Source organism: Verrucomicrobiota bacterium, from assembly GCA_016200005.1.
GTDB lineage: Bacteria > Verrucomicrobiota > Verrucomicrobiia > Limisphaerales > PALSA-1396 > PALSA-1396.
Map to the genome: position 1 here is coordinate 57,672 of JACQFP010000003.1, position 40,397 is coordinate 98,068.

A 40,397-nucleotide genomic window follows, 5' to 3' on the forward strand; every position below is an offset into this window, starting at 1 on the left:
GGTTTCCGTTGCGCCAAAGATTTATGAAAACTCGCGTTGTCAGTATTTTAGGCGCGACCCTTGTGTTCGTCGCCAATACCCGCAGTGACGCCGGCGAAGCAGCCCAACCCGCCGCCAAAGCGTCCTGCTGCTGCGCCAGAAACCTGGAACCGGCCGCTCCCCTGACTGATCGATCCATTTATCAGCTTGACTCCACTTGGACCAACGACGCCGGCAAACCGATCAAGCTCGCCGTGCTTCGTGGACGCACGCAAGTCGTCGCCATGTTCTTCGCTAACTGCGCCTACGCCTGTCCCCTCATTGTCAACGATATGAAACGCATTGAGGCCGCGCTGCCGGAATCGTTTCGATCCCGCGTTGGCTTCACACTGGTTTCTTTCGACAGCGAGCGCGACACGCCAGAGACGTTGAGCGCCTTTCGCAAGAGCCGGGGACTGGCGCAAAGCCGGTGGACATTATTGCGCGGCCAACCGGACGACATCCTGGAACTGGCCGCGGTGCTCGGGGTAAAATTCAAGAAGGATGCGCGTGGCCAGTTCGCCCACTCCAATCTCATCACGGTCTTGAATTCAGAGGGCGAAATAGTCCATCAACAGATCGGGCTGAATCAAAGCATCGAGGAGACCGTTCGCATCGTTCGACAAATGACCGAGAGATAAGCCGTCCTTCGCTTCAGCCGCTTCGAACCGCAGACTGACAAACCTTTCCCCGTGCTGAACGCGCACGCTGCCGTGGCGCCAGAATCAATGTCGATCAGGTGACGACCTCTGCCGACGCCCCGGAGAATTTTCGCGACAGAAGGTGACGGCTTGTTCGCGCGCCGTTTTAGTAATTCTTGACTTGAATCAAAACAGAGTGCGCGGTTCCCGCTCATGATCATATCCAATGAAGATTGCGCCGCATTTCTTAAGCGTAACCATCCTTGTCGTGACGAGCGGACTTCCCGCCCAAACTGTATCTCCAAGACCTGCATTGCCAACAAGCGCTACTGTTTCGCTCTCGGCCGGACGCGCCGTCTATGAGCAACATTGCGCGGCCTGCCACGGCGTCAACGGTGACGGCAACGGCCCGGCTGCCGTCTGGCTTTACCCCAAACCGCGAAACTACAGCGCGGGCCTGTTCAAAATCCAATCCACGCCCGCCGGCTCACTGCCAACGGACGACGACCTGCTCAACACCATCACCCGCGGGATGCCAGGCAGTTCGATGCCGAGCTTCACGTATCTTTCCGACCAGGAGCGGCGCGAAGCGGTTGCGTACGTCAAATATCTCACCGCCTACACGGACAATTCCGGCAAGCGCATCAACCGCTTCGAGGAAGCCGCCACCAATGGCCTGATCGCCAAACCGGTGGAAGTGCCGCCCGAGACACCAGTCACCCTTCAGGAGCTGACGTTGGGCCGCGACATGTTTAAAAAGATGCAATGCTTTCTTTGCCATGGGCCGACGGGTGCAGGCGATGGCGAGCAGGTGCCTACCCTTAAAGACGCTTTCGGCCTCGCCATTCGCCCGCGCGATTTCAACACCGGCATGTTCCGTGGCGGTCACACGGGGCCAGATCTTTACCGGCGCATCTACACCGGCCTCGGCGGTACGCCGATGGTGCCGTATGGCGATGCGGTGATGAAGCCCGCGGAACGTTGGGCGCTCGTCCATTTCGTGCAATCACTGCGGCGCACCGATGTCGCCGTGAACGATCTGCTCACACCGGAGGACGGAGCGATTCGCGTGAAGAAAATCGCGAAATTGCCAATCGATCCGATGGATCAATACTGGGAATCACTCGATCCCGTGCGCGTGCCGCTAAATCCGCTGTGGCCCGAGCCGCAACAGGTTTATGCGGTGGCGGTGTCCGCCGTGACCGATGGCCGGAAGCTCGCGGTGCTGCTCCAGTGGCGCGACGAACTTCCGCAAAACACCGCGATCCGCGTGCAGGACTTTCAGGACGCCGCGGCGCTGCAGTTCTCCATGAGCGGCAATTACGGCTTTCTGGGCATGGGTGACGCGAAGAATCCCGTGAACCTCTGGCAATGGAAAGCCGGCTGGCAGGCGGAGGCGGAAGGACACGCGCCAACCGTGAACACGGCCTACCCTTCGATGCACTCGGACACTTACTTCGCCACGAGTTACAGCACTGCCGCCAGCGCGGGTAATGTCATTTCGCAGCCACACAAATCACCCATTGAGGACGCCAACGCGCGCGGCTTCGGTTCATTCAAATCGCAGCCGCTCGCCGGGCAGAACGTCCAAGGCAAAGGCCTGTGGCATGACGGCTTTTGGAACGTGGTTTTCGTCCGCGATCTGAAATCAAAAGATGCGGAGGATGTGAAATTCGCGCGCGGCAAATCCGTGCCTGTGGCGTTCGCCATCTGGAACGGCGAGCAGCATGACCGCAACGGCCGCAAGATGGTCAGCAATTGGTATCAACTTGTGTTCGAATGAAACGACCAAAAATTATGAACGACCATTTTTCCCGCCGCTCCTTCCTCCAGCGCAGCGGCCTCGTCGGCGCGGGCATCACGGCGGCGCAATTCCTTCCGCTGCGCTTCCTCCAGGCGCAACCAGCGCTGGAAGATGTCAGCAATCCACTCGCGCACTATCCGAACCGCGAGTGGGAAAAACTCTACCGCAATCAATATGCCTACGACCACCAGTTCTCCTGGGTCTGCGCGCCGAACGACACGCACAATTGCCGCATCACCGCGCACGTTCGCAACGGCGTCATCGTCCGACTCGGCGAGCAATATGACATCGGTGATTACTCGGATCTCTACGGCAATCATGCCACGACTGCCTGGGGCAACCGCCATTGCGCCAAGGGTTACACGTTTCACCGGATTCTTTACGGGCCGTATCGACTGAAACATCCCATCGTGCGGCGCGGTTGGAAGCGCTGGGCGGACGACGGTTTCCCGACCCTCACCGCCGAGGTCAAAGCCAAATACAAATTCGATTCGCGCGGCACGGACAAATTTGAGCGCATCCCGTGGGACGATGCATTCAGCTACATCGCCCGCGCGACGAAAGCCATCGCGACCCGTTACAGCGGCGAAGCGGGCGCGAAGCTCCTCGAATCACAGGGCTATCCGCCGGAGATGATTGAGGTCATGGGCGGCGCGGGCACGCGCACCATCAAGATGCGCGGCGGCATGGGCCTGCTCGGCGTGCTCGGCAAATATGGCATGTATCGCCTCTGCAATTCGCTCGCGTTACTGGACGTTCACATTCGCGGCGTGAAGCAGGAGGACGCGAAGGCTGGCCGCGTCTGGTCGAATTACACCTGGCACGGTGATCAGGCTCCCGGCCATCCGTGGGTGCATGGGCTGCAGAATTCCGAGACGGATTTCAATGATCTCCGAAACTCGAAGCTCATCGTCATGAACGGCAAGAACCTCGTCGAAAACAAAATGGCCGATGCCCATTGGTTCGTCGAGGCGATGGAGCGCGGCTGCAAGATTGTCGTTATCGCGCCCGAATACGGCGCGCCCTCCACGAAGGCGGATTATTGGATTCCCGTGCGCCCCGCCACCGACGCAGCGCTCTGGCTCGGCGTCACGCGCGTGATGCTCGACAACAAATGGTACGACGAAAACTTCGTGAAGCGGTTCACGGATTTCCCGTTGCTCGTGCGCACGGACAATCTCAAGCGCCTGCGCGCCGCAGAAGTTTTCGCGAACTACACCAGCACCCTCCCCGCCGACAGCCCGAGCAAAAAGGTTCAAGGCTTGACGGATGAACAACATCAGAAACTCGGCGATTTCGTGGTGTGGGATGCCAGGTCGAATTCACCGAAGGCGCTCACCCGAGACATGGTGGGCGAAACGCTCGCCAAGTCAGGCCTTGATCCGCAGCTTGATTTCAAAGGCAGGATAAAACTCGCCGACGGCAGCGAAGTGGAGGTCGCCACGTCGTGGAATCTTTACCAGGTTCACCTCAAGGACTACGACCTGGACACCGTTTCCGAAATCACGAGCGCCCCGAAGGAATTGATCGAGCGGCTCGCGAAGGACATCGCCACGATCACGCCGACTTCGATTCATCAAGGCGAAGGCATCAATCACTGGTTTCACGCGACCGAGGCGAATCGCGCCGCGTATCTGCCGCTCATGCTCACCGGCAACATTGGCAAGCCGGGCGCTGGCTGTCATGGTTGGGCGGGCAATTACAAGGCCGCGCTGTTTCAGGGAAGCAAGCTCACCGGCCCGGGCTTCAAGGGCTGGGTCGCCGAAGATCCATTCGAGCAGAACCTCGATCCCAAGGCGCACGGCAAGGACATCCACGCGCACGCCTACACCAGGGACGAAGAGCCGGCCTATTGGAATCACGGCGACCGCCCGCTTATCGTCAACACGCCGAAGGAAGGCCGCAAAGTCTTCACCGGCAATTCCCACATGCCGTCGCCAACCAAGGCGATCTTCACGACCAATGTGAACCTGATCAACAATGCCAAGTGGGCCTATGGCATGATCAAGAACGTCAACCCGAACGTGGAGTTGATCGTGACAATGGACACTCAAATGACGGCCAGCGTCGAGTATTCCGATTTCGGCCTGCCGGCAAATTCATGGGTCGAGTTCGAGGATTTGGAGATCACGGCGAGTTGCTCGAATCCGTTCCTGCAAATCTGGAAAGGCGGCATCAAACCGCTTTACGACTCGAAGGACGACCTCGCGATTCTGGCCGGCATTGGCGCAGCGCTCGGCAAAGTCACCGGCGACAAGCGATTCCACACGCACTTCAAATTCGAGCACGAGGGGAAACGCGGCATCTACATCCAGCGCCTGCTCGACAGTTGCACGACGACCGCCGGCTACAAGCTCGACGACATCATGGCCGGCAAGTATGGCCCGCCCGGCGGCGCGCTGCTGTTGTTCCGCAGTTATCCGCGCGTTCCGTTCTACGAGCAAGTTCACGATGATTATCCGTTCTACACGGACACGGGCCGGTTGCATTCCTACAGCGACGACCCCACGGCGCTGGCGTGCGGCGAGAATTTCATCGTCCACCGCGAAGGCCCGGAGGCGACGCCGTATCTGCCGAACGTCATCGTGAGTTCAAACCCGCTCGTGCGCCCGAACGATTATGGCATTCCGCTCGACGCCGAGCATTGGGATGAGCGCACCGTGCGCAACGTGAAGATGAGTTGGGCGGACGCGAAGAACTCGAAGAATTTCCTCTGGGAGAAAGGATTCCAGTTCTACTGCCTGACACCCAAGTCGCGGCACAGTGTCCACTCGTCGTGGGCCAACGTGGACTGGCATCTCATCTGGAACTCGAACTTCGGCGATCAGTATCGCGTGGACAAACGCCTGCCGAACGTCGGCGAGCACCAACTCCACATGAACCCCCAGGCCGCGCGCGACCTCGGCATTGCGGACGGCGATTATGTCTATGTGGACGCGAACCCCGCCGACCGTCCGTATCTCGGCGCGACGCCCAGCGATCCGTTCTACAAGGTGAGCCGGCTCATGCTGCGTCTCACCTTCAACGCCGCGTATCCCTACAACGTCGTGATGATGAAGCACGGCTCGTTCATCGCGACTGAAAAGACGGTGAAGGCCCAGCAGACGCGGCCCGACGGCATGTCGCTCACCGAGGAGGGCTACATCTCGAATTTCCGTTTCGGCTCGCAGCAATCGGTCACGCGCAACTGGCACATGCCGATGCACCAGACCGACACGCTGTTCCACAAATCAAAGGCGTTCATGAGTTTCCTCTTCGGCGGCGAAGCGGACAACCACGCCGTCAACACCGTGCCGAAGGAATGTTTGATCCGCATCACGAAGGCGGAGGACGGCGGCCTCGGCGGCAAAGGCCCGTGGAAACCCGGCACGGAAGGGATGTCGCCTGACGGCGAAGGCAAGCCGATGAAGAAATATCTGGCCGGCGAATTCCTCGGCAGCAAGGGCGCGGCAACGTTTGAATGATCTTATGCCCAAAGACGAATTCGATTTTGAAGACCCGTTTGAGTTGAACGGTATGGCGATGCTCACGCACGAGGACACGACCGACGTCATGGCCGAGTGCTTCATCGAGGAATTCATGCGGTTGGGTTACAACCACAAGCAAGTGCTCGCGCTGTTTTGCAACCCGCATTACCTCGGGCCGAACATCGTGCTGGAGAAACGCGGTTACCAATTCGTGCGCGACAGGATCGCGGAAGTATTCGCGCGCTGGGGTAGAGCGGTGACGTGGCGAGCGGAGAATCCCCTCACCCCGTCCCTCTCCCCTGCCGAAGGGGAGAGGGCGAATCGTACGCCGTCAAACCGCGACCTTGCGGACGCGGATTCCGAGAGCGGCGTCGAGCTTTCAGAGAAACGTCCATTGCTGTTCCCTCCCCCCCTCGGAGGGGGAGAGGGTCAGGGTGAGGGGGCGCGCGGCAAGCCTTCATTCACAGCACTATCACAAGTCATCGAATCGGAAAATTCTTTGACCGACCCAATGGGCGCGCCGATTCCAAAACTGAACGTCTAACACAATTAACCATGAGCAACGTCCTCAACTGGCAACTCGGTCGCGAAATGGATTATCCCTACGACGCGGCGTACCCCGACCAGCAGTTCGCGTTCATCTTCAACATCAACCGCTGCATCGGCTGCCAGAGTTGCACCATGGCGTGCAAGTCCACGTGGACATTCTCGAAGGGCCAGGAATACATGTGGTGGAACAACGTCGAGACCAAACCCTACGGCGGCTACCCGCATCATTGGGACGTGAAAACGCTCGACCTGCTTGAACAAGCCAACCCCGGCGGCCAGAACTGGGGCGGCGTGGCCAAGGATCTCAAGGCACCCTACGGCCAGTTCAACGGTAAAACAGTTTTTGAAGCGGCGAAAAGTTTCATCGGTCCGGAAGGCGCGAACCGCGCGCTCGGTTACCTGCCCACGGATGAGGAATGGTCCGCGCCGAATCGTTACGAAGATCATCCCGTCGGCAACGAAAAGGGAGTGAAGGGCCAATACTTCAAGGGCGGCGAGCTGTTGCCCGAGCACAAGACGTGGTTTTTCTACCTCGCGCGCATCTGCAATCATTGCAGCTATCCCGCGTGCCTCGCCGCCTGTCCGCGCAATGCCATCTACAAGCGCCCCGAGGACGGCATCGTGTTGATTGATCAGGAACGCTGTCGCGGCTACCGCAAGTGCATGGAGGCCTGCCCTTACAAAAAAACTTTTTATCGCGGCACCACCCGCACGAGCGAGAAATGCATCGCCTGCTTCCCGCGCGTCGAGGGCAAGGACCAGGCCGGCGGCGGCCTGCCCATGCAAACGCGCTGCATGGCCGCATGCATCGGCCACATTCGCCTCCAAGGTTTGGTCCAGTTGAACAAGGACGGCACGTGGAAGGAAGACCGCTATAACCCGCTTTACTATTTGATCCACGTCGCCAAAGTCGCGCTGCCGCTCTATCCGCAATTCGGCACCGAACCCAACGGTTACTACATCCCGCCGCGCTGGGTGCCACGGCCTTACCTCAAACAGATGTTCGGCCCGGGCGTGGACGCCGCCATCGACAAATACTCGGCGCCCGACCGTGAACTGCTGGCGGTGCTGCAACTCTTCGGCAAGGACCAGCGGATCTGCTTCCGCTACGAGATCAAGGAAGGCCCGAAAGTATTCGAGACCGAAGTGCGCGGCAAAAAGTTCGCAATGTTTAACGACACCATCATCGGCTACGCGAAGGATGGGACGAAGATCATCGAGACAACCGTCGAAGAACCGCTGCACGTGCGGCCCGAAAAACATGCCAACTCCATCTGAAATCCAAAATCCAAAATCCGAAATCCGAAAGGAAGAGTGGGCCGCGCGCAGCGACACGCCGAAACGCTCAGTGTTTGGAAATTACCGCGACGACGATGCCGGTAGCAGCGAACGTGAGTCCGCTCCATCTGGTCAGGGCCGACTCACGTCGGCTGCTACGAAGGCAGGGCTTCAAAGTTCCATTGACCTTGCCATGGCGCGCGCGTTCACCCACCGCTTTCTCGCCAAAGCCTACGAAGACCCGACGCCGGAGGCGTGGGGTTGGTTGACCCACCCGCAGACCATCGGCGCACTGCGGGTTGCCAACGCCTTTCTCGGCCCGTCGCTATTGCCGAGCGCCGATGCTCTGATCACGTCGCTCGAACACGATGACTTCGATTCGTTTCACTCCGCCTATCTCGCCGCGTTCGGCCATGCAGCGCGCGGTTCCTGTCCGCTAAACGAAATCGAATACGGCGACCTCAAAGCCGACCCGCTCTTCCAGCCGCATCGTCTGGCCGACCTCGCGGCGTTTTACGGCGCGTTCGGCCTCGAAGTTGCGGAGGACGCCGACGAGCGCCACGACCACATCTGCCTCGAACTCGAGTTCATGTGCGTGCTCGCGGCCAAGGAAGCTTACGCGCTCGAGAACCAACTCGACGCCGACGAGCTGGCGCTCTGCCGCGACGCGCAGAAGAAATTTCTCCGCGAACATCTCGGTCGTTGGACACCGGCGTTCGCGCGGAGACTGACCAAGGCCACGGACGATCCCGCGCTCCGCGCCCTGGCGGTCTGCACCCGCACATTTGTCGAGTCCGAGAGCAAGCGCTTCGGCGTAAGCCCCGGCAGCGAGGATTTGTTATTGCGCCCCGTGGACGAAGCCGCCGAGACGATGTGCGCTTCGTGCGGCCTTCACAATCTTCCGCCCGGCGCGCTGGCGGCCACCTGACCCATGCAACTGCGCTACGACGAAGATTTCATCGAGGCCGCCGTGTTCCTTTGCGCGAGCAGCCGGCGCGCACGCGCAACCCCAGGCAGAGACGACCATTCTGAGGCAGGACAAATTCATGTTGCATATGCAACAAGTAGTTGTCCGACCCCTCACCCGCTCCAAATCGCCCGCTTCCATCGCGAACGCGAAAAACTCTACGCCATCCCCGACCCCGACGAGCGTAACGCGGCGTTCTTCCGGCTAAACCTCGAATGGTTCCGTGAATGGGGACTGGAAAAGCGGATCACCGACGTGTTGAAGGAATTCCCACTACTGCCGCAGAAGTTGAGCGTGCTGGCCGTGCGCAAGTCGCGTGGCAGGCAGGACGAAGGCGCGGAGCTTCATGTGAACGAAGCGGGTCAGCGCAGCGGCGTCATGGCGTTGCGGCCGGAGAGTTTGGCGCGTGATGCCGCGTTGAAGGATTATCTGCGCCACGAGTTTACGCATTTGCACGACATGCTCGATCCGGCGTTCGGCTACGTGCCTGTGCTCGATCTGCGGGCACTCAACGGGGCGCAACAGCGCCTGGCTCGCGAACGCTACCGCCTGCTGTGGGACATCACGATTGACGGGCGACTCGTTGCCAGCGGTCACGCACCGATGGCGACACGCGAACAACATGCCGCAGCGTTCGCGCGGGGCTGTTCGTTTTGGCCGGAGGAAAAGCGCGCGGAAATTTTCGATGCGCTCTGGCACAACCACGCGCCGCGCCACGCGGATTTTCTTGCGCTAATTTCGGATCCGCGCGGTTTGCGCGAGGCGCACCAGGCCGCGCCCGGCGCGCCGTGTCCGCTGTGCGGTTTCACCACGTTCGACTGGTCGGCGGGCGAGTCGTTGCCGGCGCGGATCGCGTCGCGGATTATAGCGGAGTTTCCTGGCTGGTCGCCGAAAGCGGGTTTGTGCGGCCGCTGCCGGGAGACGTACGAGGTCGCCGCCGACCCGCGCTTTCAAGTAGTCTGCGGACTGCGGAGTCCGGCGAGTTAGGGATCGTCGCATGATGCGCATTTGCCAACTGTTCATTTCGCCCGGGCACAATTACGTTGGCCATCACGGTCAGCCGCCGGGCACCAATCCGGTCCTGGAGCTGGGACAGGTCGAGTGTGTGGCCGGACGCGGCTTGCGCGGCGACCGTTTCTTCGGGCACCGGGAAGATTACAAAGGGCAGATCACGTTTTTCTCGATGGAGGTATTCGAGGCGTTGCGTCGTGAGTTGTCACTGCCCGACGCCCGACCAGGCGCGGCGCGGCGGAACGTCTTGGTCAGCGGCAGGGACTTGAGCGACTTCATTGGGAAGGAGTTTGAAATCCAAGGCGTGAAGTTTGCCGGCGTGGAGGAATGCAAGCCGTGCCACTGGATGAACTTTGCGCTGGGTCCCGGCGCGGCAGACTGGCTCAAGAGCCGCGGCGGGCTGCGCGCGCGCGTGCTTGGCGATGGTATTCTCCGATGCCACGCGTAAACTACCATCGCCGATGCCACCGCTAACGCAATTCAAACGATTCGACGTGCGCGATTTGTTGCGACGAGGCATCGAACCGTTTCCCGAAATCCGTCGGCGCGTGGACGCGCTCAAGCTTACGGAAGGGTTGATCATTATCGCGCCGTTCCTGCCGTCCCCGCTCATCGAGAAGCTGGGCAGCGAAGGCTTCCTGTCGAAAGTGGAACGCGGTCAGGGTGCGGATTGGATTGTTTACTTTTGGCGCGAAGCTGCTTGAATGGGGCGCATGTCCGCCGCCCTTGCTGAATTCAAACAGACGGCCCTCGTCAATGCGCTGCGAAGCTGCCAGCTTTTTGCCGGATTGCCATTGCCCGACCTGACCCGTCTCGCCGCCATGACGCTGCTCAAGAATCTGGAGAAAGGCGAATATCTGTTCCACGAAGGCGATCCTTCGCACGGGTTCTACATCGTGCAACGCGGCGCGATCAACGTGCATCGCGTCAATGCCGCCGGCAAGGAACAGGTGATCCACGTCTTCCGTGCCGGTGAATCTTTCGCCGAAGCGTCGCTGGCCACGGATAAAGGTTATCCCGCTGAGGCCCGCGCGTTGGAATCGTCGCAAGTCTTGCTGCTTCAGAAGGCGGGCTTCCTGGCGTTGCTGAAGCAGCAGCCGGAACTCGCGCTGCGCATGCTCGGCTCGATGAGCGTGCACCTGCGCGTGCTGGTCGGACAACTCGAAGACCTGACGATGAAGGATGTCGAGACCCGGCTGGCCAACTGGCTCGTCAAGCGTTGTCCGAACCGCGACAGCCAGACGCCGTTCACTTTTGAGTTGAGCATGACCAAGCGCGTGTTGGCGGCCGAACTGGGCACCGTCAGCGAAACCTTTTCCCGCACGCTGGCGAAGTTTCGCGAACAAAAACTTCTGAGCGTGAAAGGCAAATCCGTCACCGTGCTTTGTCCCGCCAGACTCACCGCTTTGCTGCGCCAGAATCTCGGCGAGTAAAAAGCGCTTCCTTTGACCCAAATCAAAGAGCCGCTCACGGTTTGCGCGATCATTGTTCCATGAACGAAAAACCGTTGATCGACATTCAAGAAGAAAAAATCCTGTCACTCCCGACCGAGACCCAATTTGCGCCCAATGGCATCGTCAGCCGCACGCTGATGAAGACCGCCGCGGCGCGGGTCGTTTTGTTCGGTTTTGCCGAAGGACAGGAATTGACCGAGCATACGTCCACCCAACACGCGCTCATCCAGATTTTGTCCGGCGAATGCGAATTCACCCTCGCCGGCAAACCGCACAAGCTGACCGCCGGAGCTTTGCTCTACATGCCGCCCGACCTGCCGCACGCGGTGAAAGCGACCAGGGAATTTTCCATGCTCCTGACGCTGTTCAAATCAGAGGAGTATCTATCCGCCACGACCTTGAAAACTCCCGTGGTGAGATCGCTGCAAGACCAAAGGGTTTGCGCGTAGGCCGGCGGCTGATTCCTACCTCAACAAATCCTGCGCGCCCGTGCTCCGCTGGTTTAATTTCCTTGCTCCGGCAACTTCCGCCGACGAATAATCCGCCCGTTGAACGCAATCCCTGACGGTGCGATCAACGGCGAGTTCCTGGCAATTTTATGATCCTCAAAAAAGGCGAAAAAATCCACGTGATTCATCGGCGACTTTTTGAGAAAGAGCCGCACCGCCACTTTATTGGCGTCGTTGATGAATACGAGAACGGCGTCGCGCGCGTGACCGGCCATGTCTATACGGTCGATGCCGTGCGGTTTGCGTTCGTTCGCCGACCGGAGAAACGGACGCGCATCATCTCGGTTGTCTCGGGTGATCTGCTGGTGAATGTGATTCCGGAGTCCGTTGACCTGGAGAGCATTGTTTACAAGCAGGAAGCCAAATCCGTGCGCGTCACCGATGGCGGCGACTGGTATCTTGACCTCAGCGAATTCACGTGGCGTTAAAAGGCGTTTGCGACCCTCACCGGATCAACCGCCCTCCGCTCAAATCTCCCGAACAACAGCCGCAGGCTGTTCATTACCACGATCACCGTGCTCCCTTCGTGTCCGACCACGCCCACCGTCAGCGGAATGGCGCCGAACATCGCGAAGGAGACCAGCACCGCCACTGTGCCCAGCGACACCACCAGGTTTTGCCGGATGATGGCCCGGGCGCGTTGGCTGAGCCGGAACGCCGCCAGAAAATTTTCCAGCCGGTCATGCATCAGCACAACCTCCGACTGCTCAAGCGCGGCATCCGAGCCGCGCGCGCCCATCGCCACGCCGACGTGCGCCGCGGCCAGACTCGGGGCGTCGTTCACCCCGTCGCCGACCATCGCCACTTTGTCTCCAGCTTGAGTGAATGCACCGATGACCTCGACTTTCTGTTCCGGCTTCAACTCAGCGCGCACGTCGTCGAGGCCAAGCTGGCGTTTCAGATGGTCGCCCGTGGCCTGCCGGTCGCCGGTCAAAACGACGCTGCGCAGACCGAGTTGTCGCAATTGTTCCACCACGGCGCGCGCTTGCGGGCGGATATCGTCGCGCAACAAAACCCGGCCGACCAAACCGTCCCGCGCCAGCCACACCTCGGAAAAACCAGGTTCGGTCGGCGGCACGTGGCGGATGATGGCGGCCTGTGGCCCTTGCGCAAGCCATTCCCGGCGTCCAAGCAAAACACGCTGCTCGCCGTGCAGAGCTTTCACGCCGAGGCCCGTGACCGATTCGAACCGGGTCAATTCGACCGCGGCAAGCTGTTGATGTTTTCCATGGCGAGTGATGGCGCGAGCCAGTGGATGGGCCGAAAGCCGTTCCAAGGAATAAGCCAGTTGCGCGATCTCCTGCTCCTGGCCCGGCGGAAAACTTTCGACGCGCTCCACCTTCAACTCGCCGGTGGTCAGCGTGCCGGTTTTGTCGAGCGCGACGACGTTGACCTCCGCCAGTTTTTCCACCGCGGCGCCGCCGCGAAAAAGAATTCCGCGCCGCGCACCCCACGCAATCGCCGCGAGCACGGCGGACGGGATGGAAAGCACCAAAGCGCAGGGTGATGCGACGACCAGCAACGTCATGGTGTGGTAAAAAGCGCTTTGCCTGGAGGCCGTCGCCGTGAATGGACTCAACCCCAAGCCCAGCCACCAGATAAAAAACATCACCAACGAAAGCGCCAATACCAGGTACGTATAAACCGTTCCGAACTTGTCCGTGAACCGTTGCGCGGGCGCCTTCTGGTGTTGGGCCTCCTGGATCAACCGGATTATTTTTTGCAAAGAACTTTCGGCCGCGGGCCGCAACACGGACGCTTCGACGGCGCCCCAAAGGTTGAGCGTGCCAGCCAGAACACTGTCGCCTACGCCTTTCTCCACGGGCGTGGCTTCGCCGGTGAGGTTCGACTCGTCGGCGGCAGTCTGGCCTTTGACCAGTTCCGCATCGACGGGAAACTGCGCGCCCGGCTTGAGGAGCAGGCGCATTCCGGGCCGCAATTGTTCCACCGGCACTTCTCGTTCGCGGCCTCGTTCGTCCACCACGATGGCGACCTTGGGCGCGGCTTTGAAGAGCGAACGAATTTCGCGTTGCGTCCGGCCCAGCGCGAAGTGTTCCAACGCGCCGGAGAGGGAGAACAGGAACAACAGCATCGCGCCTTCTCCCCACGCGCCAATGCTCGCGCTGCCAACGGCCACGGCCAACATGAGGAAATGAACATCGATGGTGCTTTTTTTGAGACGCGCCCAGACTTCCTCGACGGTAAACCAGGCACCTGCCACATAGGCGAACGCGTATAGAATTCTCGTGATCCAGCCTGCGCCAGCGAAGTAAGCGCCAAGCCCAAACACGCCGCACAAGATGGCGGCGGCCAGTTGAGGTTTCCATTCGTCAATATGTTCTGCGTGTTCGAGGAATTCAACGTCCCGTTGCACCATCTTGGGCCAGGGAATATCGCGCCAACGCCAGAACGTCGGCGCTGTGGGACAGGTCACGCGCGCAATCGTCGTCGTGTCACCGTCATGGCGGATGGCGATTTTCTCACGCTCCTGCGGTGAGAGCGGTGTGTCACAAGTCTGGCAGTCGCCTTCGCCGGCGAGCAGATGGCAATGATGGCTCACATCGGCTTCCTGCCCTTTTCGGATCGTCGTGGTGATGCGTTCGGTGAGTCTGGGCACGTCTGCTCTTCCCAACGTGGCGACCGAAATCGTCTGGCGCGCCCGATTAATTGTCACGGCTTCCAACGTCGGCTCGGTGGCCAGTGCGTCTGCCACGGAACGGGCGAGGCACTTGGGCGTTTCCGAATCCCGCGGCGCTTCAGTTTGAGACGGCAAGCTCATAGATCACTTTCAAAAGCATAACACACACCGTCTCTACGCCGCGATTGCAAACTGGCATCGGGTTGGGAAACAATGTTGCGATGGTTTTGGTTTCCAGTGATTGGGCCGGGGCTAAATGAATTCATGCGCGTGCTCGCGCACGATGAGGACGGGACAAGGCGCGTAGCGCACAACATGTTCGGTGGTGCTGCCGAGGAGGACGCGCTTGAATCCCGTCCGGCCGTGGGTGGAAATAATGATTAAATCTGCCCGCCGTTTCTTGGCGGCATCCACGATGACACTTCCGGGATGGCCGGTTTCGATCACCGTTTTGACCGGGCAACTTTTTCGAACGGAACTGGCCAGCCTGCCAAGTTGTCGTTCGCCGGCCCGTCGCGTCTCTTCCATCAACTCGGGATAATCAAAGGCCGAATATTCACTGCTGGTGGTGTAATAGTTGACGTGCACCACGTGCAGCAGAGTAATGGCGGCCTGGAACTGCCGGGCAAACGGAAGGGCATAGTCAAGCGCCTTCCGCGAGCACTCCGAAAAATCGACCGGCACCAGTATGCTCGCGAGTTGGAAAGCCGGTCCAGGCCGCGTTTTGCCGGCCATGCGCGGCGTTTTTCCAGCCCCTGTCCGGGGCGGCGTTTTCCTGGCTTTGGTTTTCATAACACTTTTGGCCCACCGGCGGCTCGTTAAACAAAATCATGTTCCTGTTCGCGCACCGTCAACACCGGGCAGGGTGCCTGTCGCACCACGCGTTCGGCCGTGCTGCCCAGGAAGGCGTGTTTTAGTCCCGTGTACCCGTGCGTGGCAATGATGATGAGATCAATGTCCCACTCTTTGGCGGTGTGGATGATCTCGGCGTATGGCCTGCCGATGCGAACGATGGGATCGGCGGCGATCTTCGGATTGATTTCCGTTCGGCACAATGCCGCAAGTTGTTTCCGCGCCGTCGCCACCAGTTCCATGTTCACCTGTTCCATTTCAGCGGGCACCAGTATATCAAAATAGTTTTCCGGATAAACCCGCGGCTCGACCACGTGCAGGAGGATGAGCCTGGCATCGTATTTCTCCGCAAACGGCAACGCATAGCGCAGAGCCTTCAGCGAATAGTCAGAATAATCAATCGGCACCAGGATGTTCTTCAATTGGAATGACGGCGCTGCCGCCGAGGCTTTGGCGGCACCTGCCTGGAGCAGTTGATCGTCCCGACGATTCAACTCGAAGCGCACTTGTCCCGGTCTGGAGGTGGGTTTGATCTTCATAATGGTTCCTTTCCGGTGGCAGTCTTGCTTAACTGAATTCGTGCTCCGGTTCGCGCACCACGAGTACCGGGCAGGGTGCGTGACACACGACCTTCTCCGCGGTGCTGCCCAGTAAAACGTGCTTCAGACCCGTGTGACCGCGCGTCGCGATGACGATCAGATCGATGTCTTGAGTGCTCGCGAGCGTTGCGATCTCCAGGAATGCTTTGCCGACGCGGACGTGCGGCAGCACCGGTATGAGTCTCTTGATGGCTTTCTTGGACAGGGAAATCAGACGGTCTCGCGCGATTTCGGTCATTCTTGCTTCGGGGATTGCGAGCGGCAGATTCTCGAGATCATTGGCAAAGGAGGCCTGCTCCACCACATGCACCAGGCAAATCGTGGCACCGAACTGTTCGGCCAGCGGCACGGCATATTGCAATGCTCTAACCGAGGCCTTGGAAAAATCGATTGGCACCAGGATTCGCTTTAATTTCAGAGCCAATCGGGCTGGATCGACCTCGCTGCAGGCGTCCACTGACGTTGTGGACATAATAGGCTTTAGGAGATCGGCCCTTGATCGTGAGCGCCTTTTCACAGAGTTCGTTTTCATACGCTTGGGTTGCGCTTGGTTTTTCCAGGTGAGTCTAAGCTGGCCATGCCGTTCTGCCGCACAGCGATTGTCAAAAACTCAACGTTTATTGCCCGTGGCAACTTCCAATCTGGCAAGAATTGCAAAGCCTTTACCAATTCAAGTAAAGCCTTCGACTTGTTCGCTCAGTACGATGGGTGCAGCAAATGAGATTATTCTTTGGCCAAAGTCGGGACATCACTCGCACCCGATTACCGGTGAGGGCAACCGAATTATGCAAACGCTGGAATCCATCATCGCTGAACTCCCTTTCTTGAAAGGTTTGAGTTCAAAGCATCGCCAGATCTTGGCCGACAACGCCATGCAATCGCAGTTCAAAGCCGGTGAATTGATCTTTCGCGAGGGTGATCCCGCCAATCGTTTCTATCTGATCCAGCAGGGTCAGGTGGGCTTGGAATCCTCCCCAAAAGACCGCCCTGCCGTGCGGATCGAAACCATCGGTGCGGGCGACGTGCTGGGCTGGTCCTGGCTTTTCCCGCCTTATTACTGGCACTTCGACGCGCGCGCACTGGAACCAACCACCGCGATCTTTTTCTATGGCACCCGGTTGCGCGAAGAATGTGAAAAGGACCATGATCTAGGCTATGAGTTGATGAAACGCATGGCGGGGGTGGTGCTGCAACGATTGCAGGCGACCCGGCTGCAACTGCTCGAAGTCAGACACTGAACTGATAACCGCAATGGCCTTTTGGACGGCCGGGAACTGGAAGCACAAACGTTCGTGGAATGATCCCGGCGACTATGCGATCTGAATGTTCGCGTCATCCTCCAATAAGGGTTTTCCTTATCTGACTTGGCCGCTTTCCCCTAAACGAGAATCAGGGACGGCCCCAATTGTCGTAAATCGTGCCTTCTCCTATTTTGTTGCTACCAAAACAAATTTGGTGACGTGCCGAACAGAAAGCGACAAATATGAACGATAACAAAAATTTAATCGAAGCCCTGACCACCTCGCAAATCTACCAGGACTACGAACGTGCTTTCAGCGAAGCCACCGGGCTCCCCGTTTCCCTGCAGCCGCTGGAGTCGTGGCAACTGCCGCACCACGACCGGCGGAAGGAAAATCCGTTCTGCGGGATGATGGCGCAAAACAGCCGCTCCTGCGCCGCCTGCCTGCAAGTGCAGCAGAAACTCACCGAAACCGCCACCCGCGAAGCGCAATCTGTCACCTGCACCCTGGGCTTGTGCGACACCGCTGTGCCGGTTCGAACCGGGGATCGCCTGATTGGTTTTTTGAAAACCGGCCAGGTCTTCCGCAAGAAGCCGACGGAGGCGCAATTTGAGCGCACCGCCAAGCTCGTCGCCGACTGGGGCGTGCCGACAAAATCAAATGACCTCAGGGCCGCTTATTTTGATACGCGCGTGCTGCCGGCCAAACAACATGAATCGGTGGTCAGGCTGCTCAGCATTTTTGCCCAACACCTCTCCATGGTGAGCAACCAACTCATCGTCAAGCAGGAAAACGCCGAGCCGCCCATGATTACTCGCGCCAAGGCTTACATTAACGAAAACCAAACCGAAGACCTCTCACTGGGCATGGTGGCCAAAGCCGTCAACGCCAGTTCCTACTATTTCTGCAAGATGTTCAAGAAGGCGACGGGCATCAACTTCACCGATTACCTCTCGCGCGTGCGCATCGAGAAAGCCAAGAACCTTTTGTTGAATCCAAATCTGCGCGTCAGCGAAATCGCCTACGAAGTGGGCTTCCAATCTCTCACCCATTTCAACCGCGTTTTCAAAAAAATCCTCGGCCAGTCGCCCACGGAATATCGCGGACAACTCCCCGCCTCGTGAACCGTCGCGTCACTCGGACGTTTTTCAGGTGTCTCGGTCACCGGATTTGTTATACTCCGGTCGATGAAAGAGTACGTTCGTCTGACCAAAGCCGCTTTGATTGAACGGCTGAAAGCGCTCGAAGAAATGGCCGTCGCCAACGAACTGCAACAAATCCAACGCTCGACCGAACGCAAACAGACGCAAGCCGCATTGCGAGACAGCGAGTCGCGGCTGCGCGCCATCCTCGACACCGCCGTGGAAGGCATCATCACCATCGACGAGCACGGAAGCATCGAGTCCTTCAACCCGGCGGCCGAGCGGATTTTTGGCTATTCGTCGGAAGAAATCATCGGCCAAAACGTCAGTCATCTCATGCCGGCCCCGTACCGGCAGGAACACGATGCTTACATCGCCAACTACCTGCGGACCGGCAGAGCGAAAATCATCGGCATCGGTCGCGAAGTGGTGGGCCGACGCAAGGATGGAACCATTTTTCCAATGGACCTGGCCGTCAGTGAAGTCCGGCTCGCCGACCGCCGCCTGTTCACCGGATTCGTCCGCGACATCACGGAGCGCAAACGGTTGGAGCAGGAGATTCTTGAAATCAGCGGTCACGAACAGCGGCGCATCGGCCAGGACCTGCACGACGGTTTGTGCCAGCAACTCGCGGGGATAGAATTATTGAGTCAGGTGCTGGAGCAAAAACTCGAAGTCAAATCTCCAACTGAAGCCGCCCGGGCCGCTGAAATCGCCCGGCACGTTCGCCAAGCCATCACGCACACTCGCAACCTGGCTCGCGGACTTTCGCCGGTTGAGCTTGAGGCCAACGGCCTCAGCTCCGCCTTGCTCGAGTTGGCGTCGAATGTGGAGAAACTGTTCAAGGTTGATTGCGGTTTCCAGGGCGACGAATCCGTCCTCGTGCCGAACAATTCTGTGGCCACACATGTCTATCGCATCGCCCAGGAAGCCATCAACAACGCCATCAAACACGGCAAGGCACGTAATATCTTGATCACCTTGAAGCCGGTGGATGGCAACATCTGCCTGACGGTGGCCGACGACGGCATTGGTTTTTCCAAAGAATCAACGCAAAGCACGGGTATGGGCCTCCAGATCATGAACTATCGCGCCGGCATGATCGGCGCTTCATTGGAAATCCGCCGCGCCAACGGCCGGGGCACCACTGTCACCTGCTCTTTCAGGCAACCTTTATGACGACTGCCAAGAAAGCCGCTTCCGCAAGCAACAGGAAGCGCATCCTCATCGTGGATGACCATCCGATGATGCGTCAGGGGCTGGCCCAGCTCATCGGTGAGGAAGCGGACCTGACGATTTGCGGCGAGGCGGAGAAAGCCAGTCAGGCGCTCGAAGGGATTGGCAGGTTGAAACCGGATCTGGTATTGGCGGACATCTCGTTGCCCGACAAAAGCGGCTTGGAGTTGATCAAAGACATGCAGGCCATCAAACCCGGCCTCGCCGTGCTCGTCATCTCGATGCACGATGAATCGCTCTACGCCGAACGCGTCCTCCGAGCCGGCGGACGCGGCTACATCATGAAACAGGAGGGCGGCAAGAAATTGATGGCCGCCATCCGCCAGGTGTTGGACGGGAAGATTTATGTGAGCGAAAACATCTCGGCCCGGATACTGGAAAACCTGTCCGGTCGCCACATTTCGGGCGACGGCACGCCGGTTGATAAACTCTCCGATCGCGAATTGGAAGTCTTTCAACTCATCGGCGAAGGAAAAGGCACCCGGGAAATCGCCGCGCAACTCCATCTGAGTATCAAAACCGTCGAAGTCCATCGCGCGCACATCAAGGAAAAACTTTCCCTCAAGACGGCCCCAGAACTCGTTCGCTCGGCCGTGCGTTGGGTGGAAACCCAGCAAAAAGTCTAGCGAGTAGAATTGGCGTTTGGCACCAAAACGGCGGCGCCGTGAATTTTCCCCTCCCGCAATCGAGACAATACCTCGTTGGCTTGAGCGAGTGGAAAGGTTTCAACTTCCGTTTGCACTGGCACGCGAGGCGCCAATGCCAGAAACTCCTCGCCATCCCGACGGGTCAGATTCGCGACGGAGCAAACACTGCGCTCCTCCCAAAGAATTTCATAGGGAAACGACGGCACATCACTCATGTGAATGCCGCCGCAAACCACCGCGCCGCCCTTCCGGACGGCTCTGAGTGCTTGCGGGATCAGCGCGCCGACGGGAGCGAAAATAATCACCGCATCCAATTGCTCCGGCGGCAGCGTGTCGGACCCGCTGGCCCAGACTGCGCCAAGTTTCTTCGCAAACCGTTGCGCCTCCTGATCTCCCGGCCGCGTGAACGCAAATACTTGCCGTCCTTGATAGCGCGCCACTTGCGCCACGATGTGCGCCGCCGCGCCAAATCCATAGATTCCCAGTCGTCGCGCCTCGCCCGCCTTGACGAGTGACCGATACCCGATGAGTCCAGCGCACATCAACGGTGCTGCCTCTGCATCGGAGTAAATTTCCGGAATTGGAAAACAAAAGCGCGCATCCGCAACCGTGTATTCGGAATACCCGCCATCCAGCGTGTATCCGGTGAAGCGCGCTGCATCACAAAGATTTTCTCGTTGCGTCTGGCAGAACCCGCACGCACCGCAAGTCCAGCCCAGCCACGGAACACCCACTCGATCACCCACTGCAAAACGTCCGGCACCCTCGCCTGCTTTGCTCACCGTCCCGATGATCTCGTGTCCCGGCACCAGCGGCAATTTCGGATGCGGCAGTTCACCATCGACAACATGCAAATCTGTGCGACACACTGCGCAGGCGTGAACACGGACGAGGACTTGTCCCTTGCCGGGTTCGGGCACAGGTATTTCGGCTTCGCGGAGCGGCTGCCGTGCAGCATCCAGAACCATGGCTCGCATAATCGATTCAGCCCGACTATCGCACATCCCAAGGAACGCGGCGAAATCCCAAAGCGTTGGCGCTGCGCCGCACCTGTCACTTTCAAGTCACTTGACCAGACGTCGAAGGCTGGGAAACACGCCCCATCGCCAGAAGAATGCCGTGCAGGAGCGCGTGCGGATTCGGTGGGCAACCGGGGATATAAACGTCAACGGGCAAGACCGCATCCACAGCGCCGACGGTTGCGTAGTTTTGGCCGAAGATGCCGCCGCTGCATCCGCACGCCCCGACGGCTACCACCAGCCGCGGATCGGGCATGGCGTTGTGCGTTTTCCGCAACGCCAATTCCAGGTTCCGCGTCACAGGGCCGGTTACCAGCAGCATGTCCGCGTGGCGCGGCGACGCGACGAAGTGAATGCCAAAACGCTCGATGTCGTAAACCGGACTGTTGAGGCCAACAATCTCCACCTCGCAACCATTGCACGAACCGGCATCTACTTCGCGGATATGCAGCGAGCGGCCAAAGATCTTGTCCGCACGTAGCTTGATTTGTTCTCCGATGACTTCCAGCGATTCACGTTGTGAGGCCGACAGTTGACCGTGTTGGGTTTTCTCAGTTGTCGGTGGTGAAACGAGACGGTCATGTGTTCCGTCGGGCCGGAGGCTGTAACTTGCGCTCGTCATCAAATCGTTCCGGCTCCGTGCGGCGCATTCGCAGACGTTTGTCATGCGAATGGCTTTGTCCACGTCCGCGCACAGGCCGCAGAAGATGCACCGGGCCAGATCAAGGCTGGCCGTGCGCGCAACGGCAGTGTCCTTGAAATCGATCGCGCCGGTCGGGCAAATCGTGGCGGCGGGGCGGGCATCTTTCCAGTTCGCCCAATCAATCTCCGGGCGTCCGCGCGCGCGGATGGAAACTTCCGGCGGCGTGGCCGGGTAACTTGTGGTGACGACACCAGTGCCAAGACTTTTGCGAAGGATTTCAAACATAGGTCAATAGAGGTGACGGCAGTAAATCACCGCAGCGAAAGCATGCAAAGCAGGTGTCGTCGGTCGCGAAGCGTTTGGAATGCGCCGACTTGTCGGCGCTTTCGACGCTGATGACATCTGAAACGCCGAGGATTGAACAACACGTAGCGCCTTACGAGAGCGGTGACAAGTCACCGCACTCCATACGCTGGCGCGAGATTCCCTAGACCTCGAATGACCGGAAGCCTCAGTTCGCACTCTACTTGGCTGGATAAATCGCCGACTCATCGATCAGTCCCTGAATACGAAAGGTTGAAACTTTTGTTCACGACCGGGAAATCCGGAATGATATTGCCGAGGATCGCCTCGCTCATCGCCGGCCAGTTTTGCAGCGAAGGATCTTTGACCTTGCAGCGTGCCAGCCGGTTGCCGGGCGCGGTTCGAATCCAATGAAAAATCTCCCCGCGCCAGCCTTCCACGTAGCCGAGCGCTACGCTGTCGGCGGGCAACTCGCCGAGTTCGACGCTCAGCGGGCCGTTCGGCAACCTGGCCGTGAATTGTTCAATCAACGAAAGCGACTCGCGTACTTCGTCGATCCGCACCTGCATCCGATGTTCCACGTCGCCGACCTGATAGACGGGCACGTGGACTTTAACCTGATCGTAAGCCGCGTGCGGAAAGTCGCGGCGCAAATCGTGGTCGAATCCGGAAGCGCGGCCTGCGATGCCGACCACGCCAAGGTCGCGCGCGACTTCGGGTTTGAGCACACCGGCGTGTTCCAGCCGATCGAGTGTCGAGGACGAACCTTCAATGAGTTTCACCAGTGACTCGAACTCGGGTTTCAATTCCGCGACAAGTTGCGCGAGCGTCTTGAGTTGGTCGTGGTCCCAATCGAAGCGCACGCCGCCCAAACAGGCCATGCCGCGCAAGAGCCGGTTGCCGGTGAGGGTTTCGTTGACGCGCAACACGCGTTCCTTGAGTCGCATCGCGTGCATGTGGGCGGTCACGAAAGCCACGTCCGTGCAAATCGCGCCGATGTCGGCGATGTGGTTGTAGAGGCGCTCCAGTTCCAGGCAAATCGAGCGCAACACGCGCGCGCGCGGCGGAACTTCTACTCCGGCAAGGCGCTCGACCGCATGGCAAAATGCCGTAGCGTGCGCGAAGCCCGAGTCGCCGGAAATACTCTCGGCTAGACGCACGCAATGTTGGACGGGCAGGTTCTCAAAAAGTTTCTCCGTCGCTTTGTGCGTGTAGAAAAGCCGGATTTGCAGATAGAGGACCGGCTCGCCCGCGACACTGAACCGGAAATGTCCCGGCTCGATGATGCCCGCATGCACCGGACCGACCGGCACCTGAAACACGCCTTCACCCTCCACCGTGCGGAAATGGTGTCGCTCGCCCTCGAACGGCGGGAGCTTCGTGCGCAGTTCAAAATTCTTGCGGAGCGGATAGACTTCCGGCCAGTCGTCGTGCAATGCGCATCGGCGTGGGTTTGGGTGACCGATCAGTTTCAAGCCGAAGAGGTCCTGGATTTCGCGCTCCTGCCAGTTGACGGACGGCAAGGCGTTCGTAAGCGAAGTGAATTCAGGTTGTTCGGGCGACACCGGCACACGCAAGGTGATGAAACTGTGCGCCGCGTCGAGCGCGAAAACATAATACAGGTGAAACACGCCGTCGCTGGGCCGGGCATCGTCGGCAAACAGGCTCACCAGACGCGCCTTCCACTTGCGATACAGATGCGCGCAGAAGCCCGCGACCAGATCCATTTTGGCGTGAACATAAACCTCGTTGGCGCGCGGCGAGACCACGGCGTTGAGCCGTTCGCCGAAGCGTTGTTTGACTTCGTTCAAGATGGGTTGGAGTGAGGAAAGGACATTCATGATGTTACGAATTCGCAATGCCTGGCGCTGTCGCGAAGCGTTTGGAGTGCGCGGACTTGTCGGCGCTTTCAGTCGGGCGCAATCGGTGCGCTGCGGTATTTTCGGGGCGTTCTTGCCGCACGGAAAGCGGCGACAAGTCACCGCAGTCCAGACGCTGACGCGCGGTTCGCGAGCACCATGCGAACCCCATTTGCTCGGTGCTTGAGTTCATGGCGAACCTCCGACGATCTGTGCGGTCCGTTGCACAAGTTGATGGAGCGGCCCCGGCAGCCACCAACCCAGCGTGATGATCGGCACGGCCACCAGCACCATCGCGCCCAGTTTCCACGGACATTCAACAGCCACACTGGGTGCGTCGTGTCGCGGTGCGCCAAGATTCATCTTCGCCATGTGCACGAGGAAGCCGGTGAATATGGTCACCACACCCGCGATGAACAGGAACGCCAATCCGCTCCGGTCCGCCGCCAGCGCCGCGCTCAGGGCAATGAACTCGCTTTGGAAAATACTGAGCGGGGGCGTGCCGGTTACGGCCAGCGTCGCCATCAGGAACAGCCCGCCCGTCCAAGGCAACGTGCGCATCACGCCGGTGACATTCCGGAAGTAAGGCGTCGCATAATGTTGCTGGACATTGCCGGCGCAGAAGAACATGAGGGGCTTGGTCACGGCGTGAAAGAGCATGTGCAACGAGACACCCAGCGCGCCGAGTTTGCCGCCGAAGCCCAGCGCCGCCACCATGATACCCGCGTGGTCAATGCTCGAATAAGCCAGGATGCGACGAAAATTCCGTTGCGTGAGAATGAACGGCGCAGCGACGAGAATCGAAGAGACGCCGAATCCCGCCAGTAATTTGCCAGGGAACTCGTGGCCCAGACATTTCTCCGCCAGCACATCGAAACGGATGATGCCGTAGAGAGCGCAGTTGATGAAGCCCGCGCCGAGCAACGCCGCGCTCGGCACTGGTGCTTCGGCGTAGGCGTCGGGTTTCCACGTGTGCATGGGCGCAAGGCCGGCCTTGGTGCCGTAGCCCAGCAGCACGAGAATGAACGCCAGCCGCATCGCCCGCTGGTCGAATTTTTCCGCGACTTGCACCAGGACACTCCAGTTCATGCCCTGATGTGTGTCCACTCCGAGCACATCGACTGCGGAATAATATGTGATGACGGTGCCGAACAAGGCGAGCGAAATGCCGACGCTGCCGATGATGATGTATTTCCAACCCGCTTCGAAAGAAGTCTTCTGATTGTAGAACGTCACGAGCAACACTGACGCCAGCGTGGTGCTCTCGATGGCGACCCACATCACGCCGAGGTTGTCGGCCAACGGCACGAGCAGCATCGACGCGACGAACAGCGGCGTGAGCACGTAATAACGTCGCAACTGCGCTTCCGTGATGCGGCCCGCACGCACGTCCTCGCGCAAATAGCCGACGGCATAGATCGCGCAGGCTAGTGCGACGAACACTGTGAGGCCAATCACCAAGGCGCTCAGAGCGTCGGCGCGCAGGAAACCACCGAGGGCTGAAACTGCGCCGTGTTGCAACACATCCGCGCCCACCAAGAACGCGAGCGGGACGAGCAGCAGGAAGGCGAGCAGGTTCGACCGCTCCCACCAAACGCGCGTGCTGGTCACCAGACAAAGCAGACCGCCACAAACTGGAATGAGCAGGAGAAGCGGAAGTGTCATGGTTTCCCTCCAATGATTCCCGCCGCTTGGCGCATCAATTCGAGCAGCGGCCCCGGTAGCCACACGCTGAAAACCAATAACGCGCCAAGCAGCAGCGCCATCGCTGCCAGTCCGTCGGTTGGGCGCGCGTCGCTGGTGCGCTCGCGCTGCCGCGCACCCAGCAGGATGCGCGTGAGCTGTTGCAGGATGCCGCAGAAACACGCAATGAGCGCCACCAGCACGAGCACGCTCACAGCCACTTTGCCTGCTGCGATGCCCCCGCTGATTACGGTGAGTTCGCTGAAGAACAAGCCGAAGGGTGGCAGGCCCGCCGCCGCCATGGCGGCCAGCCCCATCAACAACACCGTCACCGGGAGCACCTTCACCACGCCCGATCCGATGAGGCGGAATTCCAGAGTGTGAAAAGTTTGATGGATGTTACCCGCGGCGAAAAACAGCACCGGCTTGGTCAGCGCGTGATAGCCCATGTGAAGCAGCGCGCCAAAGATGGTCACGGACGTGTTCATGGCGATGCCGACACAAATGAGGCCGACGTGTTCGAGACTCGAATAAGCCAGCATCCGCTTGAGATTTCGTTGCACGAGGATGAACGGCGCTGCCAGAAACATGGAGAACAGTCCGAAACCGAGCAGCAGGTGACGACTGAACGCGGAGTCAACGCATGCCGTGGTCAGAATGTGAAATCGCAGCAGCGCATAGAGCGCGATCTTCAGCGACACCCCGGAGAGCATGGCGCTGGTGGGTGAAGGCGCTTCGCTGTGCGCGTCGGGCAGCCAGGTGTGCATGGGCGCCAGACCGGCCTTGGTGCCGTAACCGACGAGCGCGAAGGCGAAGGCCAATTTCACCAGCCGGGGGTCAAGTTCATGCGCCACGCTCATCAGGTGCGACCAGTTGAAGCTGGGCAACCGTTCGGTTTGGTCTTTGCTGGCGGCGGCGTAGAGCAGCACCGTGCCGAACAACGCCAGCGCCAGTCCCAGGCCGCCGAGCATGACGTATTTCCACGCTGCTTCCAACGAGGTGCGGCGATTGTAGAGCGCCACCAACAACACCGACGTCAGCGCCGTGCCTTCCACCGCCGCCCACATGACGCCGAGATTGTTCGCCAGCACGACGAGGAACATCCCGGCCGCAAACAACGGCGTGAGCACGAAGAATTCACGCACCCGGCCCGTCGTGACAACGTTGGCGGCGAGGTCACGCTGAAAGTAACGCCCGGCGTAAAGCGACGTCGCCAGCGACACCACCGAGATAAGCAATACCATGAACGCGCTCAATGCATCGGCGCGAAAAAACGCATTCCACTCATTGACCTCATCACGCGCCAGCACTTCGAGGATCAGACACACGCCCAGCACCAGCGTTGCTGCGAACGCGAGCACGTTCAGCCCTTGCATCGCCCGCCGTGACCGAACCAGCAGACAAAGCAGGCCAGCGGAAAGCGGAACGATGAGAATCGGCGCAAGCAAGCTCATTTCATCCCTTCAACTGGTTGAGCTTGCTGGTGTCCATCGAAGCGAAACTTTCGCGGATGCGATAGACCAAGATGCCCAGCACCATCACCGCCACCATCACGTCGAAGAAAATTCCCAGCTCGACCACCAGCGGCATGCCGTAGCTGGTGAGTGCCACGGCCGCGAGCATCACGCCGTTTTCGATCGTGAGCAGCGCGAGGACCTGCGTGATGGCTTTGCGGCGGTTGATCATAAGGAAGAAGCCGGTGAGCAGGAGCGTGATGGCAACGGCCAGCGTGTTGTTGCCCAACCGTTCGAGCGAGGTGAACGGGCGCGCGACGACGTAGCCGAGCAAGGTGAGTCCACCGCAAACAAGCATCGAGGCGGGCGCATTGAGGAGCGGTTCGATTTCCTGGTGGATTTGAATGCGGCGCACCAGGCGGTTCAACAGCCAGGGCAGGAACAAGACTTTGCCGATGAACGTGAGCACGGCGACAATGTAAACATGCCCGGCGTGATGCGCGTAAGCAACAACGGTGGCGATGCCCGCGAGCAACAACGACTGGATGGCGAACAGCCGGATGTTCGTGAACAACATGCGCTGCACGACCATGAGCAGTTGCACCACGAGCATGAGCGCCGCCATGAGCGTGACGAGTTGCGAGCTGATTTCAATGGTTGAAAGTAGGTTCATGGTCGAGTGTTGATTATCATGTCGTCACGAAACAATGGGAAGGCTGGCACACGCGAAGCGTTTGGAGTGCTCCGACTTGTCGGCGCTGTTAAGCGTGCGTGATGAGCGAAGCGCAGGGAACACAGTTGGGAATCGTTCGCCAAACGAAAGCGATGACAAGTCAGCGCACTCCAAACGCTCGCGCGCGGACGATTGTGCCTGCCCGCGATTCGCGTTGGCAGCGCCGATTGACGGTATTTGCGTCGGGTTCATGTTCATTGAAATAGAAATGTGGACAGCAACGCGAGCGTCGCGAGCACAAACGCGGCGCTCAACAGGTCGGGCACGCGGAACAGACGCAGCTTGGCGTTGGTCGTTTCGACCAGCACAACTGCCGCCGAGAGCGCCAGCAGTTTCAATCCGTAGAGCAACAGGCTCAGACCCAGCGCAGCAGGCGTTGCTTCACTCGCGATGCCGATTGGGAAAAAGACGTTCACGAGCAGCGTCATCAACACGAGTTGTTTGATCGACGCGCCCCATTCCATGAACGCGAGGTAGCGGCCGGAGTATTCGAGCAGCATCGCTTCGTGGATCATCGTTAACTCAAGGTGAGTGGCCGGATTATCAACGGGAATGCGACCGGTCTCAGCCAGCAGCACGATGAACAGGGCGGCGAATGCCAGCGCGTGCGTCGGGTTGAGCAGCTTCCATGTCGGCCCTTGCGTGGCTTGCACGATCTGGCTCAGGTCGGTGGACCCGGCAGTGATGGCGACGGTGAAAATCGAAAGCATCATCGCCGGCTCGGCGATGGCCGAGAGCGTCATCTCGCGACTGCTGCCCATGCCGCCGAAGGCACTGCCAGGATCGAGTCCGGCCAGTGCGAGAGCGAAGCGCCCGAGCGCGAGCAAGCCGATGACCGCGAGCGCGCCGCCGAACAGGCTCAATGGCGCTTGCGTGGTCAACATCGGCACCATCAGACCCACGAGCAGCGACGTGATGAACACGGCATAAGGCGCAAACGAAAACACCCAAGAGGCGTGCTCGGAAATCACCATGTCCTTGCGCAGAAATTTCAGCACATCGGAGTAAACCTGCCAGATTCGTGGGCCGCGACGGTTTTGCAGTTTGGCCTTCCAGTTCTTGATGACACCGCTCACCAGCGGCGCGAGCAGGAGCAGCAGAGCCGTTTGCAACAGCAGAGCGAGCGGGTCGAGGTTCATAACGCAAACAAGAGCAGAAGCAAAAGCGTGACGAAAATGTAGATAAGATAAGCCTGAAGGCTGCCGGCTTGCAGGGCGCGCATCCGGCGGGAGACGCGCAGGACGAGCCGGTTCAGCGGGCGGTAGATGCGCGTTTGAAAGACTTCCTCCACGTGGCTCTCAAATCGAATCGTCTTGGCAAAGTAGGGCGAGAAGTCGTAATCGCGTTGCACGTCGCGACGCGGCCGAAAGAGCGCCTTGAAAACCATTCGAATCGGTTTTGAAAATCCAGTGGCCGTGTATTCCATCTGCGGCGTTAATCCGGGCTGACCGCAGGCCCAGGTCGGTCCGATGCGAGTCTTCGACTTTCTCGCGCAGAACAGCCACAGCCCGAAAGGCACGGGCAGCAGGCACACCGCCATCAACGTGAGGCCGAGCGTCGAGACGGTGCCGCCCTGCGAATCCACGCCCGCGAGCACCAGACCGTTGGTCACGCTCAACTGCGCGCTGAGTTGTACGCCGGTGAGTTGTTGGGTTACCGGGTCGAGCAGCTTCAGGAACACGGTGGGGAACAAGCCGAGGAACACGCAGGCCGCCGTGAGAATTGCCTGGCCGAGCAGCATCGTGAACGAGGCTTCGTGCGCGTGTTTGGCGTGCTCGCTGCGCGGTTGCGCGAGGAACGTGATGCCAAAGGCCTTCACAAAACACGCCGCCGCGAGCGCACCGGTCAGGGCCAGCATCGCGGCGCTCAGAGGGAACATGAGCCGGATGAGGCTCGGCGTCGTGCCGAAGCCTTGCAGCAACGATTGGTAAGTGAGCCACTCGCTGACAAAACCGTTGAGTGGCGGCAGCGCCGAAATCGCGACCGCGCCGACGAGAAAAAAGAAAGCCGTCCAACGCATCCGTTTCGCCAGTCCACCCATTTCCTCCATGTTCCGCGTGTGCGTGGCGTGCAGAACCGCACCCGCGCCAAGGAACAGCAGGGCCTTGAACACTGCGTGGTTGATGGTGTGATACAGCCCGGCGATCAGCGCCAGCGAGGCGAGGAGGGGATGGCCCGTGTGCAGAAACATCAACGCCGCGCCGAAGCCCATCAAAATGATGCCGATGTTCTCAATGCTGTGATAGGCAAGCAGCCGCTTGAGGTCGTGTTCCATCAGCGCATAGAGCACGCCCAACACCGCGGATATCGTGCCGACGGTGAGCACGGTCACACCCCACCAGTTCGGCGGCGTGCCGAGAAAGTCGAAAAAGACGCGTGTCAGACCGTAGATGCCGGTCTTGATGATCACGCCGGACATGAGCGCGGAGACGTTGCTTGGCGCGACCGGGTGCGCCGCCGGCAGCCAGATGTGCAACGGCACGATGCCCGCCTTCACGCCGAATCCGACCAGAAACAACAGGAACGCGGCGTTGCGTCGGACGAGGAGCCGGTGAAGAACATCTGGAAAATCTGGATTGTTCCTGTCATGGAAGACAGCAGACATCTTCTCGCCGAGTGCGTGAAAGCCATCGAATCCATAACCGCCAGAAGCTTGAAACAGCAACAGGAAGCCAAGAATGAGGCAGCCCGTGCCGATGTGCGACATGACAAAGTAAAGCACGCCGGCATTGCGGGTCTCTTCGTGCTCGTGTTCGAAGCTGACGAGGCAGTAAGCCGTCAGCGCCATGATTTCCCAAGCGATGAGAAAAAAGAAAGCATTATCGGCGACAAACACCAGCGTCGTGGCCAGCAGCAGCGCATTAAAGAACGCGCCGAGCACCCCAACGCTTTTGCGCCCGTAAAACCCGCGCGCGTAGCCCAGCGAATAAAGCGACAGGGCCAGGCCCAACGTCGAAACGATCAGCACGAAAAACGCACCCAAGGCGTCGAGCCTGACGCCGAGGCTCAGGTAAGGAATGAGCGACGGCCAAAGTTCAAACGTCGGTGACACCCGCCCTTGCTCCACCGCCAGCGCCAGCACCGCGGCCATAATTCCACAGAGTGCCGCGAAGCTTGCGCTGCCAAAGGTGACGTAATTGGCCAGCTTTTCCTGTCGCACCACCAGCAGACTCCCCAGCATTCCGACGCCATAGCCGCACAGCGCAATTTTCAGGAACAGTGCGGAAGAAAGTATCTCCGCAGTTTCAGGCGGCATGTGAAGGAACTTTGCGTTTGCGCAGTTTCTGCGCGGGTTTCGGTGCGACGGAGCGGTGGAGGAATTCAGTGCCTGCCTCGTCGGACAAACAGAGATAGCGGCCGCAGTTTCCGCACAGTTGAATATCCTGGCCGTGCAAAATGGTACTGATCACGCCGATGGGCACGCGCATGTGACAGCCGGTGCAGACCTGGTTGCGGACAATGGCAACTCCCTTTTTGCCGCGCACACTGAGCCGGTCGTAATGGTCGAGGACCGGGGCCGGGATTTTGGCGCGCAATTCAGCCGCGAGGGTCTTGGTGTTCTTGTCGGTGGCTTCGCCAAATTCGAGCGATTGAAGTTTCAGGAGATTCTGCAGTAGAGCCTTCATTCCAAGAGAACTGGTCATTGCATATTGGAGGAAATTCAGCAAGGCATTTCTTTGAAATGGCAACTGATGAAATTCATAAGCAAACTCGCTGGTGAAATTCCGCACTGTCGAATCGTCAACAAAGTATGCGGCGCAGGGTCCATTGCTCGAAAGTGCTCAACCGCGAATGGGCTTCACTTTCGCTTGGGGCGTCATCACTCATGGGCGAGTCTTGGCCTTCACTGCCTCGGACTTGCCTGCTCGAAGCGAATCCGAACCCGTCCCGCTGTTCGATGGCGCTTTGAGCACGTCCTGAACTTTTTCCAGCGCCCTGGTCAGTTCCTTGCGCGCTGTTTCCAGTCTTTGCTTTTCCTCGTGGTGCGGGTCGCTGGGCGTCGCGGGCGGCAGGCCGAGGATTTCGCGCGCGCGCGCCAGCGAAAGTTCAATGTCCGCGCAAACGTTATCCTTGCCCAGCCGGTCCAGAAAACCCGCCTTGTCCATCACGAGCAGCGGTTGCGTGTGCGGCCCGCTCAAAATGAGACGCTTGCCCTTGCGATGCAGCCGCTCGTAAAGATCTTCCAGCGCGTTGAGGCCCGTGGCGTCCATGGCCATCACTTTCCTCATGCGCAAGATGAGCACGTCCGGCTCCTGCTTCTCCCGTTTGAGGACGCTCTCCAGCTTGTCCGCCGCACCGAAAAAGAACGCGCCGAAGATGCGATAGACCATCACGCCTTTGGGAATCTCCTTCCCGACCAGCGAATGATGCGAACCTTCCGTTTCGGTGCTTTCGTCCACCGCCATGATTTGCGTGGTTTCCGACGCCCGTTTGATGAAGAGCATCGCGGCCAGCACCATGCCAATTTCGACGGCGACGGTCAGGTCAATGACGACCGTAAGGAAAAACGCGACCAGGAAGACGGCCGTGTCGGAGATCGGCCACTTGGGCAGGCGACCGAAATTGTGCCATTCGCCCATGTGCAGAGCCACGTTGACGAGCACGGCACTCAGCGTGGCCAGCGGGATGAACTTCGCCAACGGCGCCGCGACCAAGATGATAAGCAGCAGGGTCAGCGCGTGAACGAGGCCCGCCACCGGCGAGCGAGCGCCGCTTTTCACATTCGTCGCCGTGCGGGCGATGGCGCTGGTCGCCGCGATGCCGCCAAAGAGCGGGCTGAGCATGTTGGCGATGCCTTGGGCCATCAATTCTTGGTTGGAGTCGTGACGGTCGTCCACCATGCCGTCGGCGACCACGGCACAAAGCAGCGACTCGATGGCTGCGAGCAGCGCGATGGTCATCGCCGGCTGGAAGAGGTGCTGAATATTATCCCATGAGAACGCTGGGATGTGCGGCGCGGGGAGGCCTTGCGGAATGCCGCCGAACTTGCTGCCGATGGTTTCCACGGGAATCTGGAACAGCGCCACCACCAACGTGCCCGCCAGCAGCGCGACGATTGAGCCGGGCACGCGCCGCTGCCAGGTGGTGGGCCAGAGCTTGATGATGGCAAAAGACGCCGCGGCCAGAGCGAGGGTGGACCATTGCAACGTGTTCAAGTGTTCGATCAACACCTTCATCTTTTCGATGAACTCCGACGGCACTTTGTCCACCTGCAACCCGAAGAAATCCTTGATTTGGGAAGTGAAGATGAGCACGGCAATGCCGCTGGTGAAGCCCATCGTTACGGGATACGGGATGAACTTGATCATCGTGCCCAGCCGGGCCACACCCATCACAAACAAAAACACGCCGGCCATGACGGTGCACATGGCCAGATTGTCCAGGCCGTACTTCACGCCGATGCCGTAGAGGATGACGATGAACGCGCCGGTCGGGCCGCCGATGCTGACCTTCGTGCCACCGAACGCCGAAATGATAAACCCGGCAATGACGGCGGTGAAAATGCCCGCCTCGGGCTTTACGCCGGAGGCGATGGCAAACGCCATCGCCAGTGGCAGCGCCACGATCCCAACGGTAAGACCGGCGATCAAGTCGTGGCGCAAATCTTGCGGGGAGTATCTCTTAAGGGTGTCCGCCAGCTTGGGGCGGAACAGAATGCCGAATTTCATGTCGCTCGTTTATCCAATAGATCAATAAACCAACTTTTTCAGAGTGGATACTCACTGAACAATCGTCAAATACTTATTCGACTGGATTTTCGAATTCACCCACCCAAGAATGGCCGCGTCACGGCAAAAAAATTATGAAGATTTCCACACTCGGCGCGGGTCTCATCCGCAACCAAACGGTTCTTGCGTGGGTCGATGAGATGGCGAAGCTTTGCCAGCCGGACAATATTTTCTGGTGTGACGGGTCGGAAGTGGAGCAGCAGGCCTTGACCGCCGAAGCCGTGGCCAAAGGTATTCTGATCCAGTTGAATCCGGAGAAGCTTCCCGGCTGTTACTACCACCGTTCCAACCCGAATGATGTCGCGCGCTCCGAACAGTGCACCTATATCTGCACTCCCACGCAGGAGGAAGCCGGACCAACCAACAACTGGTCGCCGCCAAAGGAAACGTATCAGAAGCTCCACGGACTTTGTCGCGGCGCCATGCGCGGACGGACCATGTATGTGGTGCCGTATTTGATGGGGCCACCCGGATCGTCACTCGCCAAGGTGGGCATCGAACTGACCGATTCACTTTACGTGGTGTTGAGCATGCGCATCATGACCCGCATGGGTGCCATCGCCTACGAACATCTTGGCGACAGCCAAGACTTCAACCGCGGACTGCACTCCATGTTGGATGTAAATCCGGCGCGACGTTTCATCTGCCATTTTCCGCAGGACAATACGGTGATTTCGGTCGGGTCAAATTACGGCGGCAACGTGTTGCTCGGCAAAAAATGTCTGGCCTTGCGCTTCGGTTCGTACTTTGGACGCAGGGAAGGCTGGATGGCGGAACACATGCTCATCCTGTGCGCCGAATCGCCTCAGGGCGAAAAGACCTACGTGGCGGCGGCTTTCCCGAGTGCCTGCGGGAAGACCAATTTCGCCATGCTGATCCCACCGGCAGAATTCAAAGGTTGGAAAGTCTGGACAGTTGGCGATGACATCGCGTGGATAAAACCAGATGCCGATGGCCGGCTCCATGCCATCAATCCTGAAGCGGGTTATTTCGGTGTGGTGCCGGGCACCAACAGCAAATCAAATCTCAATGCCGTCAAGATCATCGCCCGCGACACGATTTTTACCAATGTGGCATTAACGCCCGACCTTGACGTGTGGTGGGAAGGAAAGGACGGCGAGGTGCCGGCGGAATGTTTGGATTGGAAAGGCAACCGCTGGACCCCGGCCTCCAAAGAATCAGCCGCGCATCCCAACAGCCGCTTCGCCGCGCCCATGACCAACAACCCGATGCTTGCGCCGGAAGTAAACGATCCGAATGGCGTGCCGATCAGCGCCATCATCTTCGGCGGGCGACGCGCCACCACAATGCCGCTGGTCTATCAGGCCTTCAACTGGATTCACGGTGTCTATGTCGGCGCCACGATGGGCTCGGAAACGACCGCCGCCGCCAGCGGTGCCATTGGCCAGATCCGGCGCGACCCGATGGCCATGTTGCCGTTCTGCGGCTACAATATGGGTGATTACTTCCGACACTGGATCCTCATGCGCCGGTCACTCAAGAATCCACCGCGTGTTTTCCATGTGAACTGGTTCCGAAAGGATGCGAACGGAAATTTTCTCTGGCCTGGCTTTGGCGAAAACATGCGCGTGCTCAAATGGATCGTGGACCGTTGCCGCGGCCGGGCGGACGCGGAAGAAACGCCGCTCGGCTGGGTGCCGGGCGCCCGAGCGTTTGATTTGACCGGCATGAAGGATTTTTCGCTGGAAACCCTCCGGCAATTGCAGACCATCGACACCGAGGAGTGGCGCAAAGAGGTTCTTTCCCAAGATGAACTGTTTATCAAACTTTACTCCCACCTTCCCAAGGAATTGATCTTCCAGCGGGAACTGCTCGTCTCGCGGTTGTAACCACCAGCAACAAGAATCCTGACCAAACCGAACCAACAAAAATCCCCGCACGTATTGTGTGCGGGGAGATTCAGAAGGGCGCCTGATTAATTGCTGGCCAGCGACATCGCCTTCGGACTCATCAACACCTTTTTGGCCACCGTCGCCTTGCCGGCGCTGCAACAAGCCGCTTTATCGCTGCAATCAGCCTTGGCCTGGGCTTTGGCCTTGTCGGCGCACGCTGCTTTGTCCTTGCACGCCTTGCCTTCGCCCGCTTGGACTGCCACAGCGAACGCCGTCACCATCAAACATACGATTAGTTTTTTCATAATATTTCGATCACCAACGAGTTAAGGTTTAGTCTCAGCACTGTAACCAATCAGACGCGGAAGTCAAAGCTTCGTTCAACTTTTCTTGGCCGCCCGTCGGCGCCGCATTTGCGCAGATTTACCATAGGGCGAAAAACGACCCGAACTCACTTCCATGCAATGATTCATTTCGCCAGTTTCAGCGGCTTCAGCCAGAGTTTCAGGCTGCGGCAATCAATGAAGGCGCTGTTCAACACAAGTTGATCCAGGCCCATGACACCATCCACGTCTTGCAGTTCTCCTTTGGGCCCGGCGATTCCCCAGTCACCCATCTCGGCGACGCCAAATTCCGCCCGCATGGCTTTGATTTCACCCAGTTCGAGCGACTTGAGCCGGGTGACGGAAACGCGATGCTTCCCAATTTTTCCGAGGCCTGCCACCTCCCAAGCAGTCACGCTGGGCTGCAGATGCAGACGTTGCACTTGATGCTTGTCCACCATGCTCCAAGTCGCACCCGTGTCCACCAGCAGTTTCATTGGTTCGCCATTGGCCTTGGCGGCGCACGTCATGACAAGGCCGGGCTTGAACTCAAGGTTCACCGGCTGAAGACCAAACCGGCGCAGGCTTTCATCCAAAGCCTTCTGGCTCGGTTCCGGCAATGCGCTGCCGCGGACATAAAGCCGACCGTCGCGACAATCGAGCAGACAAAAGTTTCGAAATAGAAAATCCGCTCCGATCATCACCGATGCCAAACTCCCATGCCCCCCAAAATCGAGCGTCTTTACACGGGCCGGTTGGTTGAGGAACTGTGCGGCGCCCAACTTCAAGTGGTCGATGACGACGATGTTGGACCTGTTCACCGTGCCGAGAAAGCTATCTTCGAGTTCTGCGCCGAGTTCGCCAAGTGACTTGAGTTTCTTGGCGGCCGATTTATCGACGCACGTTACGGAACAGCCGGTGTCCACCCAGCACACTCTCTCCGTGCCGTTGAGTTCCCCGTGGATCAGTAGTTGCTTGGTTTCTTGTTCCCTGGTGAGAACAAGCGCTTCGTAACCCAGATGCTTGAGATACTTTTCCAAGCCGGGCCGAAACTGTGTCTCGGCCAGCGCATCACGAAGTGAGAAGGTCAACATGAAAGCTGCGATCCACCAGACCGCTGAACGGCGGGAGCAGCAGCAGCCTTGGAAGCAGTTTGAGTATGTCGTCATCGTCCAGCAAAAGGGGCTTTCCAATTCGGCCTACAGAAGCAATCTAACTTTGGCAAGCGCCTCATCCAGCTTGGCCGCGTCTTTGCCGCCGCCGCGGGCGTTGTCGGCTCTGCCGCCGCCTTTGCCGCCCACAACCGGCGCGATGGCCTGAATGATTTTGCCGGCTTGAACCTTCGCGGTGAAGTCAGGCGAGACGGTAGCGATGAGGGCTACTGCGCCGTTCGACGCGCCGCCGAGGATGACGACACCTTTGAAGCGGCCTTTCAAAGCGTCGGCTGTCGCTTGAAGAAATTCGCCGTCCGCGTCGCCCAGGTTGTGCGTGATCACTGGAATGCCATTCACGGCCTGCGCCGAACCAAGCAATTCACTGGCGGCATTCGATGCGTTGCGTTGCATCGCGATCTCCACCTGCTTCTCGAGTTGCTTCTGGTGCGCGAGCAGCGATTCGATCTTTTTGTCCAACTCGTGGATGGGCGAGTTGACTTTGCCCGCGAGCGACTTGATTAGCGCTACTTCGTCGGTTGCTTTGCGGTAAGCTTCAAGTCCGGCAATGGCTTCGATACGGCGCACTCCAGCGGCAATCGCGTTTTCCCCGACGATGCGGAACAGGCCGATCTCGCCGGTGGCGCGCGTGTGCGTGCCGCCGCAAAGTTCCATCGAGTAACCATCGAGCTTCGCCGCGTGGCCGCCGATTTGGACGACGCGGACGGTATCGCCATATTTGTCGCCGAAGAATTGCATCACGTCCTTGCGCGATTTCACGTCGGCGTAGGGGACTTCCGTCCACGAGACGCCGGCGTTTTCGAGGATGCGTTCGTTGACGAGCTTCTCGATGTCGGCAACTTGCGCGGGCGTGAGCGGCGCGCTGTTGAAGTCGAAGGTCAACTTGTCCGGGCCGACGAATGAACCCTTCTGCACCGCTTCCTTACTAACGACTTCGTGCAACGCCCAGTGCAGCAAATGCGTGACGGTGTGGTGGCGCTCAATTGCCAGACGGCGACGCACATCAATCATCACGGAAGCGTGTTCACCGGCCTTGGGAGCTTCATCGCCTTGGATGAAATGCAGCCAAGTGCCGCTCACCATTTGAGTGTTTTCCACCAGATAGATCTTACCAGTGCAAGTTATGTCGCCGGTGTCGCCCACTTGCCCACCCATTTCTGCGTAGAATGGTGAATTATCCAAAACGACAGCATTTTTTCCTTTGATATCTACGACTTCCAAAACTTTCGCAGAAGCATCATGTGAATCGTAACCAATGAAACAAGTTGGATCTTTGGTTTCGATTTCTGAAACCGCAATTACTTCTTTCTTCTGAGCGGCGCGGGCGCGGGCGCGCTGTTCTTCCATCAACTTTTCAAACCCTTCCTTGTCCACGGTCAAACCGCGTTCGCGCGCCATCAACTCGGTGAGGTCAAGGGGGAAGCCGTAGGTGTCGTAGAGAACAAACGCCGCGCGTCCGGGAAAAGCAGAATTCCTCATGGTTTGGTTTTTCGTAGTGACAAACAAATCTGCCGCGCAAGTAGTGACATTTTTCCAAGTGAATTCATCCGAACCCGTAATGACGTCTCCAAGAGTTTGAACATCATAACGGAATCGGTTCAGGTGCTTGGCCAATGTTTCCATGTGGCTCGGCTCTCTTCCGAAAAACTTAAAAAAGTCCTGATGAAGAATTCGTCTGGTTTGATCGAAGATTGTATGTAGTTCATTTTCTTCCGACTTGATATACTCTTTAACCCGCGTTCCTGCGGCTAATGCCGCATTGGCGCGTTTGTTTAATGGTTCGATGCGAGGCAATACGCTGTTGCAGACTTCAACCAGCTCCTTTCGACGGGCCAGCACCTGTTCAAAGATTTCGATTCCTCCATCCAACGTTTTGTTAAACGCCTCTTCCTCACGCTGGATGACTTCCTGCACATGCTTTTTCTTGACGCGGATTTCCGGAAAGACGTCACCCATCGTTTCGGCGAGCACGTCCACGAGTTTGTGAAAGAAGGGTTCGTGGAAGCCGAGCGTGCGACCGTAGCGCACGGCGCGGCGCAGGATGCGGCGGAGTACGTAGTTGCGGTCGGTGTTGGCGGGCTGGATGCCGTCGGCAATCGCAAAGCTCAACGTGCGGATATGGTCGGCGATGACGCGAAAAGCCACATCAGTTGATTGTTGAGAGTTGATTGTTGAGAGATCGGAAGGAGGAAGCGTCGAGGCGTATTTCTTGCCGCTGAGTTTTTCGATGGCGTCGAAGATGGGGCGGAAGATGTCAGTTTCGTAGTTGGAAATCTTTGCGTTGGTAAAATCGGCCAGGCCTTTCGTGCCCTGAATGATGCTCGTGACGCGCTCGAAGCCCATGCCGGTGTCCACGTGCCGGGCGGGCAGCGGCGTGAAGGTGCCGTCCGGGTTCGCGTTGAACTGGATGAAGACGAGATTCCAGATTTCGATGCACTCGGCTACGCCTTTGTTGACGAGTGCGCCGCGCGTGTCTCCGGCGGGCGTGAGGTCCATGTGGATTTCCGAGCACGGACCGCACGGGCCAGTCTCGCCCATCATCCAGAAGTTGTCCTTCCTGTTGCCGGGGATGATGTGGACTTTGGGGTTGAGGCCGGCGGAGGTGAACTTCTTCGCCCAAAACATCGCCGCTTCCTGATCGGCAACCTCAAACGGTGAAGCATCAGCACTGGGGGAAATAAAATCCGGCGAGGTCATGGCCAGCACGAGGACTTGTTCCATCTCGTTCCGCCATTGGTCTTCCCAACCGGGCTGCCCCAGGTACGGACAGAACACGGTGGCGTATAACCGACCCGGTGGAAAATTCCATCCTCTGACCACCAACTCCCACGCCCAATCAATCGCTTCCTTCTTGAAATAATCTCCGAAGCTCCAGTTCCCCAACATCTCGAAGAACGTGTGGTGATAGGTGTCGAGGCCGACGTCGTCGAGATCGTTGTGTTTGCCGCCGGCGCGGATGCATTTCTGGGTATCGGCGGCGCGGGTGTCACTGCGGGGAGTCGCGCCCGCCCAACTGGCGACATCAGGTTTTTTCTGGCCGAGAAAGATCGGCACGAACTGGTTCATGCCGGCATTGGTGAACAGCAGGTTCGGCGAATCGGGCATCAGCGAAGAGGACGGGACAATGGTGTGCTGCTTCGACCGGAAGAAGTCGAGAAACGACTGGCGGATTTGTGTAGATGTCATCACTTCAATTCAGAATCCTAAATGTAAAATTCAAATGCCGCATCGCTGCGCTGGAACGCGGTAGTTCAAGTTCAAGCTTTAACGTGTGCGTGCCCTGCTCCGAACAGGACAAGCACGCGCAAGCGTGCAATCCAACAAGCCAGGGAGTTTAGCCCAATGCAGCGTTGCTAGGCGAGTTAGAAGTTTCAGCTCAGATCCGGTGAGGCGATGGCAGTGTTGCGAGCCATCGATGAATGAGTTTCCGTTGGAGAAATTTCCAAAAGTTGTGGACGGCGGGGGGTGGAAAAAAGGCATCCTGAGGGGGACAAAAAAACCTGCTGCCATCACACGATGGCGGCACAACCCTCAGGACACCTATGGAACAGAAGAATGTAGTCGGTCTGGAAA

At 58.8% G+C, this 40,397-nt stretch carries 35 protein-coding genes and 1 pseudogene (1 of these 36 only partly in view); 18 read left to right on the forward strand and 18 right to left on the reverse strand.

Annotated elements, in window-relative coordinates:
* From HY298_00885 to HY298_00945, 13 genes are all read left to right on the forward strand, one after another.
* On the forward strand, positions 1–27 hold the 3' end of the coding sequence (locus tag HY298_00885; GenBank protein ID MBI3848835.1) for a formylglycine-generating enzyme family protein. 762 nt of this gene lie to the left of the window's left edge; 27 of the gene's 789 nt are visible here — the last part of the coding sequence; the start codon falls outside the window, past its left edge; its stop codon occupies positions 25–27.
* Positions 24–659 carry an SCO family protein gene (locus tag HY298_00890; GenBank protein ID MBI3848836.1) on the forward strand — a complete coding sequence of 212 codons (636 nt, stop codon included), beginning with the start codon at positions 24–26 and terminating at the stop codon, positions 657–659. The genes HY298_00885 and HY298_00890 overlap by 4 nt, the downstream gene beginning before the upstream one ends.
* 313 nt (positions 660–972) lie before the next feature.
* A complete protein-coding gene (locus HY298_00895; GenBank protein ID MBI3848837.1) occupies positions 973–2,442 on the forward strand; it encodes a c-type cytochrome in 1,470 nt (489 codons plus the stop codon).
* Positions 2,443–2,456: 14 nt separating this feature from the next.
* Positions 2,457–5,927, forward strand: a complete 3,471-nt coding sequence (locus HY298_00900) for a molybdopterin-dependent oxidoreductase (protein MBI3848838.1) — start codon at positions 2,457–2,459, stop codon at positions 5,925–5,927.
* Positions 5,928–5,931: 4 nt separating this feature from the next.
* Entirely contained in the window at positions 5,932–6,474 is a 543-nt protein-coding gene (locus tag HY298_00905) for a hypothetical protein (GenBank protein MBI3848839.1), read from the forward strand.
* A gap of 11 nt (positions 6,475–6,485) precedes the next feature.
* On the forward strand, positions 6,486–7,757 hold the full coding sequence (locus HY298_00910) for a 4Fe-4S dicluster domain-containing protein (protein MBI3848840.1): 1,272 nt from the start codon (positions 6,486–6,488) through the stop codon (positions 7,755–7,757).
* Positions 7,741–8,685 carry a molecular chaperone TorD family protein gene (locus tag HY298_00915; GenBank protein ID MBI3848841.1) on the forward strand — a complete coding sequence of 315 codons (945 nt, stop codon included), beginning with the start codon at positions 7,741–7,743 and terminating at the stop codon, positions 8,683–8,685. Before HY298_00910 ends, HY298_00915 begins: the two co-directional genes overlap by 17 nt.
* 3 nt (positions 8,686–8,688) lie before the next feature.
* Positions 8,689–9,711 carry a hypothetical protein gene (locus tag HY298_00920; GenBank protein ID MBI3848842.1) on the forward strand — a complete coding sequence of 341 codons (1,023 nt, stop codon included), beginning with the start codon at positions 8,689–8,691 and terminating at the stop codon, positions 9,709–9,711.
* Positions 9,712–9,724: 13 nt separating this feature from the next.
* The gene (locus HY298_00925) at positions 9,725–10,183 is read left to right on the forward strand and encodes a molybdenum cofactor biosysynthesis protein (protein ID MBI3848843.1); all 459 of its coding nucleotides are present in this window, start codon (positions 9,725–9,727) and stop codon (positions 10,181–10,183) included.
* Positions 10,184–10,196: 13 nt separating this feature from the next.
* Positions 10,197–10,439 (forward strand): DUF2249 domain-containing protein, encoded by a 243-nt coding sequence (locus HY298_00930; protein ID MBI3848844.1) that lies wholly within the window; start codon positions 10,197–10,199, stop codon positions 10,437–10,439.
* Positions 10,440–10,448: 9 nt separating this feature from the next.
* On the forward strand, positions 10,449–11,168 hold the full coding sequence (locus HY298_00935; GenBank protein ID MBI3848845.1) for a Crp/Fnr family transcriptional regulator: 720 nt from the start codon (positions 10,449–10,451) through the stop codon (positions 11,166–11,168).
* 59 nt (positions 11,169–11,227) lie between these two features.
* On the forward strand, positions 11,228–11,638 hold the full coding sequence (locus tag HY298_00940) for a cupin domain-containing protein (protein ID MBI3848846.1): 411 nt from the start codon (positions 11,228–11,230) through the stop codon (positions 11,636–11,638).
* Positions 11,639–11,787: 149 nt separating this feature from the next.
* Entirely contained in the window at positions 11,788–12,126 is a 339-nt protein-coding gene (locus HY298_00945; protein MBI3848847.1) for a hypothetical protein, read from the forward strand.
* Here HY298_00945 and cadA read toward each other — a convergent pair.
* From cadA to HY298_00965, 4 genes are all read right to left on the reverse strand, one after another.
* The gene (gene cadA / locus HY298_00950; GenBank protein ID MBI3848848.1) at positions 12,123–14,477 is read right to left on the reverse strand and encodes a cadmium-translocating P-type ATPase; all 2,355 of its coding nucleotides are present in this window, start codon (positions 14,475–14,477) and stop codon (positions 12,123–12,125) included. The two genes, HY298_00945 and cadA, sit on opposite strands and share 4 nt — an antisense overlap.
* A gap of 111 nt (positions 14,478–14,588) precedes the next feature.
* The gene (locus HY298_00955; GenBank protein ID MBI3848849.1) at positions 14,589–15,128 is read right to left on the reverse strand and encodes a universal stress protein; all 540 of its coding nucleotides are present in this window, start codon (positions 15,126–15,128) and stop codon (positions 14,589–14,591) included.
* 26 nt (positions 15,129–15,154) lie between these two features.
* The gene (locus HY298_00960; protein ID MBI3848850.1) at positions 15,155–15,727 is read right to left on the reverse strand and encodes a universal stress protein; all 573 of its coding nucleotides are present in this window, start codon (positions 15,725–15,727) and stop codon (positions 15,155–15,157) included.
* A gap of 28 nt (positions 15,728–15,755) precedes the next feature.
* Positions 15,756–16,259, reverse strand: a complete 504-nt coding sequence (locus HY298_00965) for a universal stress protein (GenBank protein ID MBI3848851.1) — start codon at positions 16,257–16,259, stop codon at positions 15,756–15,758.
* A gap of 313 nt (positions 16,260–16,572) precedes the next feature.
* Here HY298_00965 and HY298_00970 point away from each other — a divergent pair, with 313 nt between their 5' ends.
* The 4 genes from HY298_00970 (at position 16,573) to HY298_00985 (ending at position 20,032) form a co-directional block, all read left to right on the forward strand.
* Positions 16,573–17,025, forward strand: a complete 453-nt coding sequence (locus tag HY298_00970) for a Crp/Fnr family transcriptional regulator (protein MBI3848852.1) — start codon at positions 16,573–16,575, stop codon at positions 17,023–17,025.
* Between the two features lie 245 nt (positions 17,026–17,270).
* The gene (locus HY298_00975; protein MBI3848853.1) at positions 17,271–18,152 is read left to right on the forward strand and encodes a helix-turn-helix domain-containing protein; all 882 of its coding nucleotides are present in this window, start codon (positions 17,271–17,273) and stop codon (positions 18,150–18,152) included.
* A gap of 63 nt (positions 18,153–18,215) precedes the next feature.
* Complete coding sequence (locus HY298_00980) at positions 18,216–19,349, forward strand: PAS domain S-box protein (protein ID MBI3848854.1); 1,134 nt, start codon at positions 18,216–18,218, stop codon at positions 19,347–19,349.
* On the forward strand, positions 19,346–20,032 hold the full coding sequence (locus tag HY298_00985; GenBank protein ID MBI3848855.1) for a response regulator transcription factor: 687 nt from the start codon (positions 19,346–19,348) through the stop codon (positions 20,030–20,032). Before HY298_00980 ends, HY298_00985 begins: the two co-directional genes overlap by 4 nt.
* On the opposite strand, the gene HY298_00990 is transcribed toward HY298_00985, so the two are convergent.
* The 10 genes from HY298_00990 to sulP all read right to left on the reverse strand — a co-directional run bounded on the left by HY298_00990 (position 20,029) and on the right by sulP (position 33,416).
* Positions 20,029–21,030: a zinc-dependent alcohol dehydrogenase family protein gene (locus tag HY298_00990; GenBank protein MBI3848856.1), complete on the reverse strand. Its 1,002-nt coding sequence runs from the start codon at positions 21,028–21,030 to the stop codon at positions 20,029–20,031. The genes HY298_00985 and HY298_00990 overlap by 4 nt on opposite strands.
* Positions 21,031–21,112: 82 nt before the next feature.
* On the reverse strand, positions 21,113–22,000 hold the full coding sequence (nuoB, locus tag HY298_00995; GenBank protein MBI3848857.1) for an NADH-quinone oxidoreductase subunit NuoB: 888 nt from the start codon (positions 21,998–22,000) through the stop codon (positions 21,113–21,115).
* A 263-nt stretch (positions 22,001–22,263) separates the two neighbouring features.
* Entirely contained in the window at positions 22,264–23,859 is a 1,596-nt protein-coding gene (locus HY298_01000) for an NADH-quinone oxidoreductase subunit C (protein MBI3848858.1), read from the reverse strand.
* A gap of 207 nt (positions 23,860–24,066) precedes the next feature.
* Entirely contained in the window at positions 24,067–25,542 is a 1,476-nt protein-coding gene (locus HY298_01005; GenBank protein MBI3848859.1) for a hydrogenase 4 subunit F, read from the reverse strand.
* Positions 25,539–27,014, reverse strand: a complete 1,476-nt coding sequence (locus HY298_01010) for a hydrogenase 4 subunit F (GenBank protein MBI3848860.1) — start codon at positions 27,012–27,014, stop codon at positions 25,539–25,541. Before HY298_01010 ends, HY298_01005 begins: the two co-directional genes overlap by 4 nt.
* Position 27,015: 1 nt before the next feature.
* Positions 27,016–27,687 carry a hydrogenase gene (locus HY298_01015; protein ID MBI3848861.1) on the reverse strand — a complete coding sequence of 224 codons (672 nt, stop codon included), beginning with the start codon at positions 27,685–27,687 and terminating at the stop codon, positions 27,016–27,018.
* Between the two features lie 254 nt (positions 27,688–27,941).
* A complete protein-coding gene (locus HY298_01020; protein MBI3848862.1) occupies positions 27,942–28,886 on the reverse strand; it encodes a respiratory chain complex I subunit 1 family protein in 945 nt (314 codons plus the stop codon).
* Positions 28,883–31,003, reverse strand: coding sequence for a hydrogenase 4 subunit B (gene hyfB, locus HY298_01025; protein ID MBI3848863.1), 2,121 nt, complete (start codon positions 31,001–31,003; stop codon positions 28,883–28,885). Before hyfB ends, HY298_01020 begins: the two co-directional genes overlap by 4 nt.
* Positions 30,993–31,373 carry a hypothetical protein gene (locus tag HY298_01030; protein MBI3848864.1) on the reverse strand — a complete coding sequence of 127 codons (381 nt, stop codon included), beginning with the start codon at positions 31,371–31,373 and terminating at the stop codon, positions 30,993–30,995. Before HY298_01030 ends, hyfB begins: the two co-directional genes overlap by 11 nt.
* 198 nt (positions 31,374–31,571) lie before the next feature.
* Positions 31,572–33,416 (reverse strand): sulfate permease, encoded by a 1,845-nt coding sequence (gene sulP / locus HY298_01035; protein MBI3848865.1) that lies wholly within the window; start codon positions 33,414–33,416, stop codon positions 31,572–31,574.
* A 134-nt stretch (positions 33,417–33,550) separates the two neighbouring features.
* Here sulP and HY298_01040 point away from each other — a divergent pair, with 134 nt between their 5' ends.
* Positions 33,551–35,326 (forward strand): phosphoenolpyruvate carboxykinase (GTP), encoded by a 1,776-nt coding sequence (locus HY298_01040; protein MBI3848866.1) that lies wholly within the window; start codon positions 33,551–33,553, stop codon positions 35,324–35,326.
* Between the two features lie 86 nt (positions 35,327–35,412).
* Here the strand turns inward: HY298_01040 and HY298_01045 are convergent, their stop codons facing one another.
* The 4 genes and pseudogenes from HY298_01045 to HY298_01060 all read right to left on the reverse strand — a co-directional run bounded on the left by HY298_01045 (position 35,413) and on the right by HY298_01060 (position 40,010).
* Positions 35,413–35,634 (reverse strand): hypothetical protein, encoded by a 222-nt coding sequence (locus tag HY298_01045; GenBank protein ID MBI3848867.1) that lies wholly within the window; start codon positions 35,632–35,634, stop codon positions 35,413–35,415.
* Between the two features lie 164 nt (positions 35,635–35,798).
* Positions 35,799–36,746, reverse strand: a complete 948-nt coding sequence (locus HY298_01050; protein ID MBI3848868.1) for an aspartyl protease family protein — start codon at positions 36,744–36,746, stop codon at positions 35,799–35,801.
* 105 nt (positions 36,747–36,851) lie between these two features.
* Positions 36,852–38,447, reverse strand: coding sequence for a hypothetical protein (locus HY298_01055; protein MBI3848869.1), 1,596 nt, complete (start codon positions 38,445–38,447; stop codon positions 36,852–36,854).
* Between the two features lie 207 nt (positions 38,448–38,654).
* Positions 38,655–40,010 (reverse strand): annotated as a pseudogene (locus HY298_01060) (alanine--tRNA ligase).
* Positions 40,011–40,397 lie beyond the last annotated feature (387 nt).

Excerpts from the sequence above, each read along its gene's own strand:
- cadA (MBI3848848.1), bottom strand. The coding sequence starts at position 14,477 with ATGAGCTTGCCGTCTCAAACTGAAGCGCCGCGGGATTCGGAAACGCCC.
- HY298_01020 (MBI3848862.1), bottom strand. The coding sequence starts at position 28,886 with ATGAACCTCGACCCGCTCGCTCTGCTGTTGCAAACGGCTCTGCTGCTC.
- HY298_00990 (MBI3848856.1), bottom strand. The coding sequence starts at position 21,030 with ATGCGAGCCATGGTTCTGGATGCTGCACGGCAGCCGCTCCGCGAAGCC.
- HY298_01040 (MBI3848866.1), top strand. The coding sequence starts at position 33,551 with ATGAAGATTTCCACACTCGGCGCGGGTCTCATCCGCAACCAAACGGTT.
- HY298_01010 (MBI3848860.1), bottom strand. The coding sequence starts at position 27,014 with ATGAGCTTGCTTGCGCCGATTCTCATCGTTCCGCTTTCCGCTGGCCTG.
- HY298_00940 (MBI3848846.1), top strand. The coding sequence starts at position 11,228 with ATGAACGAAAAACCGTTGATCGACATTCAAGAAGAAAAAATCCTGTCA.
- HY298_01055 (MBI3848869.1), bottom strand. The coding sequence starts at position 38,447 with ATGGAAACATTGGCCAAGCACCTGAACCGATTCCGTTATGATGTTCAA.
- HY298_01000 (MBI3848858.1), bottom strand. The coding sequence starts at position 23,859 with ATGAATGTCCTTTCCTCACTCCAACCCATCTTGAACGAAGTCAAACAA.
- HY298_00965 (MBI3848851.1), bottom strand. The coding sequence starts at position 16,259 with ATGTCCACAACGTCAGTGGACGCCTGCAGCGAGGTCGATCCAGCCCGA.
- HY298_00920 (MBI3848842.1), top strand. The coding sequence starts at position 8,689 with ATGCAACTGCGCTACGACGAAGATTTCATCGAGGCCGCCGTGTTCCTT.
- HY298_00955 (MBI3848849.1), bottom strand. The coding sequence starts at position 15,128 with ATGAAAACCAAAGCCAGGAAAACGCCGCCCCGGACAGGGGCTGGAAAA.
- HY298_01045 (MBI3848867.1), bottom strand. The coding sequence starts at position 35,634 with ATGAAAAAACTAATCGTATGTTTGATGGTGACGGCGTTCGCTGTGGCA.
- HY298_00925 (MBI3848843.1), top strand. The coding sequence starts at position 9,725 with ATGCGCATTTGCCAACTGTTCATTTCGCCCGGGCACAATTACGTTGGC.
- HY298_01015 (MBI3848861.1), bottom strand. The coding sequence starts at position 27,687 with ATGAACCTACTTTCAACCATTGAAATCAGCTCGCAACTCGTCACGCTC.
- HY298_01050 (MBI3848868.1), bottom strand. The coding sequence starts at position 36,746 with ATGTTGACCTTCTCACTTCGTGATGCGCTGGCCGAGACACAGTTTCGG.
- HY298_00915 (MBI3848841.1), top strand. The coding sequence starts at position 7,741 with ATGCCAACTCCATCTGAAATCCAAAATCCAAAATCCGAAATCCGAAAG.
- HY298_00970 (MBI3848852.1), top strand. The coding sequence starts at position 16,573 with ATGCAAACGCTGGAATCCATCATCGCTGAACTCCCTTTCTTGAAAGGT.
- HY298_00930 (MBI3848844.1), top strand. The coding sequence starts at position 10,197 with ATGCCACCGCTAACGCAATTCAAACGATTCGACGTGCGCGATTTGTTG.
- HY298_00900 (MBI3848838.1), top strand. The coding sequence starts at position 2,457 with ATGAACGACCATTTTTCCCGCCGCTCCTTCCTCCAGCGCAGCGGCCTC.
- HY298_00960 (MBI3848850.1), bottom strand. The coding sequence starts at position 15,727 with ATGAAGATCAAACCCACCTCCAGACCGGGACAAGTGCGCTTCGAGTTG.
- HY298_01030 (MBI3848864.1), bottom strand. The coding sequence starts at position 31,373 with ATGAAGGCTCTACTGCAGAATCTCCTGAAACTTCAATCGCTCGAATTT.
- HY298_00945 (MBI3848847.1), top strand. The coding sequence starts at position 11,788 with ATGATCCTCAAAAAAGGCGAAAAAATCCACGTGATTCATCGGCGACTT.
- HY298_00980 (MBI3848854.1), top strand. The coding sequence starts at position 18,216 with ATGAAAGAGTACGTTCGTCTGACCAAAGCCGCTTTGATTGAACGGCTG.
- nuoB (MBI3848857.1), bottom strand. The coding sequence starts at position 22,000 with ATGTTTGAAATCCTTCGCAAAAGTCTTGGCACTGGTGTCGTCACCACA.
- HY298_00935 (MBI3848845.1), top strand. The coding sequence starts at position 10,449 with ATGTCCGCCGCCCTTGCTGAATTCAAACAGACGGCCCTCGTCAATGCG.
- HY298_00905 (MBI3848839.1), top strand. The coding sequence starts at position 5,932 with ATGCCCAAAGACGAATTCGATTTTGAAGACCCGTTTGAGTTGAACGGT.
- HY298_00890 (MBI3848836.1), top strand. The coding sequence starts at position 24 with ATGAAAACTCGCGTTGTCAGTATTTTAGGCGCGACCCTTGTGTTCGTC.
- hyfB (MBI3848863.1), bottom strand. The coding sequence starts at position 31,003 with ATGCCGCCTGAAACTGCGGAGATACTTTCTTCCGCACTGTTCCTGAAA.
- sulP (MBI3848865.1), bottom strand. The coding sequence starts at position 33,416 with ATGAAATTCGGCATTCTGTTCCGCCCCAAGCTGGCGGACACCCTTAAG.
- HY298_00975 (MBI3848853.1), top strand. The coding sequence starts at position 17,271 with ATGAACGATAACAAAAATTTAATCGAAGCCCTGACCACCTCGCAAATC.
- HY298_00910 (MBI3848840.1), top strand. The coding sequence starts at position 6,486 with ATGAGCAACGTCCTCAACTGGCAACTCGGTCGCGAAATGGATTATCCC.
- HY298_00985 (MBI3848855.1), top strand. The coding sequence starts at position 19,346 with ATGACGACTGCCAAGAAAGCCGCTTCCGCAAGCAACAGGAAGCGCATC.
- HY298_01005 (MBI3848859.1), bottom strand. The coding sequence starts at position 25,542 with ATGACACTTCCGCTTCTCCTGCTCATTCCAGTTTGTGGCGGTCTGCTT.